The organism is Pseudomonas fluorescens (genome assembly GCF_002837185.1).
Lineage (GTDB): Bacteria > Pseudomonadota > Gammaproteobacteria > Pseudomonadales > Pseudomonadaceae > Aquipseudomonas > Aquipseudomonas fluorescens_AM.
Genome location: NZ_KZ477988.1, coordinates 1 through 57671 on the forward strand (window position 1 = coordinate 1; position 57671 = coordinate 57671).

The window sequence follows — 57671 nt, forward strand, 5'->3', positions numbered from 1 at the left end:
GGTTAGCCGCACTGGGCCATGGATGGCCCATTGCGGCGGCCCACGGATTCAAGCCCACATTTGGACCGGGATCGACACAACAGCCTGGCCGGCTCTGAGGCCGCCATCGGGGGCAAGCCCCCTCCCACATTGGATCTGCGGTGTGGTTAATGGACGGTTACAATACCGCTCCACCAAGGAGCCTTCATGTCCACCCTGCTCGCCGACTGGCGCCACCGCCCCACCCATCGCCGTGTCTGGGCCCTGGCCGCGCCGATGATCCTGTCGAATATTTCCGTGCCGCTGGTGGCCCTGGTCGACAGCATGGTCATCGGTCATCTGCCCCACGCCCACCAACTGGGTGCCGTGGCCGTCGGCGCCAGCCTGTATACCTTCCTCGCCTGGGCCATGGGCTTCTTGCGCATGGGCTCCACCGGCTTTGCCGCCCAGGCTGCCGGGCGCAATGACGGCGCGGCTTTGCGCCAGGTGCTGTTGCAAGGCCTGCTGCTGGCGCTGGGGCTGGCGATGTTGCTGGGCACCGTGGGTATTCCGCTCAGCCATCTGGCGCTGGAGTGGATGCAGCCCTCGGCCGAACTGAACCAACTGACCCGGGAATTCTTCCATACGCGCCTGTTCGGACTGCCTGCCGCGCTTGCCAGCTACGCGCTGGTCGGCTGGTTCCTCGGCACCCAGAACGCCCGTGCGCCGTTGGCCATCCTGCTGACCACCAACCTGGTCAATATCGCGCTGAACCTGTGGTTCGTTCTGGGCCTGGATTGGGGCGTGGTCGGCTCGGCCCGCGCCTCGGTGATCGCGGAGTGGACCGGCGCCCTGCTCGGCCTGGCCCTTACGCAAAAAGCCCTGCGCGCCTATCCCGGGCATATCGCCTGGGCCGCACTGAAGCAATGGCAAAGCTGGCGCCCGCTGCTGGCGGTGAATCGCGATATCTTTATCCGCAGCCTGGCGTTGCAGTCGGTGTTTTTCATGATCACCGTACAAGGCGCGCGCCTGGGGGACGCCACAGTTGCAGCCAATGCCCTGTTACTCAATGGCCTGTTACTGACGGCACATGCCCTGGATGGCCTGGCCCACGCGGTCGAGGCCCTGTGCGGCCACGCCATTGGCGCACGTGACCGCCAGGCGTTAAGGCGATCATTGGTGGTTGCCTGTGGATGGTCGCTGATCGCCAGCGTCGGGTTCGCCCTGCTGTTCACCTTCGGCGGCCATCTGTTTATCGCCATGCAAACAGACATTCCCAGCGTGCGCGAAACCGCCGACATCTACCTGCCCTACCTCGCGGTATTGCCGTTGATCGCAGTGTGGAGTTATTTGCTCGATGGGCTGTTTATCGGCGCCACGCGGGCGCGGGAAATGCGCAATGGGATGTTGCTGACGGTGCTGCTGATGCTGCCAATTGCGTGGGCATTGCAGGGGTTGGGCAACCACGGGTTGTGGATCACCTTTCTGTTGTTCATGGCGGTGCGCAGTTTGACCCTGTGGGCAATTGCCTGGCGGCTGAATCGGCAAGGGCTGTGGCTGGGCGCCAACTGAACAAAGGCAATCCAAATGTGGGAGGGGGCAAGCCCCCTCCCACATGTTTTACGAGGACAGGTAGGAAGAACGGGTCAGGCCCAGGCGCAACGCGTCCAGGAACTGGGTGCGTTCCGACGCGGAGATCTTCGCGCTGGCACACTTGTCGCGGTAATGCGTCATCAATTCCTCCGGCGACAAGTGCACATAGCGCAGCATGTCTTCGATGGTGTCGTGAGTCTCGATCCCGGCGCTGTACACCGAACCGTCTTCACGCTGGTAGATGTTCACCGAATCGGTGTCGCCGAACAGGTTGTGCATATCGCCGAGGATTTCCTGATACGCGCCGACCAGGAAGATGCCCAGCAGGTAGTCTTCGCCCTCGTTCAAGGCATGGACCGGCAGGCTGGTCTCGATGCTCTGCTCGTCGACGTACTGCTTGATCTTGCCGTCGGAGTCACAGGTCAGGTCTTGCAGCACGGCGCGGCGCAGCGGCTCTTCGTCGAGGCGATGCAGCGGCAGAATAGGCAGTACCTGGCCGATGGCCCAGGTGTCCGGCAGGCTCTGGAACACCGAGAAGTTGCAGATGTACTTGTCGGCCAGCTTGTCGTTGAGTTCGTCCAGCACCTGGCGGTGCGAGCGCTGGCGGGCCTTGAGCGAGTTGTGCAGGCGACGGCACACCGCGAAGTAGCACTGCTCGGCCAGGGCTTTCTCGGCCAGGGTCAGCTTGCCGTCGGCATACTGGGTGGCCACGTCGCTCATGTAGTGAGTGGCGCGCCAGTAGGTTTCGGTGACCATCTCGATATCGGTCGGGCCGAGCAGGTCCACCAGCCACTGCACGGTTTCCGGCAGGCTTTCCTTGTTTTCGATGGTCGGGATTTCGTCGTTGTGTTTCTCGACGTCAGTCACCTGCACCACCAGCATGGCGTGGTGGGCCGTCAGGGAACGGCCACTCTCGGAGAAGATGTGCGGGTGCGGCAGGCTCTGCGCGTCGCAGAACTCCTTGAGCATGCCCACCACCACGCCGGCGTAGTCGTCCATGTCGTAGTTGATCGAGCTGGCGTTGCGCGAGTGGGTACCGTCGTAGTCCACGCCCAGGCCACCGCCCACATCGATGTGGTCCACCGGCAGGCCGAGGTTGCGCAGTTCGCCGTAATAACGAATGGCTTCCTTGAACCCGTGCTGGTAGTCGGCCAGGTTGGCGATCTGCGAGCCCATATGGAAGTGCAGCAGGCGGATGCCCTGGTCCAGGCCGGCCGCGCGAAAACGCTCGACCACCGACAGCAGCTGCGCCGCCGACAAACCGAACTTGGACTTCTCGCCACCGGTGTCCGCCCACTTGCTCGAGGCCAGGGACGACAGGCGCACACGCAAGCCCACCTGCGGCTTGACCTTGAGGCTGGCGGCCTCTTCGATCACCAGTTCAACTTCGGATTCTTTCTCGATCACGATGAACACGTTGTGGCCGAGCTTCTGGCCCATCAGCGCCAGGCGGATGAATTCACGGTCTTTGTAGCCGTTGCAGACAATGGTGCCGCCCTTCGGTGCCAGGGCCAGCACGGCCAGCAGCTCCGGCTTGGAGCCGGCTTCCAGGCCGATGGAGACGTTCTGGGTGGCGATGATGTTCTCGATCACCGCTTCCTGCTGGTTCACCTTGATCGGGTACAGCGCGGTGTACTGGCTCTGGTATTCCAGGCGCTCGATGTTCGAATCGAAGGCACCGGTGAGCTGGCGCACACGGTCTTGCAGGATATCGGGGAAGCGCACCAGCAGCGGCAACGACAGGCCGCTTTTGCGCAGCTCGTCGACTTGCTCGTACAGATCGACAGGCGTGCTGTTCGGACCGTTCGGACGGACTTCTACGCGACCGGCTTCATTGATCGCGAAATAACCGGCCCCCCAATGGCGAATCCCGTAAACACTGCGGCTGTCCGCAACTGTCCATTGGCTGCCATCGTCTTTGCGTGTGCGTCGTACGGACATCGAAGTCCCCTATAAATGAAGGCGAAGGCACCACCTCAAGCGGAGGCTGGCGCAGTCTAAAGAATGAAAATGACGATTTGCCTGTTAAGGGAGGTAGACCTCGCTCGCAGGACAGAGTTTAGACACAGGTTGGGAAGAGGCTTTCAGCCGCCGGACTTCTTGGCCTTGTAACCGAGCTTGATCAGCTCGGCCAACAGCAGTTCGACATGCTCGCCCTGGATCTCGATGACCCCGTCTTTCAACGCGCCACCGGTGCCGCAGCGCTTTTTCAGCGTGGTGGCAAGTTCCTTGAGCGCCTCTTCGGCCAGCGGCACGCCGGTGATGGTGGTCACCGTCTTGCCGCCACGGCCTTTGCTCTCGCGGCGTACGCGGGCAATGCCGTCGCCTTCGGGAATCAGGGTTTGTTTGCAGGTGCACGAATCCACGGGCTGACGGCAGTCCGGGCAGTGTCGACCTGCATCGGTGGAAAATACCAGGCCACCCAAGGCGGCGAAGGATGCGGCTTTCTTGGCCACCGGCAATCCTCTAGGGGATGAAAAGTGGCGCAGTGTAACGGCAAAAAGCCAAGTTGCTAAGGGCCAAATGGCGCCATTTCATGCAACTTTAGCGACGCAACGCCAGATAGCGCCGCAGGCCTTCTTGCGCGTCCGGGCAGTAAGGCTTGTGTTTGGCCTCGCTCAAGACCGTTTCAATCGGCAGGAAGCGCGCTTCCATGACTTCTTCGGGCTGCAGGCACAGGGGCCCGTCCCATACCGCCGAGTAGGAGGTGCACCAAAGCCTGCTGTCGCCGTCTTCGAAATAGAAATGGTCATGTTCGATCAATTCCACGCCGCTGACGCCAAGCTCTTCTGCAAGTTCACGGGCCGCCGAATCGGCATAGGTTTCCCCTGCCGCGACCATCCCGCCCGCTGCCGTGTCCCAGAAACCGGGATACAACGCTTTGCTCAGGGTGCGCCGATGCACACACAGCTCGCCCCTGGAGTTGAACAGGAAGATAAAGGTGCAACGGCCAATCAGCCCGCGCTGGCGCAGGTCGGACCTTACGAGGGTACCGAGCGGGTTGTCGTGTTCGTCAACCCACTGGATCAGTTCAGCATCGGAGGCTACCCGGTGGGCGGCCTCCTTTTGAGTAGCGTCCATCATCAACCCTGGTTGAGGAGCTGACGCAAATCGATCACTGCAGCGTTGGCCCGGGAAATGTAGTTGGCCATCACCAGCGAGTGGTTCGCCAGTACGCCGAAGCCACTGCCATTGAGAATCATGGGGCTCCACACCGGCTCCTGCGAGGCCTCCAGCTCACGAATGATCTGGCGCACGCTGACCGTGGCGTTTTTCTTGGCCAGCACGTCGGCAAAGTCGACCTCGATGGAGCGCAGCAGATGGGACAGCGCCCACGCCTGGCCACGGGCCTCATAGAACACGTTGTCGATCTGCATCCATGGGGTCTCGACCACTTCTTCATCGACCTGGGGCACTTCACCCGGCGCCAGCGCTTCGGTTTTCAGCGCGGTGTTCAGCTTGACCCGGCCCACGCTGGCCGACAGACGCTGCGACAGCGAACCCAGACGGGTGGCGACATCGCCCAGCCAGTTGTTCAGGTTGTCGGCGCGGGCATAGAACAGCGCACCCTTCTGATTCGGGTCGGACAGGCGTGCTTCGTAGCGACTCAGGGAATTGATGCCTTCCTGGTATTCCGACTCGCTGGACGGCAGCACCCAGCTCTTGTTGTCAAAGTTGAAACGCGGCTCGGCCTTGGCCAGATCAGCGTCTTCAGCCGACTGCGACTGGGAACGGGCGAAATCCTTGCGCAGGGCGCGGGTCAGGTCGCGTACCTGCACCAGCACGCCGTACTCCCAGCTCGGCATGTTGTCCATCCACAGGCCTGGCGGGAAGCGATCATTGGAAATGTAGCCACCGGGCTTGTCCAGCAAGGTACCCACTACGTTTTTCAGGGTTTCGACCGTGGTGTAGCCGATCACCATCTGCTTGCCTTCCTTCTCGGCGGCAAGCTGGGCGTTTTGCTGGACCGGAAACAAGGCCGGCTCCTGGCTCCAATACCAACCCAGGCCACCGGTGACCAGAAGGTACAAGCAGATCACGCTGAGCAAGGCGCGGCTCATCAGCAGGTTGCGAACGTAGCTGCGGTTGGCCGACTTGGGCTCAGGGGCGGGGCCTTTGGCACTGCCTTCACGGTTTTTCCAGTCCAGCATGGCGATATCCTTTCAATCACTTGAGTTCATGCACATCAATTGTCCGGGTGCGGTCAAACACTCCGACCACAACCCTACCCCATCGTGCCCATCGGTGCGGCGCTTTTAAACCAAACTGGCGCATACCCGAGGGTGGACTATAAAGGATGCACGCCTTTTACACAGCGCGACCACAAGGTCAAAAAATGAATACCGCAGACGCGTACTTAATTGACGTATGACACTCATGCAATAGAAAAAGAGATGCTAGCATAGGGCCACTAGTCGACCTCAGCATGCACCTTCACAGTAGTCAGGATATGACCGAGTCAGAAGACCCCAGCCGCGAGCGTCTCAAGCAGCATTTTGCCCAGCGGGTAATTCATCAGGCACGTCAAATTCTTGAGATCTGGCAGCGCCTGCAGCGCAGCGAATGGTCGAACGCCGACTTCTCCGAGCTCAGCGAAGCCACTCTGCGCCTGCTGCGCTTTGCCGAGCGTTTCGAACAGCCCGAGCACCGCCAACTGGCCCAGCACATTGGCGAGTCCCTCAAGGCCGTGGACGAAAACCGTGGCCGCCTGAGCAGTCACCTGATCACCGAGCTCAACCGTTTGATGCAGCGCCTGTCGCGTACCGGGCTGCGTCAGGGCGATCAGCTTGAGCAAACCCAGCTGCCGCCGATGCGCAAGCCGATCTACGTGATGCTGGCCGACCACGACCGCGCCGAACGCCTGGCCAAGCAGCTGGAATTTTTTGGCATGAGCGCGCAGTCCCTGGACAGCGTCGCAGCGTTTCGCGCCTCCATGGCCGAGCGCCTGCCGTCGGCCATCGTGATGGACGTCGACTTCTGCGGCACCGGGCTGGGGCTAAAACTGGCCGCCGAAGCCCAGCAGGGCCTGGAGCAAAAGCTGCCGCTGCTGTTTTTCAGCCTGCATGAGACCGACACGCCGACGCGTCTGGCCGCCGTGCGCGCCGGTGGCGAAGAATTCCTCACTGGCACGCTGGAAGCCTCGAGCCTGCTGGAAAAGATCGAAGTGCTGACCTGCGTCGCTCAATATGAGCCGTATAAGGTGCTGATCATTGACGACTCCCGCGCCCAGGCGTTGCACACCGAGCGCCTGCTCAACAGCGCCGGCATCGTCACCCGCACCTTGATCGAGCCGATCCAGGCCATGGCCGAGCTGGCGGACTTCCAGCCCGACCTGATCATCCTCGACATGTACATGCCCGCCTGCACCGGCACCGAGCTGGCCAAGGTGATTCGCCACAACGACCGCTATGTCAGCGTGCCGATCATCTACCTGTCGGCCGAAGATGACCTGGACAAACAGCTCGATGCGATGAGCGAAGGCGGTGACGACTTCCTGACCAAGCCGATCAAGCCGCGCCATCTGATCACCACCGTGCGCAACCGCGCGGCGCGCGCGCGCAATTTGAAGGCGCGGATGGTGCGCGACAGCCTGACCGGGCTGTACAACCACACGCATATCCTGCAATTGCTCGAAGACTGCAGCTTCCGCGCCCGTCGCGAAAACAAGCCGCTGAGCTTCGCCATGCTGGATATCGATCACTTCAAGCGGGTCAATGACAGCCACGGTCACCCCATGGGCGATCGCGTCATCAAAAGCCTGGCCTTGTTCCTCAAGCAGCGCCTGCGCAAGACCGATTACATCGGCCGCTATGGCGGTGAGGAATTTGCCATCGTGATGCCCGACACCGACCTCGAATCGGCCTGCAAAGTGCTGGACGACATTCGTGGGCGCTTTGCGGAAATCCACTACCCGGCCCAGCCACAGGACTTATGGTGCACCTTCAGTGCCGGGCTGGTGGAACTGTGCGACGGCTCCGACAGCCTGATGATGGCCGCCCAGGCCGACGAGGCGCTGTACCGTGCCAAGCATGCGGGACGCAACCGCGTGCAGGCGGCTCGCCCATCAAAGCAAAGTGCCATCTTTTCACCGGAATTCACTGATTCGGTCATAACGTTGTAATGGAAACGCAATAACTTCAGGCACCTATCTTTTGCTGTCGGTTGAAACCACGCATGCGCCTGAAGCTGCTGACCAATCTCAATACCCTTCTTCTGGTTGCCGTGTGCCTGGCACTTGGCGCGACGCTATGGTGGTCGCAACGGGCGCTGGAGCGCCCGTACCTGTTGATGGAGCGCTATCTGGGGCTGTCCCAGGTCTTTGAGAACCAGGCCGCACGCAATATCGACGACTACCTGGCCAGCGGCGATGCCCTGCGGTTGAGCAGCGCCGGCCAGAGCCTGGAAAGCCTGTTGCAGCAGCTCGACTCACTGCCGCCCGAGTTGGCGCAAAGCCTGCGCCCCAGCCTCGCGGACCTGGATGCCTTCAGCAAAACCGACCTGCTCGCCGCCGGTAAGCTGGCCGGGGACCCGCAAGCGCTGCTGCTGCAAGCCGAACGCGAACTGGGGGCGAACCTGGAGCAACTGAGCCAGTACGCCGGCACGGTCGATTCTGCGGAGGCAGCGCGCTACCTGCCGCCGCTGCTGGCCGCCTCGCAACACCTGGGCAAACTGTCACTGGCGCGCGACAAACTGGTCAGCAGCGGGCGCGCCGAGCTGGCCGATGACGTCGAGCGTGAAATCGCCAACATCCGCAGCCAGGCCGACCTGTTGGCCCAGCTGCCTTTACTGGGCGTAAAGGCCAGCGCCGAATCCAGCACCGACGATTTTTCCGCCTTGATGGGGCTGCAAAACACTGAAAAAACCGAAGCGCTGGACACCGGCGTTGACCTCAAGCGTGAACTCAACGGCCTGTTGACCCGCTACCCCGCCGAACTCAAGCGCACCCGCGAACAGATCCAACAACGCGCCGACCTTGCCGCCGCCACACACACCAAGATCACCGGTGTGCGCCAGGCCATCGCCGGCCTGGAGCCGGTGGTGCGCGCGCAACACGCCAGGATCCAGGGCGAAGTGCGCCTGATACAAGGGCTGATGATTGGCCTGATCCTGCTGATCGCCCTGTTGATCGACACCTTGCAGCGTCGCCTGGCGCGGGTGCTGACCGCCCTTGCTCCGGCGCTGTCCACCTGGGCCGAAGGCAACTTCAGCCAGCCGATCGCCTTGGGCAGGACCAACCGCGAACTGCACGATATCCAAGCCTCGCTCAACCGCCTGCGCGCTTATCTGGTGGACCTCGTCGGCACGATTCGCGGCAACGCCGAAGAAGTCGCCGGCAGCAGCCGCGCCCTTGCCGAACTGAGCAACGGCCTGCACCACGGCGCCGAACGCCAGGCCGGGGATACGGCGCAGATCCGTGACTCCCTCGGCGAACTGGAAGCGACCATCCAGCAAGTGGCGGGCGATGCCAGCCAGGCCGCTGGCGCCAGTCGCAGTGCAGGCATCGCCGTGGAACAAGGCCAGCGGGTCATCGGCCTGAGCCTGACCGGGTTGCACGCCCTGGTGGGTGAAGTGCAGCAAAACGCGCAAATGATCGAGAAACTTGCCGAAGAGTCCGCCACCATCGGCGGCGTACTCACGGTGATCCGCTCGATCGCCGAGCAGACCAACCTGCTGGCGCTCAATGCAGCCATCGAAGCCGCCCGCGCCGGTGAGGCCGGCCGAGGGTTTGCCGTGGTCGCCGATGAAGTGCGCACCCTGGCCCAACGCACAGCCGGCGCCACTGCCGAAATCCAGGGTTTGATCAGCAGCCTGCAAACCGCCGCCCACCAATCGGTGCAAGGCATGCGTGCACAAGTCGAACACGCCGAAGCCACCGCCGAGCAAGCCCAGGCCGCCGATGGCGCGCTGGACGAAATCGTCGGGGCGATCCAGACCATTTCCCAAACGGCGGTGCGCATCGCTGATGTGACGGCGCAGCAAAGCGGGGCCGTCAGTGAAATTCGCGATAACAGCGAACGCATTCACCAGCTGGGTGAGGATAACCTGCTGCGTATCGGCCAAGGGCGCAGCCAGAGCGAACACCTGCTGGTGCTGGGTGGGCAGCTCAACACGGCGGTGCAAGCCTTCCGCGTCTGACCTCCCATCCGGTGAAGATCAAAAGGTGGGAGGGGGCTTGCCCCCCTCCCACATGGGATCTCCCGCGATTTCATGACTGTATTGCCCATGACCGGATCCCAAGTCACAGTCACAAATTTTTCGCTATCCTCGCTAATCGTGCTGGCTACTGCATAGAACTGGACAGTCACAAAGGCTTTGCGGCATAGTCGCCGGGTTCTGCAGCACCTCAATCAATAACAAGGAACAGCCGATGGCGACCTTACTGGTTCTTCACGGACCCAACCTGAACCTGCTCGGCACCCGTGAACCGGGCGTGTACGGGGCAGTGACGCTGGATCAGATCAACCTCGATCTGGAACAGAGGGCCCGTGTTGCCGGCCACCATTTGCTCTACCTGCAAAGCAATGCCGAGTATGAATTGATTGATCGCATCCATGCCGCGCGCGGCGAAGGCGTGGACTTTATTCTGATCAATCCCGCCGCTTTCACGCATACAAGCGTTGCATTACGTGACGCGCTGCTGGCGGTGAGCATCCCATTCATCGAAGTGCATTTATCGAACGTGCACAAACGCGAAGCTTTCCGCCATCACTCTTACTTCTCCGATGTAGCGGTAGGAGTGATCTGCGGCCTTGGCGCCAGCGGTTACCGACTGGCCCTGGAGGCCGCCCTGGAACACGTTGAAGAACAGGCTAAACGCCCCTGACCGACCCTTGGGAGTTGATGATTCATGGATATCCGTAAAGTTAAGAAACTGATCGAACTGCTGGAAGAATCCGGTATCGACGAGCTGGAAATCAAGGAAGGCGAAGAGTCCGTACGGATCAGCCGTCACAGCAAGACCCCGGCCCAACAGTTCTACGCACCCCAGATGCAAGCACCGGCGCCAGCCGCTGCCGCCCCTGCCGCCGCCGCTCCAGCCGCAGCGCCTGCGGCCCCGGCAGCCCCGGAGCTGAACGGTTTCGTGGTCAAGTCGCCAATGGTCGGTACCTTCTACCGCACCCCGGCACCGACCTCGCCGGCCTTTGTTGAAGTGGGCAAGACCGTGAAAGTGGGCGACACCATCTGCATCGTTGAAGCGATGAAGATGATGAACCACATCACCGCCGAAAAAGCCGGCGTCATTGAATCCATCCTGGTAGAAAACGGTCAGCCGGTTGAGTACGACCAGCCGCTGTTCACCATCGTTTGAACCGCGGAGCACCTTCGATGTTGAAACCTGCGAAGAAACTGCAAAAAGTCCTGATCGCCAACCGCGGCGAAATCGCGCTGCGGATCCTGCGCGCCTGTAAGGAAGAGGGCATCAAGACCGTCGCTGTTTACTCGACGGCCGATACCGAATTGATGCACGTGAAACTGGCGGACGAAAGCATCTGCATCGGCCCGCCACTGGCCACCAACTCTTACCTGAAAGTCTCGAACATCATCGCGGCCGCTGAAGTGACTGGCGCTGATGGCATCCACCCGGGCTACGGCTTCCTCGCGGAAAACGCCGACTTCGCCGAACAGGTGGAGAAATCCGGGTTTGCCTTCATCGGCCCGAAAGCCGAAACCATTCGCCTGATGGGCGACAAGGTCTCGGCCAAGGACGCCATGATCGCAGCCGGCGTGCCTACCGTTCCCGGCTCCGACGGCCCACTGCCGGAAGACGAGGAGACCGCGCTGCGCATTGGTCGCGAAGTCGGCTACCCGGTGATCATCAAGGCCGCCGGTGGCGGTGGTGGTCGCGGCATGCGCGTGGTGCACAAGGAAGAAGACCTGATCGAGGCCGCCAAGCAGACCCGTTCCGAAGCGGGCGCCTGGTTCGGTAACCCGATGGTCTACCTGGAGAAGTACCTGACCAACCCACGTCACGTGGAAGTGCAGGTACTGTCCGACGGCCAGGGCCACGCGATCCACCTGGGTGACCGCGATTGCTCGCTGCAACGTCGCCACCAGAAGGTACTCGAAGAAGCGCCGGCACCGGGTCTGGACGAAAAGGCCCGCCAGGAAGTCCTGGCTCGCTGCGTCAAGGCGTGCATCGACATCAACTACCGTGGCGCCGGCACCTTCGAGTTCCTCTACGAGAACGGCCGCTTCTACTTCATCGAGATGAACACTCGCGTGCAGGTAGAACACCCGGTATCGGAAATGGTCACCGGTATCGACATCGTCAAGGAGATGCTCAGCATCGCCGCCGGCAACGTGCTGTCCTTCACCCAGGACGACGTGAAGATGCACGGCCACTCCCTGGAGTGCCGGATCAACGCCGAAGACCCGAAAACCTTTATCCCAAGCCCTGGCCTGGTCAAGCATTTCCACGCGCCCGGCGGCAACGGCGTACGTGTGGATTCGCACCTGTACAGCGGCTACAAGGTTCCGTCCAACTACGACTCGCTGATCGGCAAGCTGATCACCTGGGGCGCGACCCGCGACGAGGCCATGGCCCGCATGCGCAACGCCCTGGACGAAATCGTGGTCGACGGCATCAAGACCAACATCCCGCTGCATCGGGACCTGGTTCGCGATGAAGGCTTCTGCGAAGGTGGTGTGAACATTCACTACCTGGAACACAAGCTGGCCAACCAGTAAGTGCTCCAACCACCAAAGCCGCCTTCGGGCGGTTTTGTTGTTTCTGGGCCCGTATTTTTTGAATGCACACAATCCAACTGTGGGAGGGGGCTTGCCCCCGATCGCGGTATGTCAGTCTCAATATCCGTAACTGATCCACCGCCATCGGGGGCAAGCCCCCTCCCACCTTGTCCTGTGTACATTCTGAGCACTGCAACTCGTCAGTACTGTCGTCTTCTGCCGTTCGCTCGCGTAAACTTGCGCGCTTTCGCGGCCTACTCGCTGCACACTCATTTTTTTCAAAGGTGCCCGCCATGCCTTGGCTGCAAGTCCGTCTCGCCATCAGCCCGGAACAAGCCGAAACCTACGAAGACGCCTTCCTTGAAGTCGGCGCCGTGTCGGTGACCTTCATGGACGCTGAAGACCAGCCGATCTTCGAACCGGAACTCAACACCACACCGCTGTGGTCCCACACCCATCTGCTGGCCCTGTTCGAAGACGGTACCGAGGCCGCCAGCGTCCTGGCCCACCTGGAACTGCTGACCGGCGGCCCGCTGCCCGAGCATCACAGCGAAGTGATCGAAGACCAGGATTGGGAGCGCAGCTGGATGGATAACTTCCAGCCCATGCGCTTCGGCCAGCGCCTGTGGATCGTGCCGAGCTGGCACGCCGCCCCCGAGCCCGATGCCGTCAATCTGCTGCTGGACCCGGGCCTGGCGTTCGGCACCGGCACTCACCCCACCACCGCGCTGTGCCTGGAATGGCTGGACGGCCAGGACCTGACCGACTGCAACGTGCTCGATTTCGGCTGCGGCTCGGGGATCCTCGCCATTGCCGCCCTGCTGCTGGGCGCCAGGGAAGCCGTGGGCACCGATATCGATGTGCAAGCGCTGGAAGCGTCTCGCGATAACGCCGGGCGCAACCACATCCCTGAAGCCAAGTTCCCACTCTATCTGCCTGAAGACCTGCCCCAGGTGCAGGCCGATGTGCTGGTTGCCAATATTCTCGCCGGGCCGCTGGTTTCACTGGCGCCGCAGTTGTCGGGCCTGGTCCGGCCGGGCGGGCGCCTGGCGCTGTCGGGCATCCTCGCCGAGCAGGGTGAAGAGGTCGCTGCCGCCTACGCCAGGGATTTCGAGCTGGACCCCATCGCCAACCGTGACGGTTGGGTACGCATCAGTGGGCGTCGGCGCTAGAATGAGCGCTTGTCTGAATCGGATGGCCGCATGACCGACAGTTTCGTCACCCAGTGCCCGCATTGCCAGTCGCGCTTTCGCGTCAACCACGCTCAGTTGAGCGTGGCCCGCGGCGTGGTGCGCTGCGGCTCGTGCCTGCAAGTGTTCAACGCCGCTCGCCAGTTGCTGGAGCAACGGGCGCAAACGCAACCTGACCACGCCCCTGCACTTGAGGCTGCCACCGAGGCACCACGCGCCATCAGCCAAAAGCAGTGGAGCGCCGAAGAACTGGACCTGGACAACCTGGACCTGGACGAAGAACTGGCCAAACTCGAGCGCCGCGAGATTCAGCACACCCAGCCCGTCGGCGCCGAACGCCGCCAGCCGGGGGCCGACCGTCGACACAAGGACGACGCCCTCAGCGCCAGCCGCGATACGGTCAAGGCCGAGGAAGAAAAATGGGCCGCCAGTTTATTCAGTGAGCCGCTGCAAGCGCGCGACCCGTCCGCTGAAGCAGAACCGAGCGCCCGCACCGAACCGTCCATGTCCTTTCACCCGGACGATATCGACGACGAGCCGCCACTGCGCGAGGCCCCGCACGACGACGATGATTCAGACCCACCGTTCACGCCCCTGACCCCAGCGGCAGACGCAACCGATGACCGTGCGCAATCGCGGCGCAAGCGAGCCCGCGCCGAGTCCGGCGCCCACGACGACCTGTTCCAGGACCTGGAAGACGACCCGCTGCACCTGTATGCGCAGAAGCGCCCTTCCGGCTGGGGCCGCCGCCTGATCTGGATCGTGCTGGTGGTGCTCGCTGCCGCCGGCCTGGCAGGCCAGTACATCGCCTACCAATTCGACGAACTGGCCCGCCAGGACGCCTACCGCCCGTGGTTCCAGCAACTGTGCCCGACCCTGGGCTGCACCGTGCCATCGCGGGTCGACATCGCCCATATCAAGAGCAGCAACCTGGTGGTGCGCAGCCACCCGGAGTTCGCCGGGGCCCTGGTGGTGGATGCGATCATCTACAATCGCGCAACCTTCTCCCAGCCCTTCCCGCTGCTGGAACTGCGTTTTGCCGACCTGAACGGCGGCCTGATCGCCAGTCGACGCTTCAAGCCCGCCGAATACCTCAGCGGCGAATTGGCCGGAGTCAGCGAAATGCCGTCGCAGGTACCGATCCACATCTCCCTGGACATCCTCGACCCAGGCAACAAAGCCGTGAATTACAGCCTGAGCTTCCATTCGCCCGAATGAAGCCACGCCGCAGCCGTGGTTTGAAGGCGGATTATTGACTGCACCGACGTCAACCAAACCGATGGCGATAAAAAAATAACTGTTCAGATTTTATCCAATTCAGCCTTTATCCAGTCATCGAGAGCGGGTATCATGCCAACCCTTTTTCGAACTCTAATGATCCGGCCCCACAACAGGGAAGTCCTATGTCGGCGGTACGCATCGGCCCATATACATTGCACAACGGCTTGATCCTCGCCCCGATGGCGGGGGTCACTGACCAGCCCTTTCGTCAGCTCTGCAAACGTTTGGGCGCGGGTCTAGTAGTCTCTGAAATGGTCACCAGCGACATGAGTTTGTGGAACACCCGCAAGTCGCGGTTGCGCATGATCCACGAAGGTGATCCCGAGCCGCGCTCGGTGCAGATCGCCGGGGGTGATGCGCAGATGCTGGCGGATGCGGCCAGGGCCAATGTGGAGCTGGGCGCGCAGATCATTGATATCAACATGGGCTGCCCGGCCAAGAAAGTTTGCAACAAGGCCGCGGGTTCCGCCTTGTTGAAAGATGAGCAGTTGGTTGCCGAGATCCTGCAGGCCGTTGTCGCCGCAGTCGATGTGCCAGTGACCCTGAAGATTCGTACCGGTTGGGACCGGGACAACAAGAATGGCCTGACGGTGGCGAAGATCGCCGAACAGGCGGGTATTGCAGCGCTGGCGGTGCATGGCCGCACCCGCGCCGACCTTTATACCGGGGAAGCCGAGTACGACACTGTTGCCGCGATCAAGCAGGCGGTGTCAATGCCGGTGTTTGCCAATGGCGATATCGATTCAGCCGAGAAAGCCCGGCGCGTGCTGCACGCAACCGGTGCCGATGGCTTGTTGATCGGCCGGGCCGCCCAGGGGCGGCCATGGATTTTCCGTGAAATCGAGCATTTCCTGCGTACCGGCGACGTGTTGCCGGCACCGGGACTGACCGAGGTGGAACATATTCTGCTGGAGCATCTGGCCGCCCTGCACGCCTTCTATGGGGATGTGATGGGCGTACGTATTGCTCGCAAGCATGTCGGCTGGTACCTCGCCACCTTGCCGGGCGCCAAGGAATTGCGCGCTCAGTTCAATCGTTTGGATGAAACGCAGGCACAGGTCGCCACCGTTCGTGAATTCTTCGCCGAACGTGACAAGAGCCTGGAAACAGGGGATGGAGAGGGGGTGGCCGCATGACCATGATGACCGAGACTTTAGTGAGTGGAACAGCACCCGTGAGCGACAACGTCAATTTGAAACAGCACCTCAACACGCCGAGCGAAGAAGGCCAGACCCTTCGCGGGAGTGTCGAGAAGGCGCTGCACAATTATTTCGCCCACCTCGAGGGTGCTTCCGTCACGGACGTGTACAACCTGGTGCTCTCCGAAGTCGAGGCGCCCTTGCTCGAAAGCGTGATGAACTACGTCAAGGGCAACCAGACCAAAGCCAGTGAGCTGCTGGGCCTCAATCGTGGCACCTTGCGCAAAAAGCTCAAGCAGTACGATTTGCTGTAAGCATTCAATCAAACCAGAAAGGCGCCCGCGTAAAACCGGTCGCCTTTTTTGCTGACTCCTTTGCTTTTGATGGAAATTGAGATGACCGACCAGACTACCCGCCTGCCGATCCGCCGCGCCTTGATCAGTGTTTCCGACAAGACCGGGATCCTCGAATTTGCCCGGGAGCTGGAAGCCCTGGGCGTGGAAATCCTCTCCACGGGCGGGACCTTCAAACTGCTGCAGGACAACGGCGTGGCCGCAGTAGAAGTCGCGGACTACACCGGTTTCGCGGAAATGATGGACGGTCGGGTCAAAACCCTGCACCCGAAAATTCACGGCGGCATTCTCGGCCGTCGCGGCATCGACGACGCCATCATGACCGAGCACGGCATCAAGCCGATCGACCTGGTGGCCGTCAACCTCTACCCGTTCGAAGCCACCATCAACAAGCCGGGCTGCGACCTGCCGACCGCTATCGAAAACATCGATATCGGCGGCCCGACCATGGTGCGCTCGGCGGCCAAGAACCACAAAGACGTGGCCATCGTGGTGAACGCCAGCGATTACGCCAACGTGCTCGAAAGCCTGAAAGCCGGTGGCCTGACCTACGCCCAGCGTTTCGACCTGATGCTCAAGGCGTTCGAACACACCGCCGCCTACGACGGCATGATCGCCAACTACATGGGCACCGTGAACCAAGCGGCCCAAACCTTGAGCACAGAAGGCCGCAGCCAGTTCCCGCGCACCTTCAACAGCCAGTTCATCAAGGCCCAGGAAATGCGCTACGGCGAGAACCCGCACCAGAGCGCGGCGTTCTACGTGGAGGCAAACCCGGCCGAAGTCGGCATTGCCACCGCGACCCAGCTGCAAGGCAAAGAGCTGTCCTACAACAACGTGGCCGACACCGACGCCGCGCTGGAATGCGTGAAGAGCTTCGTCAAACCGGCCTGCGTCATCGTCAAGCACGCCAACCCGTGCGGCGTGGCCGTGAGCCCGGACGCTGAAGGCGGGATCCGCCAGGCCTACGAACTGGCCTACGCCACCGACACCGAATCGGCGTTCGGCGGCATCATTGCCTTCAACCGTGAATTGGATGCCGAGACCGCCAAGGCGATTGTCGAGCGCCAGTTCGTCGAAGTGATCATCGCGCCAAGCGTCAGCGAAGAGGCACGCGCCATCGTCGCGGCCAAAGCCAACGTGCGCCTGCTGGCCTGCGGTGAATGGTCGGCTGACCGCGCCGCTGCCTGGGACTACAAGCGCGTCAATGGCGGCCTGCTGGTACAGAGCCGTGACATCGGCATGATCGGCAGCCAGGACCTGAAAGTGGTGACCAAGCGCGCACCGACCGAGCAAGAGATCAACGACCTGATCTTCGCCTGGAAAGTGGCCAAGTACGTCAAATCCAACGCCATCGTCTACGCCAAGAACCGCCAGACCATCGGTGTCGGCGCCGGCCAGATGAGCCGTGTGAACTCGGCGCGTATCGCCGCGATCAAGGCTGAACACGCCGGCTTGCAGGTGGTGGGTTCGGTGATGGCTTCCGATGCGTTCTTCCCGTTCCGTGATGGCCTGGACAATGCCGCGAAAGCCGGCGTGACCGCCGTGATCCAACCGGGTGGTTCGATGCGTGATGCTGAAGTCATCGCCGCCGCTGATGAAGCCGGTATTGCGATGGTGTTCACCGGCATGCGCCACTTCCGCCACTGATCCAAATGTGGGAGGGGGCTTGCCCCCGATGACAGTGTGCCAGGCAACTGATCCTTATCTGACACACCGCAATCGGGGGCAAGCCCCCTCCCACATAAAGCGTTCCTGCGACGCCTACAGAATTTGAGGTTTTTGAAATGAATGTTTTGATCATTGGCAGCGGTGGCCGCGAACACGCCCTGGCCTGGAAAGTTGCCCAGGACCCACGTGTCCAGAAAGTCTTCGTTGCGCCCGGCAACGCCGGTACCGCCACTGAAGCCAAGTGCGAAAACGTCGCCATCGACGTGCTGGCGCTCGAGCAACTGGCGGACTTTGCCGAAAAGAACGTCTCCCTGACCATCGTCGGCCCGGAAGTGCCGCTGGTGGCTGGCGTCGTCGACCTGTTCCGCAGCCGTGGCCTGGATTGCTTTGGCCCGACCGCCGGCGCCGCTCAACTGGAAGGCTCGAAAGCCTTCACCAAGGACTTCCTGGCGCGCCACAAGATCCCGACCGCCGACTACCAGAACTTCACCGAGATCGAGCCGGCCCTGGCTTACCTGCGTGAAAAAGGTGCGCCGATCGTGATCAAGGCCGACGGCCTGGCTGCCGGTAAAGGCGTGATCGTCGCCATGACCCTGCAGGAAGCCGAGGACGCCGTGCGCGACATGCTCGCCGGCAACGCCTTTGGGGATGCCGGTTCGCGCGTGGTCATCGAGGAATTCCTCGACGGCGAAGAAGCCAGCTTCATCGTGATGGTCGACGGCAAGAACGTACTGCCGATGGCCACCAGTCAGGACCACAAGCGCGTCGGCAACGGCGACAGCGGCCCGAACACCGGCGGCATGGGCGCTTACTCCCCGGCGCCGGTGGTCACCCCCGAGGTGCACCAGCGCGTCATGGACCTGGTGATCTGGCCGACCGTGCGTGGCATGGCCGACGAAGGCAACGTCTACACCGGCTTCCTCTATGCCGGCCTGATGATCGACAAAGCCGGCAACCCGAAAGTCATCGAGTTCAACTGCCGCTTTGGCGACCCGGAAACCCAACCGGTGATGCTGCGCCTGCAATCAAGCCTGGTGCTGCTGGTGGAGGCCGCGCTGGCCCAGGCCCTGGACAAGGTCGAAGCACAGTGGGACCCACGCCCGAGCGTCGGCATCGTGCTCGCGGCCGGCGGTTACCCGGCCGATTACGCCAAGGGCGATGTGATTGAGGGCCTGGACGCGGCCGCTGCGCTGGAAGGCAAGGTGTTTCATGCTGGCACTGCGTTGAAGGACGGCAAGGTCGTCACCGCCGGCGGCCGCGTACTGTGCGCCACCGCGATGGGCGCCAGCGTCGACGCCGCGCAGCAGCAAGCGTACACGCTGGCTGCGAAAATCGACTGGAAAGGCTGCTTCTACCGCACCGATATCGGTTACCGCGCCATTGCCCGTGAACGCGGCGAGAACAACTGAGTAGCTATCCGTTCGGGTAGGTAAGGGCCTCTGGCCCTTGCCGTACTCATGCCGCCCCGCGCATAGTTAACCCGTGCATTCACCTACGAAGGGACTTCGCCGTGCGCTGGCTCAGGATCGCCTTAGCTTTTACAGTCAGTCTACTGACCCTGCTCTGCCTGGTCCCGGCTCAAGCCGCGGCGCAAGGCAGTGGTTGGGCAGTATTGCTCGATGATCAGGCCGACCTGCAACTGAGCGACATCCGTTCCTCACGCTATACCAATCAATTCAGCCCCATCGAACTGGACCGGATTACCGCCGCGCAGCCGGACGGTGCGTTGTGGGTGCGCTTCAAGCTGCAACCGGGCAAGCATGAACAGGTGCTGCGGGTGTTCGCCCCGGACTTGTCGAGCCTGAGCCTGTATGTGCTGGACGGCGACACCCTGGTGGAACAGCAAACCACCGGCACGCGCCAACCCCAGGCCGAGCGCCCGCTGCCCAGCAGTGACTTCATGCTGCCGATGCCACAGAGCCAGCGCCCGCTCGAGGTTTACCTGCGCCTGGTGTCGGAGCACGAGCTACGCCCCTATATCACCCTGGAGCCCGCCGTACTCGCCGCCGCCAACCAGAACCAGACGCTGGTCTACGGCTTGCTGTTCGGCGTCCTGCTGATGTTGATCCTGCATAACCTCACGCGGTTCGCCTACCACCGCTCGCGCAGCAGCCTGTGGCTGGCCGCGTGTGAATGCCTGCTGATGCTCAGCCTGGCGCTGTTGCTCAACGTGGTGGGGCCATGGCTGCCCAACTGGCACGCGATCCAGACCCCCGGCGCCTACCTCGCCCTGCTGCTGACCGCGCCGTGCGGGCTGATGTTTGCCTATCGCTTCTTCATGCCCCTGGGCCCGCACCCGCTGAACAAACTGTTGATGGCCGACATACTGTTGATCGTGCTGTGTGGCCTGCTGCTGTTGTTCGTCAACACCCTGCCGCTGAACATCATCACTTATGCCCTGGTGGCGCTGGCCGGCCTGAGCATGCTGTTTGTCTCGGCCTATCACTGGCAACAGGGCTATCGTCCGGCGCGCCTGTTCGTGGCGGGGATGGTGGTGTTCAACATCGGCACGCTGATCATTCTTCCCGCCCTGCTCGGCCTCACGCTGGTGGCACCGCAGGGCCTGATCATCACCCTGCTGAGTTTCATTTGCATCAGCGGGCTGCTGATGAGCCTGGCCCTCGGCGAACGCCAGCGCGCCATTGTTGAAACCCGCTTCAGCCTCAGCCGCGACCTGGCCGCGAGCAACGCCGAAATCGCGGCCAAGGCCGAGTTCCTGGCGAAGATCAGCCACGAAATCCGCACGCCCATGAACGGCGTGCTGGGCATGACCGAGTTGCTGCTGGGCACGCCGTTGTCGGTGAAACAACGCGATTACGTGCAGACCATCCACAGCGCCGGCAACGAGTTGCTCACCCTGATCAACGAAATCCTCGACATCTCCAAGCTCGAATCGGGGCAGATCGAACTCGATGATGTGCAGTTCGACCTCAACGCGCTGATCGACGACTGCTTGAGCATCTTCCGCGCCAAGGCCGAGCAGCAGAATGTCGAGCTGATCAGCTTCATCCAGCCCCAGGTGCCGCGCGTGATCAGCGGTGACCCGACACGCCTGCGCCAGGCGCTGCTGAGCCTGCTGGAAAACGCCCTGCATAAGACCGACGAGGGCGAAGTGCTGATCGTCGTTGCCCTCGACGAGCGCAGCAGCAAGCCGCGCCTGCGCATTGCAGTGCAAGACAGCGGCGTGCCCATGGAAGCCGCCGAGCGCGACGCCCTGTTGCACAGCGAACTGCACAGCAAGAACTTCCTCTCGGCGACACGCTTGAGCGGCCACCTGGGCCTGGTGATCGCACGCCAGCTGGTCCTGTTGATGAACGGCGAATTCGGCGTCAAGAGCGGCAGTCACCAGGGCAGCACCCTGTGGCTGACACTGCCCCTTGACCCGGAACGCCTCGAGCACCCGACCTCCGATCTCGACGGCCCGCTCAAGGACGCGCGTGTACTGGTGGTGGACGACAACGACACCTGCCGCAAGGTGCTGCTGCAGCAATGCTCGGCCTGGGGCCTGAACGTCAGCGCCGTGGCTTCGGGCAAAGAAGCCCTGGCCCTGCTGCGCACCAAGGCGCACCTGCGCGATTACTTCGACGTGGTGTTGCTGGACCAGAACATGCCCGGCATGACCGGCATGCAACTGGCGGCCAAGATCAAGGAAGACCCGAGCCTGAACCACGATATCCTGCTGATCATGCTCACCGGCATCAGCAACGCGCCGAGCAAGATCATCGCGCGTAACTGCGGGATCAAGCGCATCCTCGCCAAACCGGTGGCCGGTTATACGCTCAAGACCACCCTGGCCGACGAACTGACCCAGCGCAGCAAAGGCGCAGCCCTCCCTCGCCCCGCTCCCGCCGCGCCGGCAGCCATTACCGTGCCCAGCGACTTCCGCATCCTGGTGGCCGAGGACAACAGTATTTCCACCAAAGTGATACGCGGCATGCTCGGCAAGCTCAACCTCAACCCGGATACCGCCAGCAACGGCGAAGAAGCGTTGGAGGCAATGAAAGCCCAGCGCTATGACCTGGTGCTGATGGACTGTGAAATGCCGATCCTCGACGGTTTCTCCGCCACCCAGCAGCTACGCGCGTGGGAAGTCAGCCACCAACGTGTCCGCACGCCGGTGGTGGCGCTCACGGCGCATATTCTCTCGGAACATAAAGAACGCGCGCGCCAGGCCGGGATGGACGGGCATATGGCCAAGCCGGTGGAGCTGTCACAGTTGCGCGAGCTGGTGGACTATTGGGTTGTACAGCGCCAGCAACGCCCGGAACACGCTCCGTCCTAATTGCAATGCACTCAAATGAGGGAGGGGGCTTGCCCCCGATTGCGGTGTGTCAGTTACAAATAAGCTGACTGTCACACTGCTATCGGGGGCAACCCCCCTCCCACATTTGATTCGCGTCGCCTGATAGACTCACTGCACTTCCACCGCCCGCGAGTCCCCCCATGCTCCACGTGTTATTCAGCGTTTACCTGAAGATGCTGGTGCTCTACAGCCCGTTCTTCGTCCTGTCCTGCTTTATCAGCCTGACTCGCGGCTATTCCAGCAAGGAGCGGCGGCGCCTGGCGTGGAAAGTCGCGTTGGCGACGCTGGTGTCGAGCGTGCTGCTGTACCTGTTCGGCCGGGTTATTTTCAGTGTGTTCGGCATCACCGTGGACGCGTTCCGCATCGGCGCCGGCAGCGTGCTGTTTATCTCCGCCCTGGGCATGGCCCAGGGCAAATCGGCGGTGCAGACCGATAACGTGCAGCAGGACGTGACCATCGTACCGCTGACCATCCCGCTCACGGTCGGCCCCGGCACCATCGGTGCGTTGCTGGTAATGGGGGTGAGCCAGCCCCATTGGGACGACAAGCTCACCGCCATCCTCAGCATCGCCCTGGCCAGTCTCACGGTGGGTGTGGTGCTGTACCTGTCCAATCGGATCGAACGCATTCTTGGCGACCAGGGCTTGCAGATTGTCAGTCGGTTGATGGGCTTGTTCGTGTGCGCCCTGGCCGCGCAAATTATCTTTACCGGGGTCCGTGGCTATCTGGTGACCTAGATCCGGTATTTGGCAATGGCCGACTGCACGTTGTCACCGGCACTGTCGCGCATCAGCTGGATAGTCTTTTCGTTGACCACCGAGGTATTGAGCACCAGGCAGGTCTGCCCGCTGAAGGCCTCGAACGATGAGCTGTCCCATTCAAGGAACGGCAACCCCACCTGTTTGCTCACGCCGTGGCTGCTGTAGGTCACCAATACCATCATCACTTGGCCATTGGTTTCAGCACAGGACGCCACGCCGAAGTCACCGCCTTCGTGCACGCTGCTGTTGCGCTTGAACAAATCGAAAGAGGCCGGCTGTTGCTTCATGGCCTCCAGCGCATCGGCGGCCAGTTTCGGCAGCAGGCTGAGCAGCGGCCCCGACAGCGACATCGAGGCGAGCATCGCGCCGATGATATTCAGCGCCGCCAGTTGCACCGTCAGTCCTTTGCCGGCGCGTGAAACGCGCTCGAAGCTTCTGCGCAACGGCAGCCAGCCGAGGCTGACCATGACGTTGATAAATTCGTCGTACCACGCCTCAGTGCCGCGCTGCACCTTCAATACATCGCTCACGTAACGGCTGGCCAGCAGGTAGCTTTTACGGATGTACTCGCGGTTAAGCCCGGACAGCCCCTCGGCAAAAGAAATCACCCCGTTGTTGACCACCGCCGCATTGCAGTCATCTTCGGTGTCCAGCGGTAAAGTCGCGGGCGTGCCCGGCGCACCCGGCAATTTGTAAGCGGCAATCAGCTTGCGCCGTTTTGTACTGTTGATCCTTCTGTGGTGTCGCTCCATTTCCAATTCTCCACGTACACCCCGACTCGGGGCTTGTAACCACACTAGTCCAGTCACCGACAGGCTTTCCAGGCGACAAACATCCCTTGGCGCGGCCCGGCAAAACGCGCCGGCCAGCTATAACGCGGCATGAAGGATGAGCCTCGTTGTTTCGTCGTGAAAAAAAGAAAAAGCCCCGAACGACAACAGGAAAATCCCTGTGTCATTCGGAGCTTTCGGGCCGCCGCCGAGCTGTTTTCAGCAGGCGGGTTTATCGCCGTACCAGCGCGGGGTGTACACCCACTCGCCGCCACCGGCACGCGCAAAGGTGCAGGTGGTGGACGAGCCGATCAGCACCATGGTGCGCATGTCCACCTGGTCCGGGGCCAGTTGACCCAACGTGGTGACGCGCAGCGTCTGGCCCGGGCGACCGATGTCACGGCCCAGCACCACCGGCGTTTCAGGAGTGCGGTGCTGTGCGACGATCTCCAGCGCACGCCCCAATTGCCACGGTCGCGCACGGGAAATCGGGTTGTAGAATGCCAGGGCCAGGTCAGCCTGGGACGCGAGGTCCAAACGCTTTTCGATGATCGACCACGGCTTGAGGTTATCCGACAGCGACATCACACAGAAGTCATGCCCCAGCGGCGCCCCGGCCTGGGCAGCGGTGGCCAGGGAAGCCGAGACGCCCGGCAGGATTTGCAGGTCGACCTGGTGCCAGGCCGGGTCGCTGGACTCATGCAACGCCTCGATCACCGCAGCGGCCATGGCGAACACACCCGGGTCGCCGGACGACACCACCACCACCGAGCGTCCTTGGGCGGCCAGTTCGAAGGCGTGACGGGCGCGCTGCATTTCTTCACGGTTGTCCGTGCAGTGCTGCACCTGATCATCACGGAACGGCCCGGCCATGCGCACGTAGGTTTCGTAGCCCAGCACATCGGTGCAGCGCGCCAACTCGGTCTTGACGGCCGGCACCATCAATTCAGCGGCCCCGGGGCCAAGCCCGATCACGGCAAGGCGCCCGCGTGGGCGGCCGACCTGTGACACGTCCAACGGCTGTTCGGCCACACTGAGGCTGATGTCCGCCTGCGGCTCGACCTTGGCAAACCGCAGCGGTACGCCCAGTTCCAACGCGGCCTCATGCAGCGACGCTTCGGCCATCTGCAGATCGCTGGCGAGCAGGCACGCCAGCGATTGCACGGCAACGCCTGCCTCATGCAAGGCCGTGCGCACACGTGCGGCCAGGTGCACGCCTGGCTTGCAGGTGGCGCAGACGGTTTTCGGATAAATCACCAATTCGTTGGCGGCGGGCACGCGCTCGGCACTGCCCACATGGATCGCCAGGCGCGCCTGCGGGGACTGCGGCAAGTTGGCCTGCGCAAGCCAGGGCGCCGCGCCTTCAATGCGCACGCTTTCACCAGCGAGCAGGTCGGAGACAAAGCGCTTGCCCAGTTCCAGGTCCGCCAACTCATAGCCCTTGGGCGGGTTGAGCAGGCAGGTGCCGAACCGCAACTCGCCGCTGGTGGTGATCGCCGCCGTCACTCCCAACGCGGCGGCGATCTCCCGCGCCATCACATTTACACCGCCCAGCCCCCCCAGCAGTGGCACCACGGCGCTGCCGTCTTCGGCAACGGCCAGCACGGCGGGCTCCTCACCTTTTTCAAGCAGCAGCGGCGCGAGGGTACGGATGACGATGCCGGCGGCGCACAGCGCAATCAGCGGCGTCCCCTGCTGGTAGAGCTGGCGCAGTGTGGCGCCGAATTCAGGGTAGCTCTGGTCCGCACCGTCGACCCGGCCGGTCAGGCCGTGGATCAATGCCGTCGGGTAACGCTGCTGGATCTTGCGCGCAGTCGCCAGGCTACCCTGGCCCAGAATGACAATCGCCGGGCTCATCAACCTTGCCACCGTTCACCGGGCACGATGATCAACGAAAAGTACGGTGACGACATCGGCTCCACCTGGTCCAGCGGCACGATTTTCTGATTGGCCATGGTGGCGCGCTCCACGTACAGCGCGCGCCCGGCCAGACCGAGTTCTTCCAGTACCTGGCGCACCTTGTGGAAGTTGCGCCCCAACTTCATGATCACCGCCGCGTCGGCATCCGCCAGCCGGCGCTTGAGGTCGTCGTGCGGCAACACGCCCGACAGCACCGACAGGCTCTGGTTGCGATACACCAGCGGCGCGCCCAATACCGAAGCACCGCCCAGCATCGAACACACGCCCGGGATGACGTGCGCTTCATAGCGCTCGGCGAGGCGGTCATGCAGGTACATATAAGAGCCGTAGAAGAACGGGTCGCCTTCACAGATCACTGCCACATCGCGGCCCGCATCCAGGTGCGCGGCCACGTCGACGCTGGCGGTATCGTAGAAGTCGCTGATCACTTGCTCATAGGACAGCGGCGCCGGCAGCGCCTCGGTGGTCACCGGGTACACCAGGGGCATCAGGGTTTGTTGCGGCACCAAATGGTCCTCGATGATGCCGAACGCGTTGCCCTTCTTGCCCTTGGCCACGAAGTACGCCACCACGGGCGACTCGCGCAGCAGGCGCAGGGCCTTGAGGGTGATCAGCTCCGGGTCGCCGGGCCCTACGCCCAGGCCGATCAGACGTCCGCGTGGCTGCATTATTCGACCTCCGTGGCGAGCGCATTGACGGCGGCGGCGGCCATGGCACTGCCGCCCAGGCGGCCCTGCATAATCACAAACGGCACGCCACGGCTGTCGGCGGCGAGCATCGCCTTGGATTCGGCGGCACCGACAAAGCCCACCGGGAAACCGAGGATCAACGCCGGTTTCGGCGCACCGGCGTCGAGCATTTCCAGCAGGTAGAACAAGGCGGTCGGCGCGTTGCCGATCACCACCACGCTGCCTGCCAGGTGCGGGCGCCACAATTCCAGCGCAGCGGCGGAGCGGGTGTTGCCCAACTCCCGCGCCAGCTCGGGCACGCTGTCGTCACGCAGGGTGCAGATCACCGCGTTATTGGCCGGCAGGCGCGTACGGGTCACGCCTTCGGAGACCATCCGCGCATCGCATAAAATCGGAGCACCCGCCGCGAGCGCATCGCGCCCGGCCTTGCCCGCGCCTTCGGAGAATTGCAGGCCGTCGATCGCCTCGACCATGCCGCAGGCATGAATCACCCGCACCGCGAGTTTTTCCAGATCGGCCGGGATGCGGTCCAGGTTGGCTTCCGCGCGAATAATGGCGAAGGAGTTGCGATAGATCTCCTGACCGTCGCGGATGTAATCAATCATCGGTGTTGCTCCGTGGGCGAGCGCGTAACAGGGCGCCCGCCGCTTCAATGGAAAGAGTACGCGCGTGCAGCCGGCCAAAACCTGAATGGGCGGCGTCGCGAAAATAGAGGTCGTAGTGGCCGGGGCTCACCGCCAGCAAGGTGACCGGCGCGGTGTGCGCGGCGGCGCAGGAGCGCGGGCAACCGGACAGGTGCACCTCGACACCGGGCTGCAAGGCGGCCAGTTGCACCGCATCGGCCTTGGTATCGGCCAGGCCCTTGCCGCAACCGCTGGAACCGGTGCAGGCGATCATGCGGGCCAAGGGCTGGTCGATTGAACAGAGAAAGCCCAGTTGCCCCAAGCGTTCGGTGACGGCGCCAGGGCGCTCAATGTTAGGCAGCAGCACACCCTGCCAGGGCGTGAAGCGCAACGTGCCATCACCGTACTCGCTGGCCAGCTGCGCGGCGCCCTGAAGCATCAGCGGATCCAGGCGACCCAGTGGCGCGACTGCCGCGACGTAGAACTGATTCTTCTGGGGCTGGGGATAACTTCCGATGTGCAGCAACGCACCACCGGCCGGGCGTTTGAAGCCCCGGGCCGACAGCAGCGGCAGGCTCAGGCGGCTCAATAACTTATCCACAGCCAGATGACGCATGCGCGTTTGCTCGGGCGTCGCCAGGTCGAGAAAGGCCTCCAGCACCGCCACCACCAGTGCATGGCCCTGGTTCAATGGCACGGCCGCCACGGGCGCATTCAGGCCGGGGCAGCCGGCCAGGCCGAACGCCAGCAGCGTCTGCCCCTCGCGCACAAACGCCGACAGCCACAGGTCATGATGATGCTCGAGCATCGCCAGGGCTTCACCGCCGTCCAGCTGCACGGCGAACTTGGCCGACAATTGTTGAAAGCGCGGATGGTTTTCCAACGTGGCGAGGATCTGCGCGGCCATCGGGCGGGTGTCGAACAGCATCTGTGAATCGATGCCGGCGCTGGGGCTGAGCATCAGGTTGCGCACGTCATCACCGGCCGCATTGCTCGGGCCGAGGCCGGCCGCCAGCAGCGTTGCGATCAAGGCGTCCTGCTCGGCGCCGATCCCGCGAATCTGCAGGTTGGCCCGATTGGTCGCCTCGATCACCCCGCCCGCGTAAGCCTGGGCGGCGTCCGCCACGGCGTTGGCCTGGGCCGCGGTAATCGAACCACCGGCCAGTTTGACCCGGCAAATGCCACCGTCCAACGCCTGGACAATACGCAGCAACCCCGGACAAGCCGAGGGGCGCAAGGTATTCACAGCGGGCGTTGAGTTCACGGGGCTACCGGTTGACGGGTAAAGGCGCGGTATTATGCCTGCTTTGTCCGACGGCATGAAAAGCCTGCCCGTCGGATGTCGTTCAAGGAATTGCTATGTCGCCCTGGCTGACGGTTGTAGGCATCGGTGAAGACGGCTTCAAGGGCCTGGGCAGAAATGCCCGGCACGCCCTGTTGCACGCCACGCGGATTATAGGCGGCCAACGCCAGTTGGACCTGTTGCCGGTGTGTATTCGCGGCGAGCGCCAGCGGTGGCCGAGTCCGTTTTCCCTGGAGCCGGTGCTGGCACAGCGCGGCGAACCGGTGTGTGTGCTGGCCAGCGGAGATCCGATGTTTTATGGCGTGGGCGCCAGTCTGGCGCGCCAGATTGCGGCGGATGAGTTGCTGATTTTACCGGCGCCGTCGTCGGTGTCCCTGGCAGCGGCGCGGTTGGGCTGGCCGTTGCAGGACGTGGTGACGGTATCCGTGGTGGCCCGCCCCTTCGCGGCAATCAACGCGCACCTGGCCAGCGGTGTGCGCTTGTTAGTACTGAGCAATGATGGTGGCAGCCCGGCGTTGATTGCTGCGTTATTGACGGAGGCCGGGTTTGGGCCCAGCCGATTGACGGTGTTTGAACACTTGGGCGGCGCGAACGAGCGGCGCGTCGACGGCCTGGCCGCAGACTGGCAACACCCCAGCTCTGCCGATCTGAACCTGGTCGCCATCGATTGCCTGGCCTCCAGCGACACGCCACCTCTGTCGCGCCTGGCAGGCCTGCCGGACTCGGCGTTCCAGCACGACGGCCAACTGACCAAACGCGATGTGCGCGCCATGACCCTCGCCCGCCTCGCGCCGATGCCCGGCGAACTGCTGTGGGATGTGGGTGCGGGCAGCGGTTCCATCGGCATCGAATGGATGCGTACGCATCCCAGCTGCCGTGCGCTGGCGATTGAGGCCGACACTGGCCGCCAAGGCCTGATCGAACACAATCGCGACGCCCTCGGCGTGCCCGGCCTGCACCTGATTCGCGGCAAAGCCCCGGACGCGTTGCACGGCCTGCCGGTACCCGACGCCATCTTCATCGGCGGCGGCCTCACCCGCGACGGCGTGCTCGATACCTGCTGGCAACAATTGCGGCCCGGTGGCCGGTTGGTCGCCAATGCGGTGACCCTGCAAAGTGAAATGACCTTGATGAACTGGCGCGCCGAGCATGGCGGCGAACTGACCCGCATCCACGTGGCCCAGGCGCAGCCATTGGGCGACTTCGATACCTGGCGCCAGGCGTTGCCGATCACGCTGCTGGAAGTGATCAAGCCGCTATGAAAAGGATTCTGCTGCTGGGCGGCGTGACGGAAGCGCTGGCCATTGCTCGCACCTTGGGGCCGGCGCATATCTACAGCCTGGCCGGTGTGGGCCGTGTGCCGACCGACCTGACCTGCCAGGTTCGCGTCGGGGGCTATGGAGGCGCTGAAGGGCTGGCGCAGTTTGTTCGTGATGAACGTATCAGCCTGATCCTCGATGCCACCCATCCGTATGCGGCGCAGATCAGCCACAACGCGGCCCGGGCTGCACAGTTGTGCGCTGTGCCGTGCTGGGCATTGCGACGTCCGGCGTGGCAACCGCAGGCGGGGGATGATTGGCGCGAGGTATCTGACTGGGCTGAGCTGATCGAAGCGTTGAAGCCCTTCAAGCGCCCGCTGTTCACCTTGGGTCGCGAACCGTTGCAGCATCTCGACGAAATCCCTGCCGACCAGTTCTGGACTTTGCGGGCGTTGGACGTTTATCCGGGGAATGCTCGGTGCGAAGTGATCGGCGCGCGGGGGCCGTTTCTGATCGAGGATGAGCGGGCGTTATTCGAACGACGCCGAATTGACGTGCTGATCAGCAAGAACAGCGGCAGCACCGCCACCGAGCCGAAGCTGGAAGTGGCGCGGGAGTGTGGGGTGCCGGTGTTGGTGTTGAAGCGGCCGGTGTTGGCGGCGGTGGATCAAGAGTTCACCACCGTAACGGCGGTGCTACAGGCCATACACCCCCGCTAAGCAACACCGACCTGATGTGGGAGGGGGCTTGCCCCCTCCCACACTTGACCTGCGCAGCCTTGAAGTTCGGCACCCACTCAATTCCCCGTCTATCCTCAAACCCGGCACTGCGACACCAAACCACACCACGCATTTTTACTTATCCCCCCCGATCAGGCTAAATACCCGCCTGATCGTTTAACCCTACGGATTATCCGCCATGGCCCGTCAACGCTTTGCAATTGCCTGGATCGCCTGCCTTGCAGTGCTGTTCAATGCGTTTGCCATGCCGCTGGCCAGTGCGATGCAGCAGACCGATGACCCGGTCAAGCGCCTGATGTGGGGCGGGTTCTGTTCGTCCAATGGCGCCAGCCTGCAGGCCGTTGCCCTGGGCAAGCTGGAACTCCCGGCACCGGCGGACGATCACTCCGCCATGCAGCATTGCTGGTGTTGCTCCGGCTCGGCGCCGTGGGTGGCGCTGCCGGGGCATGTGCCGCAGGTGTATGTGACGCGGTTCGATGCGGTCGACAGCCTGGCGCCGCGATCCTTGCAAACTCCCACCCCGCGCCAGCAATGGCCGAGCCTTAACCCCCGCGCCTCTCCAACGGTCTGATCGTCTTCGCAAGTGAACTGCGTTTAGAACCGTTCCGGAGAACTGCCATGCTTAAATCTTCCCTGCTTCTGGCGGCCTTGCTGCTGCCGGTGTTCAGTGCTGCCAATGCCGAGGACTACAAGGCCGGTGACCTGTTGGTCAGCGCCCCCTGGTCCCAGGAGTTGCCACCGAATGCGCCCACCGTCGCGGCGTACTTTGTGATTCATAACACCGGGGCTACCCCGGATCGCCTGCTCAGCGTTGAAACCAGCGTCGCCGAGAAAGCCGAACTGCACGAGCATGTGATGCAAGGCGACCTGATGAAGATGCAGCAAGTACCCAGCGTTGCCGTACCGGCCAAGGGTGAACTGACTTTCGCGCCGATGGCCTATCACGTGATGCTGCTGGGCCTCAAGGACCGCAGCCTGTTGGCCGATGGCAAGCAGTTCCCACTGACCCTGACCTTCGAAAAAGCCGGCAAGGTCCAAGTGCAAGTGTCGGTGCAGAAAGCGCCGCCGATGGCCGGCCATGGGCCTGTGCACGCCCAGTAAGCCCATCCGATGGGCGCCCGCAGCGCCAGGTTATCTCCACACCGCCGCCTGATGCGCGGCAGTTGGATCAGCCTGTTCGCCATGCTGATGATTTTTATCGGTCCGCTGATTTCCCAAGCGATGCCGATGGATCATCACGCCGGTATGTCCATGGACATGCCCGCGTGCCACGGCGAGCCCAAGCCGAGCAAAGCCCCCGACGAACATCATGTTCTCTGGGAAAAATGCGGCTATTGCAGCTTGCTGTTCAGTTGCCCGGCCCTGCCCGGCAGCGTCTCCTACGTCACGCTCGGCACCCCGCCGCCAGCCAACGCGCTCATTCCCACCCCGCGCCTGGGCCATGCCGGGCAGAGCATCTTCCCCGGCGCCCGCAGTCGTGCGCCGCCCATCGCGTCGTAAGCCCTTCACCGCGCTACTTCACCCCGGCCGACTTCAAACAGACAGCCGCAGGCTGCTGGCCGTGTTGTTTACGATTGATTGATGGAATTTGTCATGTCCAGGTTTTCTGCTGACACCCGTTTGGGCGCTGCCCCGGTTTTCGCCGTTCTGTGCGGCGCACTGCTTGCGCCCTACGCCCATGCTGACGAACACGAGCTGAGCCCCACGGTCATCACCGCGATCGCCCCCAGCTCGCCACTCACCGTTGTCACCAACCCCAAGGACCCGCGCCAACCGGTGCCCGCCAGCGACGGCGGCGATTACCTCAAGACCATCCCGGGCTTTGCCCTGGTGCGTAACGGCGGCACCAATGGTGACCCGGTACTGCGCGGCATGTTCGGCTCGCGCCTGAATATCCTCACCAACGGCGGCATGATGCTCGGCGCCTGTCCGGGCCGCATGGATGCGCCCACCTCGTACATCTCGCCGGAAACCTACGACAGGCTGACCGTGATCAAAGGCCCGCAAACCGTGCTCTGGGGCCCCGGCGCGTCAGCCGGCACCATTCTGTTCGACCGCGAGCCGGAGCAGTTCGGCGAGCTGGGCACGCGGGTCAATGCCAGTGTGCTGGCCGGCTCCAACGGGCGCTTCGACAAGGTCGTCGACGCCGCTGCCGGTGGGCCATTGGGCTACGTACGGGTGATCGGCAACCAGGCCCATGCCGACGACTACAAGGACGGCAACAACGACACCGTCGCTTCGCGTTATGACAAGTGGAATGGCGATGCAGCAGTGGGTTTCACCCCCGACGCCGACACCCTGCTGGAACTCACCGCCGGCCGTGGCGATGGGCAAGCGCGCTATGCCGGGCGCGGGATGGACGGCTCGCAGTTCCTGCGCGAAAGCCTCGGGCTGCGCTTCGAAAAATCCAATATCGGCGAGGTGCTGGACAAGGTCGAGGCCCAGGTCTACTACAACTACGCCGACCATGTCATGGACAACTACAGCCTGCGCATACCGTCCGGCACGGGAATGATGGCCGGGCCCATGGCCTCCAACGTCGACCGTCGCACCCTCGGTGGGCGGATCAAAGCGACCTGGCGCTGGGCCGACGTGCAACTGATCGGCGGCCTGGACGCGCAGACCAATGAACACCGCGCGCGCAGCAGCATGGGCATCGACACCTACAAGGACCTGCCGCGCAGCAAGGACGCCAACTTTCACAACTACGGCGTATTCGGTGAACTGACCTGGTACGCCGCCGACAACGACCGCCTGATCACCGGTGCGCGCCTGGATCGCGCCTCGGCCAGGGATTTTCGTCAACGTACCGGCTCAGGCATGATGAGCCGTCCCAACCCCACCGCCGACGACACCCGTGCAGACACCTTGCCATCGGGCTTCGTGCGCTACGAGCACGACCTGGCGGACACGCCCACTACCGTCTACGCGGGTCTGGGTCATGCTGAACGCTTCCCGGACTACTGGGAACTGTTCTCCCCCAACACCGGGGCGGCCGGCTCGGTGAATGCCTTCGACGGCGTCAAGCCCGAGAAGACCACCCAGCTGGATGTTGGCGCGCAGTACAAAACCGCCAACCTTGAAGCCTGGGCCTCGGCTTATGTCGGCCAGGTGCGCGACTTCATCCTGTTCGACTACCGGCCCGGCATGATGGGCACCACCTCCCAGGCACGCAATGTCGACGCGCGCATCATGGGCGGTGAACTGGGCGCGGCGTACAAGCTGACCACTCACTGGAAGGCCGACGCGAGCCTGGCCTACGCCTGGGGCAAGAACAGCAGCGACGGCAAAGCCCTGCCGCAGATGCCGCCGCTGGATGCGCGCCTGGGCCTGACCTACAGCCAGGATGATTGGAGTGCCGGCGCGTTGTGGCGCGTGGTCGCGGCGCAACACCGCATCGACCCGGACAAGGGCAACGTGGTCGGCAAGGACTACGACAAGAGCGGCGGTTTTGGCGTGTTCTCGCTGAACGCGGCGTACCGCATCAATAAGCACTTCAAGGTCAGCAGCGGGGTCGACAATCTGTTCGGCAAGGCTTATGCCGAGCATTTGAACCTGGCGGGGAATGCCGGGTTCGGTTACCCGGCAAGCGACCCGCAGGCCATCAAGGAACCGGGGCGTACGCTCTGGACCAAGGTGGATATGAGCTTCTAACAGCATCGGGGGCAAGCCCCCTCCCACACTTGACCGGGTTCCCAAATCCAACGATGTGAACCCAATCCAATGTGGGAGGGGGCTTGCCCCCGATAGCGGTGTAACTGACACAAAAAATCAAAAGCCTTGCGGAGCCCTGATGAGCACTCAACAAAAAGTTTCCTTCTACAACCTGGCCTGGCGCTGGCACTTCTACGCCGGCCTTTTCGTCGCCCCTTTCATGGTGCTGCTGGCCCTGACCGGCATCATCTACCTGTTCAAACCACAGCTCGACCCGCTGATGTACGGCCACCTGCTCACCGTCCCCGCCGCCGAACACGCACTGAGCGCCGACGAGCAGTTGCAACGCGCCAGAGCCGCCTACCCCCAGGCGGTGATCAGCAAGTACCTGCCGCCCGCCGATGCCACCGGCAGCGCACAGTTCGTGATGCAACACGCAGGCCGCGAAGTGACGGTATTCGTCGACCCCTATCGCGGTACCGTCCTGGGTGAGCAGGACGCCAACTACAACCTGCAAGCCATCGCCCGCGCCCTGCACGGCGAACTGATGATCGGCACCGTCGGTGATCGCCTGATCGAACTCGCCGCCGGCTGGGGCGTGATGCTGGTGGTGTCCGGCCTGTACCTGTGGTGGCCACGCGGCAAGTCATCGGCTGGCGTGTTGTGGCCCCGGCTCAACAGCCGTGGCCGCTTGTTCTGGCGCGACCTGCACGCTGTCGTCGGTTTCTGGGGCGCAGCGTTTTTGCTGGTGATGCTGCTCAGCGGCATGACCTGGACGGGCTTCTGGGGCAAGCAATACGCCGCCCTGTGGAACACCTTCCCGGCGGCGATGTGGAACAACGTGCCGCAATCCGACCAGCAGGCACGCGCGCTCAACACCGCCACCCAACAGACCGTGCCCTGGGCCATGGAAAACACGCCGATGCCAATGTCCGGTGACCATGCCGAACACATGAACCATGGCGCCATGCACGCGGGCCCTGCCGCGCCGACCGTGCGCCTGCAACAGGTGGTCGACCTGGCCAACGCACGCAAGGTCGAGCCCGGCTACAGCATCACCTTCCCCACCACCGCCACCGGCGTGTTCACTGTTGCCGTGTTCGCCAACGACCCGCGCAACGACGCCACTCTGCATGTGGACCAGTACACCGGCAAGGTCCTGGCCGATGTGCGTTGGGAACATTACAACCTGGTCGCACGCGCCACCGAGACCGGCGTGATGTTGCACGAAGGCAAGATGTTCGGCTGGGTCAACCAACTGATCGTGCTGCTGATCTGCCTGATGATCCTGCTCAGTGCGGTCAGCGGCGTGGTGATCTGGTGGAAGCGTCGGCCACAGGGCGGGCTGGGCGTGCCGCCGCTGCGTCATGACGTGCCGAAGTGGAAAACCGCGATGGTGATCATGCTCGGGCTGGCGATCATTTTCCCGTTGGTGGGCGCATCGTTGATCCTGGTGTGGGCGCTGGATCGCCTGGTGCTGTCACGCTTTTTTGCCCAAGGTGAATCTGCCTCAGGTTAAGCATGAAACAGGCGAGATGCCCGACGCTACGGGCTTGTGTAGCCTTGCGCGACTGTTGTCGCGCAGCCAATAAGTGTTAACTTATAACACTTTCTGCGTTATCGTTGCTCGCCGCGCCCTGCGGCGAGCCCCCCTTCAAGAAGCGATTGAATCGACCGATGAACAACTCCCTAGCGTGCGGCCTGTGCCTGCTCGCCCTGCATACCAACGTCCAGGCCATGACCCTGCCCGAGAGCGCCATCACGGCACCGGCAGTCGATAACGAACGCGTCGAGCTCAATACGCCGACTACCGCCGGTTCGCGCCTGAACCTGACGGCGCTGCAAACCCCCGGCAGCGTAGAAAGCCAGACCGGCGCGCAGATCCGAGAACGTGGCGACGCCAGCGTGCAGGACGCCATCTCCCGCGCCACCGGCATCACCCGCACCGGCACCCCGGGCGACGGTGGCACCTCGCTGCAAGCCCGTGGCTTTACCGGCCAAAGCTCAGTGATGCAACTGTACGACGGTAACCGCATGTACACCGGCATGGGCACCTCGACCTTCCCGGTGGACACCTGGGCGGTGGAACGGGTGGACGTGCTGCGTGGCCCGGCCTCTGTGCTGTACGGCGAAGGCGCTACCGGCGCGGTGGTCAATACGGTCCCAAAAAGGCCTTTCACGGGCGCGATCGAAAACCACATCCGCCTCGGCTACGGTTCCTACGACCGCCAGCAACAAGCCCTGGACAGTGGCGGCTCACTGACCGATACCCTGAGCTACCGCCTGAACCTCAACCGCCTGCGCAGCAACGGTTTCATCGACCGTGGGGACGCCAGCAGCGACTTCATCAGCGGCGCCCTGCGCTGGCAGGCGGCCGACAACCTGAGTTTCACCCTGGCCAGTGACTACGGCGACCAGCGCCCACAAAACTACTTCGGCACGCCCCTGATCAACGGCCAGTTGCACAAGGGCCTGCGCGACAAGAACTACAACGTCAGCAACGACACTCAGCACTACAACGACCAGTGGACACGCCTGACCAGCGAGTGGCAGTTGAGCGATAACGTCAGCGCCACCAACGAGCTGTACTACCTGAAAAACCAGCGTCGCTGGCAGAACGCCGAGAACTACAATTTCACCAACGGCCAACTGACCCGCAGCGGCAACTTCGGGATCAAGCACGATCAGGAACAGGTGGGCGACCGCCAGACCTTCACCTTCAAGCACACCCTGTTCGGCCTCGACAGCCAGACCGTGGCGGGCCTGGAATACAACCGCATCCGCTTCCGCCTGGCGAGCAACACGCCGTTTAATGACGTGGCGCAAACCGGCCAACCCGTCGACCTGTATCACCCGGCGCCTGCGCCATTTGCCAGCCAGGACCCGTTCAACCCGGTGTTCGCCACCACCACCAGGACGGTGGCCGGCTTTGCGGAAAACCGCCTGCAACTCACGGATAAACTCGCGCTGGTCACCGGCATCCGCCGCGACTACGCGCACATCGACCGCGACGATCTGCGCACCGGTGGCCAATCCGATAAAACCCTCACCGGCAATAACTGGAAAGCCGGCCTGGTCTACGCGATCACCCCGCAGACTTCGGTCTACGGCCAGTACGCCACCAGCACCGACGGCGTCGGCGGGCTGATTTCCCTGAGCCCGAGCCAGCAGCAGTTCGACCTGTCCACTGCCAGGCAGACCGAGGTTGGTATCAAGCAAGCATTCTGGGACGCACGGGGTGAATGGACCCTGGCGGCCTACCACATCGTCAAGAAGAAGCTGCTGACGGACGTGCCGGGCGCCCCGGATTTCAAGCAGCAAGTCGGCCAACAATCCTCCAACGGCCTGGAGGCCAGCCTCGACCTGCAACTGCCTCACGCCTGGCAGTTGCACGCCAACGCCGCCATCGTGCGAGCGCAGTATGACGACTTCAAACAGGACGTCGGCGGCGTGCAGGTGTCGCGCGACGGCAACCGCCCAGTGGACGTGCCGCGCCGCACCGCCAACCTGTGGCTGAGCAAGGCCGTGACCGACAACGTGCGTGCCGGTGCCGGTGTGCGTTATGTCGATGCACGGTATGCCGACATGGCCAACCAGAACGAGTTGCCGAGCTACACCGTGGTCGATGCGACGCTGTCGTGGAACGCCATGCGCAACACCACACTGGGCCTGCAACTCAACAACCTGTTCGATCGCACTTATGCAGTCAGCCAGTACAACGATGGGCAGCAGTGGATTCTGGGTGTACCTCGTTCCATGTTCATTACTGCCGACTACACCTTTTAATGACCTCGCTCACCCTCACCGACCTGGCTTGGACTCCACCCGGCCACGACCACTGCCTTCACCAGTTCCAACTGCGTGACGCCGGCCTGCAGGTCGCTGCCGGGGAGTTTGTCGGCCTGATCGGGCCTAACGGCAGCGGCAAGACCAGCCTGCTGCGCTGTGCCTATCGATTCACCCGGCCGGAGCGCGGCGACGTGATGCTTGAGCACCAGAACGTCTGGAAGCAAAGCGCCAAGTGGTGTGCGCAACGCATCGCGGTGGTGCTGCAGGAATTCCCCGACGCGTTCGGCTTGCGCGTGGATGAAGTGGTCGCCATGGGCCGCACACCCCACAAGGGGTTGTTCGACAGCGACACCCAGCACGACCAGCAACTGATCCGCAACGCACTGCAGTCGGTGGGGATGCAGGGTTTCGCAGACCACGCCTTCGCCACCCTCTCGGGCGGTGAAAAACAGCGCGTCATCCTGGCTCGTGCCCTGGCCCAGCAACCGCAACTGTTGATCCTCGATGAGCCGACCAACCACCTCGACCCGCGCTATCAACTGGAGCTGTTAAGGCTGGTCAAGCAGTTGAAAATCGGCACCCTGGCGAGCATCCACGACCTGAACCTGGCCGCCGCGTTCTGTGATCGCCTGTACGTGATCCATCACGGGCGCATCGTCGCCAGCGGCACGCCCCATGAAGTGCTGACCGCCGCGTTGCTGCGCGACGTGTTTGGCGTCCAAGCCCTGATCGACACCCATCCCTTGTCCGGCTACCCCCGAATCACCTGGATAACCCAACCATGATCCTGCGCGCCCTGCTGTCTCTCGCACTGTTGCTCGGTACTGCCCAAGCGTTCGCCGAAGCCACCCATTACCCGCTGACCATCAAGAGCTGCAACCGCGACGTGACCTTCCAGCAAGCCCCGCAACACGCGGTCAGCCACGACATCAACATGACCCAGATGATGCTCGCCCTGGGCCTCAAGCCACACATGGCCGGCTACAGCGGCGTGACGGGCTGGAAGTCAGTGCCGCCGGACATGGCCGCGATCCTCGACGGCCTGCCGGAGCTGGCGAGCAAATACCCGTCGGTGGAAACCTTGCTCAATGCCAACGTGGATTTCTTCTTCGCCGGCTGGGACTACGGCATGCGCGTGGGCGGCGACCTCACGCCGCACACCCTGCAACCCTTGGGTATCAACGTGTATGAGCTGACCGAGTCGTGCGCGTTCGTGATGAAGCGCCCCGCTGCCACACTGGAAGACACCTATAACGACCTGCGCAACCTGGGCAAGATTTTTGACGTGCAAGACCGTGCCAACGCGCTGATCGCCCAGATGCAGGCGCAGGTGGCCGAGGTACAAAAAGACCTGCCCGCCGACAAGCCACGGGTGTTTCTTTACGACAGCGGCGAAGACCGCGCCATGACGTCAGGACGCCTGGGCATGCCACACGCGTTAATCGACGCCGCTGGCGGGCGCAATATCCTCGACGACGTCGACGCCAGCTGGACCCGGGTCAACTGGGAAACCGTGGTGGAGCGCAACCCGCAGGTGATCGTGATCGTCGACTACAGCGAAATCACGGCCAAACAGAAAGAGCAATTTCTGCTCGATAACCCGGCCCTGCAATCGGTGGACGCCATCAGGAATCAGCGCTTTATCGTGATCCCGTACGTGCAGGCCACGCCGGGTATCGACAACGTGCTGGCGGTGCAAGCCCTGGCCAAGGGGTTCCACGGCGAATGATCGACCGTCGCTACGCCTTGCTGCTGAGTGCCCTGGGCGCGTTTTTGCTGATCTCCTGCGTGATCTCGCTGGGGTTCGGTTCGGCGCGGGTACCCGTGGACGTGGTGTGGCGGATCCTGCTGCACAAGACGTGCGGCATCGGTGAAGTGGATTGGAATGCGGGCCAGGAACATATCGTCTGGCTGATCCGCGTGCCGCGCATGCTGCTCGGCGCCTTGGTGGGCGCCGGGCTGGCGTTGATCGGCGCGGTGTTGCAGGCCGTGACGCGCAACCCGTTGGCCGACCCACATTTGCTCGGTGTGACATCCGGCGCCACCCTCGGCGCGGTGATCGTGGTGCTGCATGTGGGCGAAGTCATCGGCCTGCTGACCCTGCCCATTGCGGCCTTCATCGGCGCGCTGCTGAGCATGCTGGTGGTGCTGGCCGTGGCCAGTCGCAATGGCCGCCTGGAAAGTGATCGCCTGCTGCTCTGCGGCGTGGCGGTGTCATTCGTGATGATGGCGGTGGCCAACCTGCTGCTGTTCATGGGCGACCACCGCGCCGCCTCAGCGGTGATGTTCTGGATGCTCGGCGGCCTGGGCCTGGCGCGTTGGGAGCTGCTGGCGATTCCCGCCGCCACGGTGGTGCTAGGGTTGGCCCTGCTGTCGGGCATGGCGCGCCCGCTCAATGCCCTGATGGCCGGCGAACAGACCGCCGTGACCCTGGGCCTGAACGCACGCAACGTGCGCCTCAAGGTGTTTTTGATCGCGTCGTTGATGACCGGCGTGCTGGTGTCGATCAGCGGCTCCATCGGTTTTGTCGGCCTGATGGTGCCGCACATCGCCCGGCGCCTGGTAGGCGCCGAGCACCGGCGCTTATTGCCGGTGTGCGTGCTGCTGGGCAGCGTGTTCCTGGTATGGGTCGACGTCGCGGCACGCACGCTGATCGCCCCTGAAGACCTGCCGATTGGCGTGGCGACGGCAGCGATTGGCGGGCTGTTTTTTATCGGCTTGATGCGCAGGCGCTGAGCGCGCCCCGTTGTAGCGCACCGCCACGCACCGACACTTGCGCCTGCCATTTCCTGGTGCGTCACGCCTGCAAAAGCGCGGGCAAACCACGCATTTCATGGGGTTTGTCGACTCGGCACAGCGCTTGCAATCCCCTGCTCAACTTGTCCCTCACACCCTTGTTGAGTTCACGGAGATCGCACTATGAAGCGTCGCAGTTTGATCAAGGCATTCACCTTGTCGGCATCCATTGCGGCCATGGGCTTGACCTGGACCGTCCAGGCCGCCGAGACCATCAAGGTCGGCATCCTGCACTCGTTGTCCGGGACCATGGCGATCTCCGAAACCTCGCTTAAAGACATGGCGCTGATGACCATTGACGAGATCAACGCCAAGGGCGGTGTGAACGGCAAGATGCTCGAACCGGTGGTGGTGGACCCGGCGTCCAACTGGCCGCTGTTCGCGGAAAAAGGCCGGCAGTTGCTGACCCAGGACAAGGTCGCCGTGGTGTTCGGCTGCTGGACCTCGGTGTCGCGTAAATCCGTACTGCCGGTGTTCGAAGAACTCAATGGCCTGCTGTTCTACCCGGTGCAGTACGAAGGCGAGGAGATGTCGCCGAACGTGTTCTATACCGGTGCGGCGCCGAACCAGCAGGCGATCCCGGCGGTGGAATACCTGATGAGCGAAGAAGGCGGCAGCGCCAAGCGCTTCTTCCTGCTCGGCACCGACTACGTGTACCCGCGCACCACCAACAAGATCCTGCGCGCCTTCCTGCATGCCAAAGGCGTGGCGGATAAAGATATCGAAGAGGTCTACACCCCGTTCGGCCACAGCGACTACCAGACCATCGTCGCCAACATCAAGAAGTTCTCCGCCGGCGGCAAGACCGCAGTGATTTCCACCGTGAATGGCGACTCCAATGTGCCGTTCTACAAGGAACTGGCCAACCAGGGCCTGAAGGCGACCGATGTACCGGTGGTGGCATTCTCCGTGGGTGAAGAAGAACTGCGCGGCATCGACACCAAGCCGCTGGTGGGCAACCTGGCGGCGTGGAACTACTTCCAGTCGGTAGAGAACCCGGTGAACCAGAAATTCGTCGCCGACTGGAAAGCCTACGCCAAGAAACACAACCTGCCGGGCGCGGATAAAGCCGTGACCAATGACCCGATGGAAGCCACCTACGTAGGCATCCATATGTGGGCGCAGGCGGCGGAGAAAGCCAAGTCCACCGACGTCGACAAAGTGCGTGAAGCCCTGGCCGGCCAGACCTTCGCCGCGCCGTCTGGCTTCACCCTGACCATGGACAAGACCAACCACCACCTGCACAAGCCGGTGATGATCGGCGAAATCCAGGCCGACGGGCAGTTCTCGGTGGTGTGGCAGACCGAAGCGCCGATTCGGGCGCAGCCGTGGAGCCCGTACATTCCGGGCAATGACAAGAAGCCGGACTATGCGGTGAAGAGCAACTGAAGCCCACCACAGGCTAAAAATGTGGGAGGGGGCTTGCCCCCGATAGCGCAGTGTCAGACATATATTCATCAACTGACACACTGCAATCGGGGGCAAGCCCCCTCCCACACTGTCCCCGCATGATCAGGACATTGTGTATGCCCACTGCCCTCCACCGTTTCATCCTCGCCGTGCTGTTGTTGCTGCCTTTGGCCGCACACGCAGGCGACGCCGAAGACTTCCTTGCCGCCAACCCGGTGCAGCAAGCCAAACTCCTCCAGGATTGGGCCGCCAACCCCGACCCTGCGCGCATCGAGCTGGTGGACGCGCTGCAACAAGGCCAGCTCACGCTCAACGGTGAAACCAAAACCCTGCGCCTGAACAACCGCCTGCGCGGCCTGATCGACAACGTTCAAGCCAGCCAGCAACTGCTCGCCGCCGACCCCAAGGTGCGCCTCAATGCCGCCCGCACCCTGCAAAAAAGCGCGGTGCCTGCGCAACTGAAATTCCTCGACCAGCAGGTCGCCGCCGAGACCGATGAGGAGGTGCACAGCGCCCTCAGCCTGGCCCTGGCCAACCTGCAACTGGTCGACACCGATTCGGTGGTGCGCCTGGCCGCGGTGCGTTTGCTTGGCAGCACCGGCGACCCGCTGGCCCGCACGCGCCTCGAAGCCTTGCTTGCGCCCGGCGTCGAAACCGATGCCAGCGTGCATACCGCCGCCGAAACCAGCCTGGCCCAGGTCAAACGCAAGTTGATGTTCGGTGAAATCCTCGGCCAAGCCTTCAGCGGTATGTCGCTGGGATCGATTCTATTGCTCGCAGCCCTGGGCCTGGCGATCACCTTCGGCCTGCTCGGCGTGATCAATATGGCCCACGGCGAAATGCTGATGCTCGGCGCCTATTCCACCTACGTGGTGCAGTTGCTGATGCAGCGCTACGTGCCCCAGGCCATCGAATTCTACCCACTGATCGCACTGCCGGTGGCGTTCTTCGTCACCGCCGCCATCGGCATGGCGCTGGAGCGCACGGTGATTCGCCATCTCTACGGCCGGCCACTGGAAACCCTGCTCGCCACCTGGGGCATCAGCCTGATGCTGATTCAGTTGGTGCGCCTGGTGTTCGGTGCGCAGAACGTTGAAGTGTCCAACCCGCAATGGCTGTCCGGCGGCATTCAAGTGCTGCCCAACCTGGTGCTGCCGTACAACCGCCTGGTGATCATTGCGTTCGCGCTGTTCGTGGTGGTGTTGACCTGGCTGCTGCTGAACAAGACGCGCCTGGGCCTGAACGTGCGCGCTGTCACCCAGAACCGCAACATGGCCGCCTGCTGCGGCGTGCCCACCGGGCGGGTGGACATGCTTGCCTTCGGCCTCGGCTCCGGCATCGCGGGTCTGGGCGGCGTGGCGCTGAGCCAGGTCGGCAACGTCGGCCCGGACCTGGGCCAGAGCTACATCATCGACTCGTTCCTGGTGGTGGTGCTCGGCGGTGTCGGTCAGTTGGCCGGCAGCGTGACGGCGGCCTTTGGCCTGGGGATCGCCAACAAGATTCTGGAACCGCAGATCGGCGCCGTACTCGGCAAGATCCTGATCCTCGCGCTGATCATTCTGTTTATCCAGAAACGCCCGCAAGGACTCTTCGCACTGAAAGGACGGGTGATCGACTGATGAATCAGCCACTGATGCTAACGGCCACGCAAAAGGCCGGCCCCAAGGTGACCATTGCAGTGGGCGTGGTGATCCTGTTCCTGCTGCTGGTTCTGCCCTTGTGTTCGCTGCTGTCGCCGGAAAACCCGCTGCATGTGTCGGCCTATACCCTGACGCTGGTCGGCAAGATCCTCTGCTATGCCATCGTCGCACTGGCGCTGGACCTGGTGTGGGGTTACGCCGGCATGTTGTCCCTCGGCCACGGCCTGTTCTTCGCCCTGGGCGGTTATGCCATGGGCATGTACCTGATGCGCCAGGCATCGGGCGATGAGTTGCCGGCATTCATGACCTTTTTGTCGTGGACCGAATTGCCCTGGTACTGGGTGGGCACTCAACACTTCTGGTGGGCGCTGTGCCTGGTGGTCTTGGCGCCAGGCCTGCTGGCCCTGGTGTTCGGCTTCTTCGCCTTCCGCTCGCGGATCAAGGGTGTGTATTTCTCGATCATGACCCAGGCCCTGACGTTTGCCGGAATGCTGTTGTTCTTTCGCAATGAGACAGGGTTTGGCGGCAATAACGGCTTTACCAATTTCCGCAGCATCCTCGGCTTTGGCATCACTGAACCTGGCACGCGGGCGGTGTTGTTCGTGGCCACGGTGCTGTTGCTGGTGGCGAGCCTGTACATCGGCTGGCGCCTGGCCCGCAGCAAATTCGGCCGCGTGCTCACTGCACTGCGTGACGCGGAAAACCGCCTGATGTTCTGCGGCTACGACCCGCGTGGCTTCAAGCTGTTCGTGTGGGTGTTGAGCGCCGTGCTGTGCGGTTTGGCGGGTGCGTTGTATGTGCCGCAGGTGGGCATCATCAACCCCGGTGAAATGTCGCCGACCAACTCCATCGAAGCCGCCGTGTGGGTGGCCCTGGGCGGGCGTGGCACGCTGATCGGCCCACTGCTCGGCGCCGGGGTGGTCAACGGCATGAAGAGCTGGTTCACCGTAGCATTCCCGGAATACTGGCTGTTCTTCCTCGGAGCGCTGTTCATTATCGTCACCCTGTACCTGCCCAAGGGCGTCATCGGCCTGCTGAAGAAATGAGGAACGTCATGCTTGAACCTATTTTCGATGCGGGCAGCGGCCGCGATGCGATCGGTATCGGCCAGGCCGCAGGCTCTGGGCTCAACACTCGCCACGGCACCATCCTGACCCTGGAAGATATCAGCGTCAGCTTCGACGGCTTCAAGGCGCTCAACGACCTCAACCTCTACATCGGCGTCGGTGAACTGCGCTGCATCATCGGGCCCAACGGCGCGGGCAAGACCACGCTGATGGACGTGATCACCGGCAAGACCCGGCCCAGCCACGGCAACGCCTGGTTCGGCGAAACCCTCGATTTGACCAGCATGAGCGAGGTGCAGATCGCCCAGGCCGGTATCGGCCGCAAGTTCCAGAAACCGACGGTGTTCGAAGCCCTCAGCGTGTTCGAAAACCTGGAGCTGGCGCAGAAAACCGACAAGTCGGTGTGGGCCAGCCTGCGCGCACGCCTGAGCGGCGAACAGAAAGACCGCATCGATCAAGTGCTCGACACCATCCGCCTCAGCGCCTCGGTGCATCGGCCCGCCGGCTTGCTGTCCCACGGCCAGAAGCAGTTCCTGGAAATCGGCATGCTGCTGATGCAGGACCCGCAACTGCTGCTGCTGGATGAACCGGTGGCGGGCATGACCGACGCCGAAACCGAATTCACCGCCGAGCTGTTCAAGGGCCTGGCCGGCAAGCACTCGTTGATGGTGGTGGAACATGACATGGGCTTTGTCGGCTCGATTGCCGACCACGTCACCGTGTTGCACCAGGGCAGCGTGTTGGCCGAGGGGTCGCTGGAACAGGTACAGGAAAACGAGCGGGTGATCGAGGTTTACCTCGGTCGCTAAGGTGGTTTTCCTGTAGGAGCGAGCTTGCTCGCGAAGATCGTCAACGATAGCGCGGGCATTCTGAATGCACGCGGTGCCCTCAGGTTTTTCGCGAGCAAGCTCGCTCCTACAGGGATTGAGGAGGTTTTTGGAATGCTGCAAGTCGACAAGCTGCACCAGTATTACGGCGGTAGCCACATCCTGCGCGGGCTGTCCTTCGATGTGAAGATCGGCGAAGTCACCTGCCTGCTCGGGCGTAACGGCGTGGGCAAGACCACCCTGCTCAAATGTTTGATGGGCCTGCTGCCGGCCAAGGAAGGCGCAGTGAACTGGGAAGGCAAAACCATCACCGGCTTCAAGCCGCACCAGCGCGTGCATGCCGGCATCGCCTACGTGCCCCAGGGCCGCGAGATTTTCGGCCGGTTGACGGTGGAAGAAAACCTGTTGATGGGCCTGTCGCGTTTCCCTGGTTCAGAGGCCAAGGAAGTGCCCGCCTTCATCTACGAACTGTTTCCGGTACTGTTGCAAATGAAGCATCGGCGCGGCGGCGACTTGTCCGGTGGCCAGCAGCAACAGTTGGCGATCGGCCGCGCCCTGGCCAGCCGTCCGCGCCTGTTGATCCTCGATGAACCCACCGAAGGCATCCAGCCGTCAGTGATCAAGGAAATCGGCGCAGTCATCAAGAAACTCGCCGCCCGTGGTGATATGGCGATCCTGCTGGTGGAGCAGTTCTATGATTTTGCCGCCGAACTGGCCGACCAGTACCTGGTGATGTCACGCGGCGAAATCGTGCAGCAGGGCCGTGGTGAAAATATGGAAAGCGAGGGTGTGCGCGGTCTTGTAACCATCTAATCTGTAGCCTCCTGACGATAAGCACTCTGCCATGAACCTGCCCGTTTCCCCTGCCCTGTTCACCCCCAGCTGGCACGCCGAGCTGGAACTGGGCTATGCGCGTTTCGGCGACACCACGCGCCCGGTCATGCGCCGTCACCTTGGCCCGCTGCGGGTGCAAAAGCACCTGTATGCCGAAGGCCCCGAGGTGTGCCAGCACATCATCGTGCATCCGCCCGGCGGGATTGCCGGTGGCGATCGCCTGGACATCAGCGCCCACGTCGGCGCCGGTGCCTGGGCGCAGTTGACCAGCCCCGGCGCAGCCAAGTGGTACCGCGCCAGTGGCCCGGCATTTCAGCACGTCGAGTTGACCGTCGAGGCCGGTGCGACGCTGGAATGGCTGCCCCAGGAAACCATCGTGTTCAGCGCCGCCCAAGCCGAGCTCACCACGCGCATTGAGCTGCAAGGCGATGCGCGGTTGTTCTACTGGGATGTGGTCGCTCTCGGGCGCCCGGCCAGCGGCGAACGGTTTGATCTTGGCCACTTTCAAGCGCACCTGGATATTCGCCGCGACGGCCAATTGCTCTGGCATGAGCGTCAGCGCATTGTGGGCGGCGACGGGTTGCTGGATTCGCCCATCGGGTTGGACGGCCAGCCGGTGTTTGCCACGTTGCTGGTGACCGGTGAGATCGATCCCCAATTGCTCGAACAATGCCGCTCACTGCCACACGCGGTACGCGGCGACTTGACCCAATTGCCCGGGTTGCTGGTGGCGCGCTGCCTGGCCAGTGAAGCGCTGCTGGCGCGGGGGTGGTTGATTGATTTATGGCGGTTGTTGCGCCCGGCGCTGCTGGGCCGCGAAGCAGTCGCACCACGAATCTGGAGCACATGAAGATCAACATGTGGGAGGGGGCAAGCCCCCTCCTACACTTGACCTGCATTGTATTTAAGAATGTATTCAAAGGACCTTGAACCATGGACCTGACCCCACGGGAAAAAGACAAGCTGCTGATCTTCACCGCAGGCCTGGTCGCCGAACGGCGCCTGGCGCGCGGTGTGAAGCTCAATTACCCGGAAACCATCGCCTACATCTCCGCCGCGCTGATGGAAGGCGCCCGCGACGGCCGTACCGTGGCCGACCTGATGCACTACGGCACCACCCTGCTCAGCCGCGAACAGGTGATGGAAGGCATCCCGGAAATGATCCCGGATATCCAGGTGGAGGCCACCTTCCCGGACGGCACCAAGCTGGTCACCGTTCATCAACCCATTGCATGAGGCGCTGTGATGATTCGTGAAGCAACCGAACACGACCTGCCGGCGATCCGCGCTATCTACAACGACGCGGTGCTCAACACCACAGCGATCTGGAACGAGCAACCAGTGGACCTGGCCAACCGCCAGGCCTGGTTCAGCGCACGCCAGGCGCAGCAGTACCCGATCCTGGTGGCGGTGGAAAACGATGAAGTTACCGGCTACGCCTCATTCGGCGACTGGCGCCCCTTCGAGGGCTTTCGCTACAGCGTCGAACACTCGGTGTACGTGCGCAACGACCAGCGCGGCAAAGGCCTAGGCCCACGCCTGATGCAGGCCCTGATCGAGCGCGCCCGCAGTTGCGGCAAGCACGTCATGGTCGCGGCCATTGAAAGTGGCAACCTGGCGTCCGTCCGCCTGCATGAACGCCTGGGCTTCATCACTACCGGGCAGATGCCCCAGGTAGGCATCAAGTTCGGCCGCTGGCTGGACCTGACCTTTATGCAACTGACGTTGAATCCGGGCTGTGAGCCGCCCAAGGAGTGAGATCGATGAGCGCTGCACACCTGCGTCGAGTCAATGCGGAAAGTTTTGCCCATTACCGCCTGGGCTTGATCGAACTGTTGCTGGACGCGGTGCAGCATGGCGCCTCGGTGGGCTTTATGGCCGACTTCGATGAGACCCAGGCCCGCGAGTATCTGACCGGCGTACAAGCCGGTATCGAAGACGCCAGCCTGCTGTTGTGGGTAGTCGTGCGGGAAGAACGGGTGGTCGCCAGCGTGCAATTGGCGCTGTGCCAGAAAGCCAACGGCCTCAACCGCGCCGAAGTGCAAAAGCTGCTGGTGCACAGCAGCGCCCGCCGTCACGGCCTGGGCCAGCAATTGATGAACACCCTGGAACTCGCCGCACGCCAGCACAAGCGCGGCTTGCTCTATCTGGACACCGAGGCCGGTTCCGGTGCCGAAGCCTTCTACCAGTCGCTGCACTACACCAAGATCGGTGAACTGCCCGACTACTGCCAAAGCCCGGACGGGCGCTACAGCCCGACCGCCATTTACTTCAAGACTCTGGGGCAACCTGCATGATTCCTGGTGAGTATCAGATCCAGCCTGGCGACATCGAACTGAATGTCGGCCGTCGCACCATCACCCTCGGCGTGGCCAACAGCAGCGACCGGCCGATTCAGGTGGGTTCGCATTACCATTTTTTCGAGACCAATGACGCGTTGGAGTTTGACCGCTCCGCCAGTCGCGGCATGCGCCTGAATATTCCGGCGGGAACAGCGGTGCGGTTTGAACCGGGGCAGAGTCGTGAAGTCGAGCTGGTGGATTTAAGCGGCGGGCGGCGAGTATTCGGGTTTGCCGGGCGGATCATGGGCGACCTTTAGGGCCTCATCGGCGGCAAGCCCCCTCCCACCGTTGAAGGTATTCACAGCTCCAAATGTGGGAGGGGGCTTGCCCCCGATAGCGATTTCCCATTCAACACATCTTTATCAGGGCTTACACACATGAAAATCACCCGCCAAGCCTACGCCGACATGTACGGCCCCACCGTCGGTGACAAAGTCCGCCTGGCCGACACCGAACTGTTCGTCGAAGTCGAACAGGACTTCACCGTCTACGGCGAAGAAGTGAAATTCGGCGGCGGCAAGGTCATCCGCGACGGCCAGGGCCAGAGCCAACTGCTCGCCCATGAAGTGGTGGACACCCTGATCACCAACGCGCTGATCATCGACCACTGGGGCATCGTCAAGGCCGACGTCGGCTTGAAGAATGGCCGCATCCATGCGATCGGCAAAGCCGGCAACCCGGATATCCAGCCCGGCGTGACCATGGCCATCGGCGCCAGCACTGAAGTGATCGCCGGCGAAGGCATGATCCTCACGGCAGGCGGCATCGACTCCCACGTGCATTTCATCTGCCCGCAGCAGATCGAAGAAGCGCTGACCAGCGGCGTCACCACCATGATCGGCGGCGGCACGGGACCTGCCACCGGTACCAACGCCACCACTTGCACATCCGGCCCATGGCATCTGGCGCGCATGCTCCAGGCCAGCGACTCGTTCCCGATGAACATCGGTTTTACCGGCAAGGGCAACGCCAGTTTGCCGGAGCCGTTGATCGAGCAAGTCAAGGCCGGCGCCATCGGTTTGAAGCTGCATGAAGACTGGGGCACCACGCCCGCGAGCATTGATAACTGCCTCAGCGTGGCCGATCAATACGACGTGCAGGTCGCGATCCACAGCGACACGCTCAACGAGTCCGGCTTCGTCGAAACCACCCTCGCCGCGCTCAAGGGCCGCACCATCCACACCTACCACACCGAAGGCGCCGGTGGCGGCCACGCGCCGGACATCATCAAGGCCTGCGGTTTCCCCAACGTGCTGCCCAGCTCCACCAACCCGACCCGGCCGTTCACCCGTAACACTATCGATGAGCACCTGGACATGCTGATGGTCTGCCATCACCTGGACCCGAGCATTGCTGAAGACGTGGCCTTCGCCGAAAGCCGCATCCGCCGCGAGACCATCGCCGCCGAAGACATCCTGCACGACCTCGGCGCGTTCTCGATGATCAGCTCCGACAGCCAGGCCATGGGCCGCGTCGGTGAAGTGATCACGCGCACCTGGCAGACCGCCGACAAGATGAAAAAACAACGTGGCGCCCTGCCCGGTGACGGCCCGGGCAATGACAACTTCCGCGCCAAACGCTATATCGCCAAGTACACCATCAACCCGGCGATCACTCACGGCGTGAGTCATATTGTCGGCTCCATCGAAGTGGGCAAGTGGGCCGACCTGGTGCTATGGCGCCCGGCGTTCTTCGGCATCAAACCGAGCCTGATCCTCAAGGGCGGCGCGATTGCCTCCAGCCTGATGGGCGACGCGAATGCTTCCATCCCCACGCCTCAGCCCGTGCATTACCGCCCGATGTTCGCCAGCTTCGGCAGTTCGCTGCACGCCACCAGCCTGACCTTTATCAGCCAGGCCGCCCAGGACGCCGGCTTGCCCGAGTCCCTGGGGTTGAAGAAGCAGATCGCCGTGGTCAAGGGTTGCCGCAACGTGCAGAAAACCGACCTGATCCACAACGATTATCTGCCGGACATCGAAGTGGACCCACAAACCTACCAGGTCAAGGCCGACGGTGTGTTGCTATGGTGCGAACCTGCGGATGTGCTGCCGATGACCCAGCGTTACTTCCTGTTTTGAAAGGCCGCTGACCAGGTAGCCGGCGGCGCGGTGGCGCTTGCACGATGCGCACACACGCCCCGACATCGGATTTACACGAACACTTTTTTCACCATGGCTTCGGTGTACTCATAGTCCATTCGCAGCTCGGCACCGGCCGGAATATCTTCGGTTGCAAAGACCACCGACAGCACATAGTTCTTTCTTTTAGTGGTGGCCCCAGGCCCCACGCCCAGCCACATATCCGCCTCAACACTGAACGGCACGACTTCGACGTTGTACCCCGACGCGGCCTGGCGCACCGGTTTTCCATCCGCGTCATACTCTCCACACCCCATCGACATCGGGCTTGGCGAGAATCGAACTGCTGACCAACGCAAACGGGTTGTCCGGTGCCTGCACCCACAAGAGGTAATGCTCGCCATCCCCGTCGGGCAGACTGGCAACAAAGTACTGTTTCCCATTGAACTCGATGGCTCGTGCCTGTGAGAGCTGTAACTCACGCGCTGTGCGCTTGCCAGGATCGACCAGCACTTCAAGTTCGTCCTTTGGCAGCAGGATTTCAGCGATTTCCTGACGGCTCAGCGTATGGATCAATTCGCTTTCCTTAATCGCCATCCGAGCCTGCAAGTCATCGACCTGCGCCTTATAGGCAGGTTGGGCCAATTCCCCGGCGGCGCGCGTGGCCTGCAATTCGGACAGCTGCCGCTGATAAGGCTCGCTCTGCGCATCAAATTGGGCGCGGTATCTGTGAGTCACATACTCCTGCCAGAATTCACGGGACAACAGGGCCTGAAACTCCTCAACGGAGTTGTCCATGGCGATGATTTTTTCGTAGGCGGCATCCAGCATGGCCGGGGTGACAGCGCCCATCTGGGTGAAGCTGACCTGTTGCGGTTGCCCCGGCAACTGCAGACGGTCCTTGAGGCCGAAGCGATACGCCAGCCTGATCTCCACCTCTTCCAACAGGCGTTGGGTATGCGGCAACTTGTCTGCCATCGACACCGCAGAGTCGTTGACGATGGCTTCGCTACGCTGAATGTCCGCCGAGGCGAACGTGTCGACCGCGTGCAAACGGAACAACCCTTTGGACAGACTCGATAGCTGTACGCCTTCTGCCTGCCCCGCCGCCTGAGCCCGCGCCCTGAAGACCAGCGTCCTGACCTCCAGGTTGCTGAAGGAAAACGCGGCGCGATCACAACAACCGGGCTCGCCAGCCAAGTCGAACAGTTCCTTGCGGTGTGTGTCCGATTCCGCAGTGTTTTCGCTGATGCTGTCGATCACTTCCCAAACGCGACGCTGCAGGTCAGCCTGGCCGGGGCCTGCTGGCTGTAGACGATCAAGGATGTCAAAGAACGGGCCGGCGCGCTCCTCACCCCGTAGCGCGTGCCACTGGGCACTCCTGGCGCTCACCTGGTCTGCAGGAAGGTTTCGCGCCCAGCGCTCGAACGCCTGCCGCATAGCCGCACCGGGCACCACAGCGGCACGGATGTTCAGTGCGGTGGTCACCAAGCGGTTCGGGTTTTGCGCTGACGCCAAGCCCGCCTGTTCAAGACGCAGGTTGTATTGCCGAACCTGTTGCAAGGTGTCCGCAGTCAAGGGGTTGCCGGATACGGACGTCAGGTTATTGACCCGCGCCGTCTGCGCCAACTGTTCCTCAGGCGGTGCAATGACGGAAGCCGGAATGGTTGTGATGGTGTTGTTACTCAACTCTATCTGGTCCAACAACGGCTGCTCAACCAAACCGATTGGCCAGGTATCGATGCCAGCGTTATTCAGGCTGAGGGAGCGCATGTCGGTTATCAGGCTGAAGTCCGGTGTGATGCCCAGCACGTTATTGTGCAGCCATAGCGCACGCAAGGTCACACGCTGCGACAGGATTTGCGCCGTTGCGGGGCTCAGGCGAATGTGATTGTTATTCAGGAACAAACGGGTCAGACCGTGCATTTCGCCCAGGGCCGGCGGCAATTCGTGCAGCAGGTTGTTTGCCAGGTCCAGCCAACGCACATGTGTGTAGCGTGAGAGGAAGCCTTCGGGCGAGGTCCTCAGGCCCATGTTGTTCAACTTGAGTGAGCCGACATGGCTGAAATCGGCCTCCAGGTCCGGCAAGCTCGGCAGTGTCAGGCGACTCAAGTCCAGCTCCAGGCCAATCGGCTGCCCGTCGTTGCTGAGCAATTGCGGGGTTTCCCGGCGCCAGCAGGCGAGAATGCGCTCCTTGGCGCGGTAACGGTCATCCAGCCTTCCTGCGTTAGCTTGCCGTTCATTAGTTCGTACGTAGCGTTGACGTTCACCCGCGCCCGAAAGCGTCCAGGCGCTCAACTGCCGCTCCAGGGTATTGAATTCCAATTCCAGCCGGGTCAGCTGCGCCTCGGCACCGGCGCCCAGGTTCCAGATCCACTCCCTGGCCTCTTGCATACGCTTGTTCGGGTACAGGCGGCGCACTTTTTCAAGCACAGGGTTGCCGTTGTCAAACGCCCTGTCGCGCGCACTTTTCACCAGATCCGGCCGGACCTGATTCAGGCGTTGCCAGTAGTTGTCGAATTGCTGCCAGTAATCGGCAGGAAATGGGTTGCCCTCAAGCAAGGTGACGGCATTGAGTCGCGCACTCGCTTCGAGCTGCTCAGGCGCTGGGTTGAGGTTGCGCTGGGGCACCTCGCGCAGAAGGTTATGGCTCAAGTCAACGGATTCCAGCCCCGTGTGCGCCTCCAGCCCCCTTGGCCATTGGCTCAGCTGCGTATTCCTTAAGTTCAGGTTTCTCAGCCGGGGCATAGCGCTGAAGTCCGGCATTATGCCCAGCGGGTTATTGGTGAGGTAAAGCACTTCAAGGTTGCCAAGGGCGCTCAGCAGTCCGGCGCTTTGGGAGGTCAACCGAATGCCGTTGGAGGCCAAGTCCAACGACGTCAGGTTGTTCATTTCACCGACCACGACGGGCAGCGTGGTGAGCCCACTGCTTGTCACCGTCAACCCTCGCAGGTGAGTGAAGTTTTCAAGGAAAGCGTCCGCGTTCGCAGTCCACCTGACATTGTGCAGTTCAAGCGTGTTGACATGACTGAAGTCGGCGCTCAATGCCGGCAGTTCCAATCCCCTCCCTAGCAAGTGCATTGAGCCCGTCACTTCACGACGCCAGTGACTCATGAGGGTATCGCTGATGTACTGCGCGGAAGAAAAATGGCGCGCCTGTCCGGCAGTGGGTTGCGGTGAGTTGGCTTTGACCCAGTCACCCAATGCCTTCGTCAACGTCTTCAGCTCGGCTTCCCGGCGGCTGAGCCCACCTTCGATATCCTCACCCAATGACTCGATAAATGCAGTGACGTCGTCCTCAGCCATGGAGGGGTACAAATCACGTACCCGTTTCAGTCGCCGCTCTTTTACCGTCGCCTCTGAAGGCCCAAAAATCCTCGCCGCCAGCTTACGAAAGCCACGACCACCGCCCAACAGTCGCAGTGTCGGATCGACACTTGGCTTGAGCAGCGGGTGCTCCAGCAACACCGTACGCAGCGGCGCACGCGGCAGGGGCGTTCGCTGGAGGGCGGCTTTCATTTGCAACGCATCGGTAAAGCCCAGCGCCTGGCGCTCGGTGGCGGATAACAGGTCCCAGGCCGCCGCGTAGAAATCCCTGGGCGGGGACGCCTCGAACAGACCGTTGTCCTTTTGCACCAACGTCCTGGCAGTGACGTCCGGGGAACCGATTGCATCCAGTAGAGGCCCTTGCGCTGAATACTGGCGCAGCTCCACCCGTGTGCCCCGCGGCCACCCTGGCAAAGTCTCCAGGGTGCGCAACGCCAGGCGCTGGCTGTCTATGTCTGCCAGGGTGTCCAGGTGCAGCCCCTCATAAGCGCGGGAGACCCGTGTTTCCTGTTCACACCATCGCGCTTGCTCGGCAAGGTCTTCAGGCAACAGCCCGGTGCGGCGCAAGGTTTGCAGTTGCTCGGCACTCAGGCGTGTGACCAGGTGTTCGGCCACCGCCGTCGGTAATTTGGGATAGCTTGCCAGGATCCAGTGCACGTCGGGGTCCTGCGAGGCGGTCAGTGCCTTGTAGCGCTCCTCCACCAGCGGACCCTTGAAAATCTGCACCGAGTCGCCCAGGTACTGACGCAACTTGGCGGCCCGCACAGTGAGTGAATCTTCGGCGGTACCCGGGATTTCCTTGAGGGTGGGGTCAACGTCTCGCAAGCTGATCAACACTTCTTTGAGCAACTCACCGCGCGCTATCTGGCTTGGCGCGACCCCTACGACGAGCGGGGAAGCAGCCACCGAGGCGTCCTCTTCCCAGAGCACTCTGTTGTCGCTCATGACCCGAAGCGGCCTGTCAACGGGCAACATCCCGCGCCGCCGCATCATCTGCAATTGCAGCACCGGGTCAGCCTGGGCGTACACCGCCGGGTCGGCGCTGTGCATTTGCTCGACAAAGGTCGTCAGTTCTTGATGGACCTTGAAGTGCTGGATCGTGTCTTCGAGCAACAAGGGCACCGGTTCATGCTCGACAAAGGTCTGGCGCAACACGTCTTCTTCGATGCCGCTGGCGGCACGCGCCTGCTCCAGCGTTTCGGTGTCCAGCCCACGCTGCTCCAGCCCCAGGCGCCGCATCAGGGTCGGCTGGTCCCAGGTCAACGGCTCTTCGACTTCATGACTCCAGGCGCCGGCGTGGTTGTGTTCCAGCAGCGGTTCATACGCGCCGGGACGACTGGGGTGCTGGATGCGGTACTCGCCGGTGTCGGGTGCCTGCCGGACTTGATAGTGGTCGCCTTCATGGGGCAACACCTTCTGCCCGTTGTGCGCGTAGAGCCCCAAGGCGTCTGGCTTGGCATCCGTAGGCAGTTCGAGTGGCACCTTGTAGGGCGTCATGTCAGGGTTCCACAACACCTGCTTGCCAGTTGCCAGGGTGACGGGCCTGAGGTTATCAACCATGCTCACCAGTTTGACCTCGGGCAATACCTTGGCCCCGGTCGCCAGCATCGCCGCATTCAGCGCGACGCTGGAAAAGTGTGCCCACATCGTCTTCAGGTCGCCCTGCTCGTAGGCCTCAATGCCTTCATACACTTCAGTACACATCTGCGCTGCGCCCACCGCCAGCATGACCGGCCCGAGCCCGGGCACCACAAACGCCAAGAGGTTGAACACGCTGACGACCGCACTCGTGTAGCTTTCCAGGCGGTCAATGCGCGCCTTGTAGTCTTCGTCCCCGGTGGGCACGGCCACAGCGCGGGCGTCGGCCAGAATCTTGCGCACCTGGGCCGCGCGCAGTTGCTCCCACAGGTTGCCGGTAATGCTCAACTCATCCAGGGGCAATTTCACCGGGTTTGACGCCAGCGGGTAATCGCCTGCAGCCCCATTGCCGTTGGCGGGTTTGTACAGCGCATTGAAATGCCGGAAAAAAATACCCTGCTCGCGTTGAGCCACAAAACGGCTGAAAAAACGTCGGTACGACGCGCTGTGCAAACGCGTGCGCAGGTCGGCCATAAAATCGCCGCGGGAGGCATACTCCTTGAGCGGTTGCTGGGGGTCATTGGGGATATACACCACCAGCCGCTCGACCCTGTCGCTGTTATTACGGTCCGGCCCGATCAGCAACGGGCCCACCAACTGGGCGCCAAATACCTTGAGCCCGACAAACGTCACCGGCTTGCCATCGAGCCTGGCGCTACCGGGGTCAGCGATGACCTGTTGGATCATGCGGTAGGCATCGGGCTTGATCCCCCACTCAGGCCTGCGAACAGCCACCTCGGCACTCAGCGCCAGCAGTTGACGCTGGTGTTCTTGCAGCTGCTGCTCCAGCACCGTGCGTGCGGTTGCGTCGTCTGGCTTGACGATGGCGGTGATGTGCTGCTGATACAAAGTCCCCAGGTCCAGGGTGCGGCACAGCTGGGCGAACTCATGGGCAGGGATGGGCAGAGCGTGCGAAGTCAACACACTTGAGGTCGGGATGACCTCACCGCCAGACGAAGCGCTCACGGTCGTGATGATCTGGCAATCGGCGCACGGACTCGCTTGCTCTTCCTGCGGGGTAAAATTGGCCAGGGCGGCTTCAAGTAAAGAAACAGTGCGGTATTCATACCGCAGCGCCGGGTCGCTGACTTGGTCGAAGACAAACACCCCGAACAGGTCGTCACGGTCCTTGAACCCATACTTGCGCGCAAAGTAGACGTGGTTGACGTCCAGCTCCAGGTTGAAGCGTTTCTTGATCGCGTCTTTAAGCGGTTGCTCGGCAAAGGCCAGCACATCCTGGACAGTGCCCAGGCTTCTCTCCACCTTATTCAAGGTCTCGCGGTAGCGGGTGTGGCTGTCAGCCAGTGTGGTTTTTTCCTGCGCCGTGGCACTCAGGTACCAACTGGGCAGTTCCATTTCGTGGTTGGCGAGTTCCTCCTGGCGCTGGACGGTGCCTTGGTTGAACCAGGCAGGCACGCGCTCTTTGAGGAAGTCGTAGTGAACGCCCCGAAGGTCAACATTGAAAGTGCCTTCGGGGGCAGTGGTAGCGGGTTGTTCTGACATAGTAGGGCCATCCATGACGGGCTGGAAAAGAAACCAACCTATCCGATCGCCCGGCGTGCAAAGCCCTAGCTATTTATCGCCGCTCAGAAATGCTCGCGCGGGTTGAACGCCGCTTTCTGCGCCAGCTCCTGCCACAAGGCCTTGACCTCCTCGTCGCTGCTTTTAGGCATCACGGCCTTGAGCTGCACGAACAGGTAACCGCGCTGCCCGGCCTTGTTCAGCAACCCATGCCCCTTGGCACGCATGCGCTGGCCATTCTGGCTACCGGCGGGCACCTTGAGGTTGATCTTGCCGGTGAGGGTCGGCACGGCCACTTCCGCGCCCAGTGCCAATTCCCATGGCGCCAGGGGCAGGTTGATGATCAGGTTTTCGCCGTCCACTTCAAACTTGGGGTGTGGCGCAAACTTGATGATCAGGTACAGGTCGCCATTGGCGCCACCACCGATGCCCGGTGCACCCTGCCCTTTGAGGCGGATGCGCTCGCCGTCGGCCACGCCGGCGGGGATCTTCACGTTCAGGCTCTT

Annotated in this window: 48 protein-coding genes (1 of these 48 running past the window's edge); 36 read left to right on the top strand and 12 right to left on the bottom strand. The window is 62.6% G+C overall.

Annotated elements, in window-relative coordinates; translation table 11 throughout:
- Positions 1-186: 186 nt before the first annotated feature.
- Positions 187-1530 carry an MATE family efflux transporter gene (locus CIB54_RS04905; RefSeq protein ID WP_065951437.1) on the top strand — a complete coding sequence of 448 codons (1344 nt, stop codon included), beginning with the start codon at positions 187-189 and terminating at the stop codon, positions 1528-1530.
- A gap of 48 nt (positions 1531-1578) precedes the next feature.
- Here CIB54_RS04905 and speA read toward each other — a convergent pair whose 3' ends face one another.
- The 4 genes from speA to CIB54_RS04925 all read right to left on the bottom strand — a co-directional run bounded on the left by speA (position 1579) and on the right by CIB54_RS04925 (position 5702).
- On the bottom strand, positions 1579-3492 hold the full coding sequence (gene speA / locus CIB54_RS04910; RefSeq protein ID WP_065883466.1) for an arginine decarboxylase: 1914 nt from the start codon (positions 3490-3492) through the stop codon (positions 1579-1581).
- Between the two features lie 143 nt (positions 3493-3635).
- Complete coding sequence (locus tag CIB54_RS04915) at positions 3636-4007, bottom strand: translation initiation factor Sui1 (protein WP_057724111.1); 372 nt, start codon at positions 4005-4007, stop codon at positions 3636-3638.
- An 88-nt stretch (positions 4008-4095) separates the two neighbouring features.
- Positions 4096-4632: an NUDIX hydrolase gene (locus CIB54_RS04920; protein ID WP_065951438.1), complete on the bottom strand. Its 537-nt coding sequence runs from the start codon at positions 4630-4632 to the stop codon at positions 4096-4098.
- A 2-nt stretch (positions 4633-4634) separates the two neighbouring features.
- On the bottom strand, positions 4635-5702 hold the full coding sequence (locus CIB54_RS04925) for a DUF2333 family protein (RefSeq protein ID WP_101218856.1): 1068 nt from the start codon (positions 5700-5702) through the stop codon (positions 4635-4637).
- Positions 5703-6001: 299 nt separating this feature from the next.
- Here CIB54_RS04925 and CIB54_RS04930 point away from each other — a divergent pair, with 299 nt between their 5' ends.
- The 13 genes from CIB54_RS04930 to CIB54_RS04995 all read left to right on the top strand — a co-directional run bounded on the left by CIB54_RS04930 (position 6002) and on the right by CIB54_RS04995 (position 22914).
- Positions 6002-7672 (top strand): response regulator, encoded by a 1671-nt coding sequence (locus CIB54_RS04930; protein ID WP_065951440.1) that lies wholly within the window; start codon positions 6002-6004, stop codon positions 7670-7672.
- 53 nt (positions 7673-7725) lie between these two features.
- The gene (locus CIB54_RS04935; protein WP_101218858.1) at positions 7726-9687 is read left to right on the top strand and encodes a methyl-accepting chemotaxis protein; all 1962 of its coding nucleotides are present in this window, start codon (positions 7726-7728) and stop codon (positions 9685-9687) included.
- Between the two features lie 232 nt (positions 9688-9919).
- Entirely contained in the window at positions 9920-10375 is a 456-nt protein-coding gene (gene aroQ / locus CIB54_RS04940; protein WP_065951442.1) for a type II 3-dehydroquinate dehydratase, read from the top strand.
- Positions 10376-10399: 24 nt separating this feature from the next.
- Positions 10400-10861, top strand: coding sequence for an acetyl-CoA carboxylase biotin carboxyl carrier protein (accB, locus tag CIB54_RS04945; protein WP_065894602.1), 462 nt, complete (start codon positions 10400-10402; stop codon positions 10859-10861).
- 17 nt (positions 10862-10878) lie between these two features.
- Positions 10879-12240, top strand: coding sequence for an acetyl-CoA carboxylase biotin carboxylase subunit (accC, locus tag CIB54_RS04950; RefSeq protein WP_003188188.1), 1362 nt, complete (start codon positions 10879-10881; stop codon positions 12238-12240).
- Between the two features lie 293 nt (positions 12241-12533).
- On the top strand, positions 12534-13412 hold the full coding sequence (prmA, locus tag CIB54_RS04955) for a 50S ribosomal protein L11 methyltransferase (protein ID WP_065951444.1): 879 nt from the start codon (positions 12534-12536) through the stop codon (positions 13410-13412).
- A gap of 30 nt (positions 13413-13442) precedes the next feature.
- Positions 13443-14648 (top strand): DUF3426 domain-containing protein, encoded by a 1206-nt coding sequence (locus CIB54_RS04960; RefSeq protein WP_101218860.1) that lies wholly within the window; start codon positions 13443-13445, stop codon positions 14646-14648.
- 185 nt (positions 14649-14833) lie between these two features.
- Positions 14834-15847, top strand: a complete 1014-nt coding sequence (dusB, locus tag CIB54_RS04970; RefSeq protein ID WP_065951446.1) for a tRNA dihydrouridine synthase DusB — start codon at positions 14834-14836, stop codon at positions 15845-15847.
- Entirely contained in the window at positions 15844-16164 is a 321-nt protein-coding gene (gene fis, locus CIB54_RS04975; protein WP_003221275.1) for a DNA-binding transcriptional regulator Fis, read from the top strand. The genes dusB and fis overlap by 4 nt, the downstream gene beginning before the upstream one ends.
- A gap of 81 nt (positions 16165-16245) precedes the next feature.
- Positions 16246-17853 carry a bifunctional phosphoribosylaminoimidazolecarboxamide formyltransferase/IMP cyclohydrolase gene (gene purH / locus CIB54_RS04980; RefSeq protein WP_065951447.1) on the top strand — a complete coding sequence of 536 codons (1608 nt, stop codon included), beginning with the start codon at positions 16246-16248 and terminating at the stop codon, positions 17851-17853.
- A 137-nt stretch (positions 17854-17990) separates the two neighbouring features.
- A complete protein-coding gene (gene purD, locus CIB54_RS04985) occupies positions 17991-19283 on the top strand; it encodes a phosphoribosylamine--glycine ligase (RefSeq protein WP_065951448.1) in 1293 nt (430 codons plus the stop codon).
- A 101-nt stretch (positions 19284-19384) separates the two neighbouring features.
- Positions 19385-22156: a hybrid sensor histidine kinase/response regulator gene (locus tag CIB54_RS04990; RefSeq protein ID WP_065951449.1), complete on the top strand. Its 2772-nt coding sequence runs from the start codon at positions 19385-19387 to the stop codon at positions 22154-22156.
- 161 nt (positions 22157-22317) lie between these two features.
- A complete protein-coding gene (locus CIB54_RS04995) occupies positions 22318-22914 on the top strand; it encodes a MarC family protein (RefSeq protein ID WP_065883442.1) in 597 nt (198 codons plus the stop codon).
- Here the strand turns inward: CIB54_RS04995 and CIB54_RS05000 are convergent.
- From CIB54_RS05000 to cobG, 5 genes are all read right to left on the bottom strand, one after another.
- Entirely contained in the window at positions 22911-23690 is a 780-nt protein-coding gene (locus CIB54_RS05000) for a hypothetical protein (RefSeq protein WP_101218864.1), read from the bottom strand. The genes CIB54_RS04995 and CIB54_RS05000 overlap by 4 nt on opposite strands.
- Before the next feature lie 237 nt (positions 23691-23927).
- Positions 23928-25565: a precorrin-3B C(17)-methyltransferase gene (gene cobJ, locus CIB54_RS05005; RefSeq protein ID WP_065951451.1), complete on the bottom strand. Its 1638-nt coding sequence runs from the start codon at positions 25563-25565 to the stop codon at positions 23928-23930.
- Positions 25565-26296, bottom strand: coding sequence for a precorrin-2 C(20)-methyltransferase (locus CIB54_RS05010; protein WP_101218866.1), 732 nt, complete (start codon positions 26294-26296; stop codon positions 25565-25567). Before CIB54_RS05010 ends, cobJ begins: the two co-directional genes overlap by 1 nt.
- Positions 26296-26922 carry a precorrin-8X methylmutase gene (locus CIB54_RS05015; protein WP_065951453.1) on the bottom strand — a complete coding sequence of 209 codons (627 nt, stop codon included), beginning with the start codon at positions 26920-26922 and terminating at the stop codon, positions 26296-26298. The genes CIB54_RS05010 and CIB54_RS05015 overlap by 1 nt, the downstream gene beginning before the upstream one ends.
- On the bottom strand, positions 26915-28261 hold the full coding sequence (cobG, locus tag CIB54_RS05020) for a precorrin-3B synthase (protein ID WP_101218868.1): 1347 nt from the start codon (positions 28259-28261) through the stop codon (positions 26915-26917). Before cobG ends, CIB54_RS05015 begins: the two co-directional genes overlap by 8 nt.
- Positions 28262-28299: 38 nt before the next feature.
- Between cobG and cbiE the strand changes: the two genes are divergently transcribed.
- The 22 genes from cbiE (at position 28300) to ureC (ending at position 50679) form a co-directional block, all read left to right on the top strand.
- Positions 28300-29505: a precorrin-6y C5,15-methyltransferase (decarboxylating) subunit CbiE gene (gene cbiE, locus CIB54_RS05025; protein ID WP_101218870.1), complete on the top strand. Its 1206-nt coding sequence runs from the start codon at positions 28300-28302 to the stop codon at positions 29503-29505.
- Positions 29502-30221, top strand: a complete 720-nt coding sequence (locus CIB54_RS05030) for a cobalt-precorrin-6A reductase (RefSeq protein WP_101218872.1) — start codon at positions 29502-29504, stop codon at positions 30219-30221. Before cbiE ends, CIB54_RS05030 begins: the two co-directional genes overlap by 4 nt.
- 199 nt (positions 30222-30420) lie before the next feature.
- Positions 30421-30813 carry a DUF2946 domain-containing protein gene (locus CIB54_RS05035; protein WP_101218874.1) on the top strand — a complete coding sequence of 131 codons (393 nt, stop codon included), beginning with the start codon at positions 30421-30423 and terminating at the stop codon, positions 30811-30813.
- Between the two features lie 47 nt (positions 30814-30860).
- A complete protein-coding gene (locus CIB54_RS05040) occupies positions 30861-31343 on the top strand; it encodes a copper chaperone PCu(A)C (RefSeq protein ID WP_101218876.1) in 483 nt (160 codons plus the stop codon).
- 9 nt (positions 31344-31352) lie between these two features.
- Positions 31353-31742: a DUF2946 domain-containing protein gene (locus CIB54_RS05045; RefSeq protein WP_065951459.1), complete on the top strand. Its 390-nt coding sequence runs from the start codon at positions 31353-31355 to the stop codon at positions 31740-31742.
- Between the two features lie 93 nt (positions 31743-31835).
- Positions 31836-33896, top strand: a complete 2061-nt coding sequence (locus CIB54_RS05050) for a TonB-dependent copper receptor (protein WP_101218878.1) — start codon at positions 31836-31838, stop codon at positions 33894-33896.
- A gap of 139 nt (positions 33897-34035) precedes the next feature.
- The gene (locus tag CIB54_RS05055) at positions 34036-35415 is read left to right on the top strand and encodes a PepSY-associated TM helix domain-containing protein (RefSeq protein ID WP_101218880.1); all 1380 of its coding nucleotides are present in this window, start codon (positions 34036-34038) and stop codon (positions 35413-35415) included.
- 158 nt (positions 35416-35573) lie between these two features.
- Entirely contained in the window at positions 35574-37682 is a 2109-nt protein-coding gene (locus CIB54_RS05060; protein ID WP_101218882.1) for a TonB-dependent receptor, read from the top strand.
- Positions 37682-38470, top strand: a complete 789-nt coding sequence (locus CIB54_RS05065) for an ABC transporter ATP-binding protein (RefSeq protein WP_065951463.1) — start codon at positions 37682-37684, stop codon at positions 38468-38470. The genes CIB54_RS05060 and CIB54_RS05065 overlap by 1 nt, the downstream gene beginning before the upstream one ends.
- The gene (locus CIB54_RS05070; RefSeq protein WP_101218884.1) at positions 38467-39414 is read left to right on the top strand and encodes an ABC transporter substrate-binding protein; all 948 of its coding nucleotides are present in this window, start codon (positions 38467-38469) and stop codon (positions 39412-39414) included. The genes CIB54_RS05065 and CIB54_RS05070 overlap by 4 nt, the downstream gene beginning before the upstream one ends.
- Positions 39411-40421 carry a FecCD family ABC transporter permease gene (locus tag CIB54_RS05075; protein WP_101218886.1) on the top strand — a complete coding sequence of 337 codons (1011 nt, stop codon included), beginning with the start codon at positions 39411-39413 and terminating at the stop codon, positions 40419-40421. Before CIB54_RS05070 ends, CIB54_RS05075 begins: the two co-directional genes overlap by 4 nt.
- 183 nt (positions 40422-40604) lie before the next feature.
- Positions 40605-41870, top strand: a complete 1266-nt coding sequence (urtA, locus tag CIB54_RS05080; protein ID WP_065951466.1) for an urea ABC transporter substrate-binding protein — start codon at positions 40605-40607, stop codon at positions 41868-41870.
- 137 nt (positions 41871-42007) lie between these two features.
- On the top strand, positions 42008-43510 hold the full coding sequence (gene urtB, locus CIB54_RS05085) for an urea ABC transporter permease subunit UrtB (RefSeq protein ID WP_101218888.1): 1503 nt from the start codon (positions 42008-42010) through the stop codon (positions 43508-43510).
- Positions 43510-44577 carry an urea ABC transporter permease subunit UrtC gene (gene urtC, locus CIB54_RS05090; protein ID WP_101218890.1) on the top strand — a complete coding sequence of 356 codons (1068 nt, stop codon included), beginning with the start codon at positions 43510-43512 and terminating at the stop codon, positions 44575-44577. The genes urtB and urtC overlap by 1 nt, the downstream gene beginning before the upstream one ends.
- Entirely contained in the window at positions 44574-45407 is an 834-nt protein-coding gene (gene urtD, locus CIB54_RS05095) for an urea ABC transporter ATP-binding protein UrtD (RefSeq protein WP_162515419.1), read from the top strand. Before urtC ends, urtD begins: the two co-directional genes overlap by 4 nt.
- A 132-nt stretch (positions 45408-45539) precedes the next feature.
- Positions 45540-46238: an urea ABC transporter ATP-binding subunit UrtE gene (urtE, locus tag CIB54_RS05100; protein WP_065951470.1), complete on the top strand. Its 699-nt coding sequence runs from the start codon at positions 45540-45542 to the stop codon at positions 46236-46238.
- 31 nt (positions 46239-46269) lie between these two features.
- Positions 46270-47109, top strand: coding sequence for an urease accessory protein UreD (locus tag CIB54_RS05105; RefSeq protein ID WP_101218892.1), 840 nt, complete (start codon positions 46270-46272; stop codon positions 47107-47109).
- 83 nt (positions 47110-47192) lie between these two features.
- Positions 47193-47495 carry an urease subunit gamma gene (gene ureA, locus CIB54_RS05110; protein ID WP_003171437.1) on the top strand — a complete coding sequence of 101 codons (303 nt, stop codon included), beginning with the start codon at positions 47193-47195 and terminating at the stop codon, positions 47493-47495.
- Between the two features lie 9 nt (positions 47496-47504).
- Positions 47505-48017, top strand: a complete 513-nt coding sequence (locus tag CIB54_RS05115; RefSeq protein WP_065951472.1) for a GNAT family N-acetyltransferase — start codon at positions 47505-47507, stop codon at positions 48015-48017.
- A 5-nt stretch (positions 48018-48022) separates the two neighbouring features.
- Entirely contained in the window at positions 48023-48556 is a 534-nt protein-coding gene (locus CIB54_RS05120; RefSeq protein ID WP_065951473.1) for a GNAT family N-acetyltransferase, read from the top strand.
- Positions 48553-48858 (top strand): urease subunit beta, encoded by a 306-nt coding sequence (locus CIB54_RS05125; RefSeq protein ID WP_101218894.1) that lies wholly within the window; start codon positions 48553-48555, stop codon positions 48856-48858. The genes CIB54_RS05120 and CIB54_RS05125 overlap by 4 nt, the downstream gene beginning before the upstream one ends.
- 120 nt (positions 48859-48978) lie before the next feature.
- A complete protein-coding gene (ureC, locus tag CIB54_RS05130; protein WP_065951475.1) occupies positions 48979-50679 on the top strand; it encodes an urease subunit alpha in 1701 nt (566 codons plus the stop codon).
- A gap of 71 nt (positions 50680-50750) precedes the next feature.
- Here the strand turns inward: ureC and CIB54_RS27575 are convergent, their stop codons facing one another.
- From CIB54_RS27575 to CIB54_RS05140, 3 genes are all read right to left on the bottom strand, one after another.
- The gene (locus CIB54_RS27575) at positions 50751-50960 is read right to left on the bottom strand and encodes a hypothetical protein (RefSeq protein ID WP_232790529.1); all 210 of its coding nucleotides are present in this window, start codon (positions 50958-50960) and stop codon (positions 50751-50753) included.
- A gap of 16 nt (positions 50961-50976) precedes the next feature.
- Positions 50977-57147 carry a dermonecrotic toxin domain-containing protein gene (locus CIB54_RS05135; RefSeq protein ID WP_232790530.1) on the bottom strand — a complete coding sequence of 2057 codons (6171 nt, stop codon included), beginning with the start codon at positions 57145-57147 and terminating at the stop codon, positions 50977-50979.
- Positions 57148-57230: 83 nt separating this feature from the next.
- Positions 57231-57671, bottom strand: partial view of a DnaJ C-terminal domain-containing protein gene (locus tag CIB54_RS05140; protein WP_101218895.1) — the 3' portion only. Its footprint extends 501 nt past the window's final position; the window shows 441 of its 942 coding nt (coding positions 502-942); its start codon lies beyond the right edge, outside the window; its stop codon occupies positions 57231-57233.

What these genes read in the sequence shown, in the direction of transcription:
- cbiE (WP_101218870.1), top strand. Translation starts at nt 28,300, where the DNA reads ATGTCGCCCTGGCTGACGGTTGTAGGCATCGGTGAAGACGGCTTCAAG.
- CIB54_RS05135 (WP_232790530.1), bottom strand. Translation starts at nt 57,147, where the DNA reads ATGTCAGAACAACCCGCTACCACTGCCCCCGAAGGCACTTTCAATGTT.
- urtB (WP_101218888.1), top strand. Translation starts at nt 42,008, where the DNA reads ATGCCCACTGCCCTCCACCGTTTCATCCTCGCCGTGCTGTTGTTGCTG.
- ureA (WP_003171437.1), top strand. Translation starts at nt 47,193, where the DNA reads ATGGACCTGACCCCACGGGAAAAAGACAAGCTGCTGATCTTCACCGCA.
- CIB54_RS04960 (WP_101218860.1), top strand. Translation starts at nt 13,443, where the DNA reads ATGACCGACAGTTTCGTCACCCAGTGCCCGCATTGCCAGTCGCGCTTT.
- urtA (WP_065951466.1), top strand. Translation starts at nt 40,605, where the DNA reads ATGAAGCGTCGCAGTTTGATCAAGGCATTCACCTTGTCGGCATCCATT.
- purH (WP_065951447.1), top strand. Translation starts at nt 16,246, where the DNA reads ATGACCGACCAGACTACCCGCCTGCCGATCCGCCGCGCCTTGATCAGT.
- CIB54_RS05105 (WP_101218892.1), top strand. Translation starts at nt 46,270, where the DNA reads ATGAACCTGCCCGTTTCCCCTGCCCTGTTCACCCCCAGCTGGCACGCC.
- CIB54_RS05040 (WP_101218876.1), top strand. Translation starts at nt 30,861, where the DNA reads ATGCTTAAATCTTCCCTGCTTCTGGCGGCCTTGCTGCTGCCGGTGTTC.
- CIB54_RS05000 (WP_101218864.1), bottom strand. Translation starts at nt 23,690, where the DNA reads ATGGAGCGACACCACAGAAGGATCAACAGTACAAAACGGCGCAAGCTG.
- purD (WP_065951448.1), top strand. Translation starts at nt 17,991, where the DNA reads ATGAATGTTTTGATCATTGGCAGCGGTGGCCGCGAACACGCCCTGGCC.
- urtC (WP_101218890.1), top strand. Translation starts at nt 43,510, where the DNA reads ATGAATCAGCCACTGATGCTAACGGCCACGCAAAAGGCCGGCCCCAAG.
- CIB54_RS05045 (WP_065951459.1), top strand. Translation starts at nt 31,353, where the DNA reads ATGGGCGCCCGCAGCGCCAGGTTATCTCCACACCGCCGCCTGATGCGC.
- accB (WP_065894602.1), top strand. Translation starts at nt 10,400, where the DNA reads ATGGATATCCGTAAAGTTAAGAAACTGATCGAACTGCTGGAAGAATCC.
- CIB54_RS05010 (WP_101218866.1), bottom strand. Translation starts at nt 26,296, where the DNA reads ATGCAGCCACGCGGACGTCTGATCGGCCTGGGCGTAGGGCCCGGCGAC.
- CIB54_RS04925 (WP_101218856.1), bottom strand. Translation starts at nt 5,702, where the DNA reads ATGCTGGACTGGAAAAACCGTGAAGGCAGTGCCAAAGGCCCCGCCCCT.
- fis (WP_003221275.1), top strand. Translation starts at nt 15,844, where the DNA reads ATGACCATGATGACCGAGACTTTAGTGAGTGGAACAGCACCCGTGAGC.
- CIB54_RS05055 (WP_101218880.1), top strand. Translation starts at nt 34,036, where the DNA reads ATGAGCACTCAACAAAAAGTTTCCTTCTACAACCTGGCCTGGCGCTGG.
- CIB54_RS04930 (WP_065951440.1), top strand. Translation starts at nt 6,002, where the DNA reads ATGACCGAGTCAGAAGACCCCAGCCGCGAGCGTCTCAAGCAGCATTTT.
- CIB54_RS05120 (WP_065951473.1), top strand. Translation starts at nt 48,023, where the DNA reads ATGAGCGCTGCACACCTGCGTCGAGTCAATGCGGAAAGTTTTGCCCAT.
- CIB54_RS05060 (WP_101218882.1), top strand. Translation starts at nt 35,574, where the DNA reads ATGAACAACTCCCTAGCGTGCGGCCTGTGCCTGCTCGCCCTGCATACC.
- CIB54_RS04995 (WP_065883442.1), top strand. Translation starts at nt 22,318, where the DNA reads ATGCTCCACGTGTTATTCAGCGTTTACCTGAAGATGCTGGTGCTCTAC.
- dusB (WP_065951446.1), top strand. Translation starts at nt 14,834, where the DNA reads ATGTCGGCGGTACGCATCGGCCCATATACATTGCACAACGGCTTGATC.
- CIB54_RS04905 (WP_065951437.1), top strand. Translation starts at nt 187, where the DNA reads ATGTCCACCCTGCTCGCCGACTGGCGCCACCGCCCCACCCATCGCCGT.
- ureC (WP_065951475.1), top strand. Translation starts at nt 48,979, where the DNA reads ATGAAAATCACCCGCCAAGCCTACGCCGACATGTACGGCCCCACCGTC.
- CIB54_RS05065 (WP_065951463.1), top strand. Translation starts at nt 37,682, where the DNA reads ATGACCTCGCTCACCCTCACCGACCTGGCTTGGACTCCACCCGGCCAC.
- CIB54_RS05050 (WP_101218878.1), top strand. Translation starts at nt 31,836, where the DNA reads ATGTCCAGGTTTTCTGCTGACACCCGTTTGGGCGCTGCCCCGGTTTTC.
- aroQ (WP_065951442.1), top strand. Translation starts at nt 9,920, where the DNA reads ATGGCGACCTTACTGGTTCTTCACGGACCCAACCTGAACCTGCTCGGC.
- CIB54_RS05075 (WP_101218886.1), top strand. Translation starts at nt 39,411, where the DNA reads ATGATCGACCGTCGCTACGCCTTGCTGCTGAGTGCCCTGGGCGCGTTT.
- CIB54_RS05115 (WP_065951472.1), top strand. Translation starts at nt 47,505, where the DNA reads ATGATTCGTGAAGCAACCGAACACGACCTGCCGGCGATCCGCGCTATC.
- cobG (WP_101218868.1), bottom strand. Translation starts at nt 28,261, where the DNA reads ATGCCGTCGGACAAAGCAGGCATAATACCGCGCCTTTACCCGTCAACC.
- speA (WP_065883466.1), bottom strand. Translation starts at nt 3,492, where the DNA reads ATGTCCGTACGACGCACACGCAAAGACGATGGCAGCCAATGGACAGTT.
- CIB54_RS04920 (WP_065951438.1), bottom strand. Translation starts at nt 4,632, where the DNA reads ATGGACGCTACTCAAAAGGAGGCCGCCCACCGGGTAGCCTCCGATGCT.
- urtE (WP_065951470.1), top strand. Translation starts at nt 45,540, where the DNA reads ATGCTGCAAGTCGACAAGCTGCACCAGTATTACGGCGGTAGCCACATC.
- urtD (WP_162515419.1), top strand. Translation starts at nt 44,574, where the DNA reads ATGAGGAACGTCATGCTTGAACCTATTTTCGATGCGGGCAGCGGCCGC.
- CIB54_RS05035 (WP_101218874.1), top strand. Translation starts at nt 30,421, where the DNA reads ATGGCCCGTCAACGCTTTGCAATTGCCTGGATCGCCTGCCTTGCAGTG.
- CIB54_RS05030 (WP_101218872.1), top strand. Translation starts at nt 29,502, where the DNA reads ATGAAAAGGATTCTGCTGCTGGGCGGCGTGACGGAAGCGCTGGCCATT.
- CIB54_RS04935 (WP_101218858.1), top strand. Translation starts at nt 7,726, where the DNA reads ATGCGCCTGAAGCTGCTGACCAATCTCAATACCCTTCTTCTGGTTGCC.
- cobJ (WP_065951451.1), bottom strand. Translation starts at nt 25,565, where the DNA reads ATGAGCCCGGCGATTGTCATTCTGGGCCAGGGTAGCCTGGCGACTGCG.
- accC (WP_003188188.1), top strand. Translation starts at nt 10,879, where the DNA reads ATGTTGAAACCTGCGAAGAAACTGCAAAAAGTCCTGATCGCCAACCGC.
- CIB54_RS05015 (WP_065951453.1), bottom strand. Translation starts at nt 26,922, where the DNA reads ATGATTGATTACATCCGCGACGGTCAGGAGATCTATCGCAACTCCTTC.
- prmA (WP_065951444.1), top strand. Translation starts at nt 12,534, where the DNA reads ATGCCTTGGCTGCAAGTCCGTCTCGCCATCAGCCCGGAACAAGCCGAA.
- CIB54_RS05125 (WP_101218894.1), top strand. Translation starts at nt 48,553, where the DNA reads ATGATTCCTGGTGAGTATCAGATCCAGCCTGGCGACATCGAACTGAAT.
- CIB54_RS05070 (WP_101218884.1), top strand. Translation starts at nt 38,467, where the DNA reads ATGATCCTGCGCGCCCTGCTGTCTCTCGCACTGTTGCTCGGTACTGCC.